The organism is Methylobacterium sp. 13MFTsu3.1M2 (genome assembly GCF_900112625.1).
Classification (GTDB): Bacteria; Pseudomonadota; Alphaproteobacteria; order Rhizobiales; family Beijerinckiaceae; genus Methylobacterium.
Window position 1 is genome coordinate 1 of record NZ_FOMM01000023.1, and the last position, 55,810, is coordinate 55,810.

The following is a 55,810-nucleotide window of genomic DNA, read 5'->3' on the forward strand; positions in this document are numbered from 1 at the left end:
TGCCGCGCCACGAGTTCCTGGGCGAGATGATCTCGAACCAGCTGGTCTACTACCCGACCGTGACCCGCGAGCCGTTCCGCAACCGCGGCCGGATCACCGACCTGATGGTCTCGGGCAAGCTGTTCGAGGATATCGGCCTGCCGCCGATGGCGATCGAGAACGACCGCTTCATGCTCTGCGGCAGCCCCGACATGATCCGCGACACCCGCGAGCTCCTGACGTCGCGCGGCTACGAGGAGGGCAACCACGGCGAGGCCGCCCACTACGTCATCGAGAAGGCCTTCGTCGAGAAATAGCGCACCCGCGCAGGCCGGTTCGGCTTCAGCCCGGTGCGGTCGTCCGCGCCGGGCTTTTCTGTGCCGGTGCGTCCCCGGACCCGGTCGCGGGGGCGGGGCGCAGGATCGCCCCGTATCCGTCCTGCGCGTCGCCGACGAAGCGGATGCCCGCCCCTTCGAGGACCGTGCGGATCGCCGCGAGGGTCCGGCTGCGGGGCTGGACCTGCTCGCTCTCGATCATGTTCAGGGTGACGACGGAGACCGCGGCGCGGCTCGCGAGAACCCCTTGTGTCCACTTGAGAAGTCCGCGGCCGGCGCGGATCTGGGCGGCAGTGATCATGGGCCGGAGATCGCCCGAACTGAAAGAATTTTCAAGTTTCCGGTTGACGCAGGCCGAGCGCGACCGTATCCACCGCGCCATCGGCCTGCCGGGCCGGTGATCTGAAGTGACCGCACGCTCCTCGTATCCGCGGCCCGCGCGCCGCGGCGGACGAGTCCGGTTCCCTTCGCAACGGTCGCCGCTGGCAGCCGATCGCAGTTCACCGGCGCGGGCCGGAGACGCTCGGTTATCCCTGTCACGGATCCCCCCGAGCCTCATCGACACGCCCGCGTCACCCGAAGCCCCGTTCGGACGGAGCATGGCATGAAACAGCACGACGGCATCGACGTCGCGGCGTTCGCCCGTCCCGGGCTGATGCGACCGTTACGGTCGTATCGCGGGGCTCTCGGCCCGAGAGGCTGAGCGCGTCTCGAGGACCCTGCGGGCCGGCAGGGGACGGTTATCATCGGTAGAGCGCCGCGGGCTTGTCCCGCGGAGGTTGCGGGTTCGATCCCCGCCGGGGGCCGCGAGGTCGCCGGAGCTCATGCCCGTCCCCGACACCACGACCGCAGGGCCCGGCCAGACGACTGGGGGCGCCGACCGTGCGCGGATCCCGGCCGACGATGCGGGCCGGAGAGGAACGGTTATCTTCACCGAAGGGATGTCGCGGGTTCGAATCCCGCCGGGCCGCGAGGCCCGTAGCTCAGCCCGGATAGAGCGCCCGGACACCGTTCCTCACCCCACGCCCGCATCGCCCGGACGCGGGCCGGAAGACGAAGGTTATCGGGATCCGAGGGGTGCGGGTGCGAGTCCCGCCGGGTCGTCAGGCCCGTAGCTCAAGCAGAGCATCGGATAAGCCCCTCGCCGCCGCCACGCCCGCGCCCGGCCGGACGGAACCCCGCCACCGACCACACGAGAGACCGGCCGCGCGCGAGCGGCGGTGGACGACGCGCCGCGGCCGCGTCCCCGCCCGACCGCGCGCGCCGGGACGCGCCACCGGCCGGCGATCGGCCGCGATGGAGAGAGGAGAGACCGAGAGGAGCCCGCCATGACGAAGCTCGCACAGATGTTCCGGCTCCGCGCCACCCCGCAGACGGAGCCGATCCCCGGCACGGTGCCGAACGCCGCCGGAGGCCACGCCTTCGCGGTCGGCGACTGGGCGCGGCTCGACCGCTTCCTGGTGCTCGGCTCCGAGGGCGGCTCGTACTACGCGAGCCCGCGCGCCCTGACCGCCGCGAACGCGGCGGCGGTGCAGCGGTGCATCGCCCGGGACGGCGCCCGCGCGGTCGCCGCCATCGTGGCGGTGAGCGAGGGCGGCCGGGCTCCGAAGCCGGATCCGGCGATCTTCGCCCTGGCGCTGGCCGCCGCGTCGGCGGACCTCGCGACCCGGCGCGCGGCGCTCGCGGCCCTGCCGCGGGTCTGCCGCACCGGCACGCACCTGTTCCAGTTCGCCGCCTCCGTCGAGGCGATGCGCGGCTGGGGCCGGGGTCTGCGCCGGGCGGTCGGTGACTGGTACTGCGCCAAGCCCGTGGAGGCCCTGGCCTTCCAGGCGGTGAAGTACCGGACCCGCCAGGGCTGGTCGCACCGCGACCTCCTGCGGCTGGCCCATCCGGAGACGGAGGAGCCCGCCCGGAAGGCGCTGTTCGACTGGATCTGCCGCGGCACCGTGACCGAGGCCGCCCCCGGGATCGTCCACGCCTTCGCGCGGGTGCAGGCGGAGGGCCTCGACGGGGCGGTGGCCGCCGCCCTGGTGCGCTCCCACGGCCTGCCCTGGGAGGCGCTGCCGACCGGGCTGATGGGCAGCCGCGCGGTGAACGAGGCCCTGATCGAGCGGATGCCGGTCGGCGCCCTCGTGCGCCAGCTCGGCCGCCTGACGGCCGCGGGGGTGCTGGCGCCCTTCTCGGAGGGCACCGAGCACGTCCGGGCGGTCCTGTCGGACCGGGAGCGGATCCTCCGGGCGCGCCTGCACCCGATGGCGCTGCTGCTGGCCCTCAAGACCTACGCCTCCGGGCACGGTCAGCGGGGCAAGCTCGCCTGGGAGCCGGTGGCGGCGATCGTCGAGGCGCTGAACGCCGCGTTCTACACGGCGTTCAGCGCGGTCGAGCCCACGGGCCGGCGCCTCGTGCTGGCGCTGGACGTCTCGGGCTCGATGGGCGCCAGCACGGTCGCGGGCTCGACGCTCACGGCCCGGGAGGCGGCCGCCGCGATGGCGCTCGTCACCGCGGCGACCGAGGAGCACTGGCAGGTGCTGGGCTTCACCGCCGAGGCCGGCCGGGCCTGGAGCCAGGGGGCCGCGATGACGCCGCTGCCGATCGGGCCGTCGACGCGGCTCGATCAGGCGGTGCGGGCGACCGCCGACCTGCCGTTCGGCGCCACCGACTGCTCCCTGCCGATGCGCTGGGCGCTGGAGCGGGGCGTCAAGGCCGACGCGTTCGTGGTCTACACGGACTCGGAGACCTGGGCGGGGCCGGTCCACCCGGTCCAGGCGCTGCGGGCGTACCGGGAGAAGACCGGGATCCCGGCGAAGCTGGTGGTCGTGGGGCTGGTCTCCAACGGCTTCAGCATCGCCGACCCGGAGGATCCCGGCATGCTCGACGTGGTCGGCTTCGACACCGCGGCTCCGGCCGTGATCGCGGATTTCATCCGCGCGTGAGACAGGGGCGGGCGGCTCTTCCGGGCTGCCCGCCCTATTGCTGCGGGACGCCCGGCATCCCGTCCGCGAAGGGGCCGCCGCCGGCGCTGAACAGCTTGCGCAGGAAGCCCGGGGCAATCGCCGAGAGCGGGTTCACGCTCACGTCCGGCGAGGCGAGCTTGCCGGAGACGCGGAAATTGACCGCGAACAGGCCCTCGTTGTGGCCGCCGCCCAGCAGCGGCCCGAGCAGCGGCAACTGCGAGGCCACGTTGTTCAGGCCGTAGAGCGGCACGAAGGTGCCGGTCATGTCGGTGCGCTCGCGGCCGGTATCGAGCCAGCCCGACAGGGTGAAGCCCATGGCGGCGTTCGAGATCGCCGCGTCGGTGAAGTCGACGCGGGTGCCGGTGCGCACGAAATTGGCGCGCATGCGGTCGAAGGTGACGTCGCCCGCGCCCCGGCCCGGGGCGACCCGTCGGCCGCGGGCCGTCTCCGCGTCGGACGGCTCCGGGCCCTGCGCCATGATGCTCGACAGCGCGGGCTCGTTGCGCAGGATGAAGTCGCGGATCTGCACGACGCCGGATTGCGGGCCGTCGTTGAGGCCGATCCCGGCCGTGAGCCGGCCGCCATACATCCGCCGGTACACGTCGACGAACCGCAGCGTCGCGCCGGCATCGGCCGATTCCACCGACAGGGTCGGCACGCCGCGCTCCCCGCGGGTGACCGTGGCGGCGAAGGGCGCCGCGCGGAAGCGCCCGGTGATGTTGGCGGCCCGCAGGGTCTTCCCGTGCAGGGAGAGCTTCAGGTTGGCGCCGGTCAGCGCCTCCTCGTTGAAGCCGGTGACGATGGGCACCTGGATGTCGGCGTCGATATCCTTCGGATTCGCGTCCCGCGCCTCTCGGCCGCCCTTCGGGTCGGGGGCGCCCAGCGATTTCAGGAACGGCCGGGCATCGGCCACCGCGCCTCGGACCACGACCTTGTAGCCGCCGGCGGTCCGGTCGAGGCTCACGCGCAGGTCGTCGCCGGGGGAGAGCTTGACGCTGCTCAGGTCCGCCCGCTCCAGGCCGCCCTCCTGCGTGATCGAGACGGTGCCGCGGGCGCTCGCCGGGGCCGCGTCGAGGGCGAAGTCCCGCAGGTCGAAGGTCTGGCCGCTGTCGACGAGGGTGAAGGTCAGCCGCCCGGGCTTGCCCGGCGACTTGGTCAGCCCCGGGATCAGCCCGTCGATCCCGGCCTTCGCCAGATCCGCCTCGACCCGGATCGGCGGCTTGCCGGATCCCGGCCGGCCGATCTGCACCACCGCGCGGACCGGGATGGTGCCGGTGAGCTGCGGCGCGGTCGGCAGGCCCTTGCGGCCGCGGACCGCCTCGTCGAGCGACACGTTGACCACCGCCTCGCCGGGCTGCCCGACCTTCGGCTGGCGCAGGTCGACCGACATGGGCGCGCCCGCGACCCGGCCGTCGCCCTTCAGCGTGAAGGCGCCCCGGTCGTAGACGAGGTTGAACCGGCCCGACTCGAGCCGGTCCCGGCCCATCACCTTGTCGACCGCGAGGTCGGCCAGCGAGCCGGTCAGCGTCACCGGCAGGTCCGGCAGGTCGGGGATGTGCTTGAGGTCGAGGGGGAAGTCGACGCGCAGGTCGGCGCTGCCCTTGATCGTGGCGGGGTCGAGGTCGACGCTCATCACGCTCTTGAACAGCTTGGCCTGGAGCACGGAGGCCATGCCGTCGGCGCCGCCGGAGAGCCGCATCCCGATCTGGGCCACGACCCGGTCCGGGGTGATCTGCGGGATGACGAAGCTGCCGTCCGAGATGGCGAGCCCGCGCCCGTCCGGCCCGTGGACCTCGGCGGTCACGTTGCGCACCGTGGTCGAGCGCCCGGTGATCACGCCGACGACGTTGCCCTTGGTCACCGGCGGGGAATCGGCGGTGACGTCGATGGCCGCGTCCGAGACGTGGAAGTCGATGTGGACCGCGTCGTCCGGGGCGGGGTCGCCCCGGGTGGCGGCCGCCAGGACTGCCCCGGACATCTTCACCTTGATGTCGACGGAATCGACCCGGCCGCGCCGGAGCTGGTCCACCAGGTAGGTGCGGGCCGGCGGCGCGATGTGCTCCGGCCAGAGCCGCAGCCCGGTACGGACCTCGCCGTCGTGGCCGGCGAGGTGCAGGGTCAGGCCGCCGTCGTCGGCGCTCGTGCCGATCGTCCCGGTGATGGCGCCCTTCACGCCGGGCCCCGACAGGGTCAGCGCGTCGATGGAGATCCCGCCGTCGCGGCCGGAGAGCTGCGCGTCCAGGGCGTCGATCTTCACCGGCGCGTCCTGCGGGGTCGCCCCGCGTAAGGTGGCGTCGCGGCTCGCCAGCGTCGCGGTCCAGGTCGTGCTCGCGCCCGCGGGGCTGCCCGTCCACGTCCCCGCGAGGTGCACGGCGTTGCCGGCCCCGCGATAGTCCAGGCCAGTGAGCGACATCACGCGGTTGGCCTCGTCCCAGTCCAGGGAGGCGTCGAGGCTCTCGACCGTGACCGGGTTGAAGTCCTTCTCCTCGATCAGGAACGTGCCGTCGCCGGTGTGGAGCTTGGCGTTCATGGTCCGGATGCGGCCGGCCGTCAGGCTCACGTCGGCGCGGGCCGAGACCTTCAGGTCCGTGGTCAGCGGCAGGCCGGACTGGCCCGAGAGCAGCAGGAGATCCGTGACCGGCAGGTCGTCGAGGGTGATGACGCCCGAGCGCTCCTGCCCGTCCGCGCCGTCGCGCAGCGTGCCGCCGAAGCGCCACTCGCCGTGCGGCCCATCGAGCCGCAATTCGAAGTTCCGGGTGCCGTTGACCGGGTCGCGCCCGAACAGGCCGTTGACCCGCGCGAAGACCGCGCGCTCGCGGCCGTCCTCGTCGATCAGCCGCAGCCGCGCGTCGGTGACGCGCGCGCGGTCGAGGGCGCCGACCACGCCGCCCGGATCGAGGACGACCCCGAAGATCGACGCGATCGCGGCCGAGAGCGGCGAGACGGTGCCGCGCACCCCGTCCACGCTCGGCGGCGTGTGCGGCGCGACGTCGACCGGGTGGTTGGCCTCCGAGGCCGCGAAGGCGATGGAGCCGTCCCGGTGCAGCAGCGCGGTGGTCTGCGTCTCGCGGAACTCGATCGAGCGCGGCTGCAGGTTGAGCCGCAGGAGCCCCCAGGGGTCGAGGCTGACGAGCGCCAGGGGGGCGCGCACCACGAGGTCGCCCTGCGGGTTGCGGATGTCGAGGCCGGAGAAGCGCAGGCTGAGCGCGTTCTCGCGGTCGAGCTCGAGGCTGCTGCCGCGCAGCCCGATGCTCCAGCCGGGTCCGATCCGCTCGGCCACGGCGGCGGCGACGCGGCGCGACAGGCCGTCGATCTGGAGCGGCCCGTTCGACAGGCGCAGGGCCACGAGGCCGACACCGGCGCCGACGAGCAGCACCAGCGCGAGGGCGCTCACGAGGCAGACGCCGCCGACGCGTCGCGCCTTCCCCCGAGGCCTGCATGCCGGCGTTGTCTCGTCCGCCATCGGGACCTTTGTTCCGGGGTCTCTGCGCGCGGCGCCCTCGGGCTCCGCGGCCGGTGGATCGAAGCGCGCCCGCGCTTTACAGCGGCCGCGACTCCGGGCTTGGCTCGGACGTGCGCGGTGCCATCGCTCGAGCCCGCGCACGAGATCGGTTGCACATCATCAATCGGCCGAAAGGAAGGCACGATGCCGCTGTCAGAGGGGGATCCCGCCCCCGATTTCGACCTTCCCGCCTCGGGCGGAGGGCGCGTCGGACTGTCCGCGCTCCGCGGTCACAAAGTCGTGCTCTACTTCTACCCGAAGGACGACACGAGCGGATGCACGCTGGAGGCGCAGGACTTCAACGGCCTGCTGCCGGCCTTCGCGGAAGCGGACGCCAAGGTCGTCGGCCTGTCGCCGGACCCGGTGAAGAGCCACGACAAGTTCTGCAGCAAGTACGGGCTGACCTTCCCGCTCGCCGCCGACGAGGACAAGACCGTGCTCGAGGCCTACGGCGTCTGGGTCGAGAAGAGCATGTACGGGCGCAAGTACATGGGCGTGGAGCGCACCACCGTCCTGATCGACCGGGAGGGGCGCGTCGCCAGGATCTGGCCGAAGGTGAAGGTGCCCGGCCACGCCGAGGCCGTCCTGGCGGCCGCGCGCGCCCTGCCCTGACGTCCCCTGACGCCCGGCGCGCGACGGATCCTTAACCCTACTGAGGCCTGAATGGCGGCTCCTCCGGTGCCGTCCCGATGCAGCTTCCGAAGTTCCCCGCGCGTCTCAGGCCGCACCGGCCAGCTCCCTGGCTCGCCGCCGGCCTCGCCCTGGCGGTGGCCTGGGCGCTCGGGGCCTCCTGCCTGATCGTGTTCCACGACGACGTGCTCGCCGGGTTCGTGGCCCGGCAGGCCGCCCTGCGCGACGCCTACGAGGCGCGCATCGGCGAGCTCCAGGACCGCCTCGACCGCGACCGGAGCGACCGGGCGGGAAGTGAGGCGGGTCTGGCCGACCGGGTCGCGGCCGCCCTGGAGCGCCAGGCCGAGCTGGAGCGGCGCACGGCCGCCCTCGCCGACCTGGAGCGGCAGGCCCTGCCCGACCCTTCCACGACTGGCGCCCTGCCCGGGCGGCCCGGCGCTGCGCCCGGTGGGAGCTACGACGATCTCTTCCTGCGTCCGACTGAGGGTGCGGCTCCGGCGCCGCGCTCCGCCCGCGATCCCCTGCCCCGCCGCGGCGCGCGCGAGGCCGAGACCGGCCTGATCCGGCTGGAGGCCCGGCTCGACGGCCTGCAGGCGGCCCAGGGCGAGCGCCTCGCCGGGCTGGCCGCCCGGGCCGGGGACGCGGTGCGGCGGCTGCGCGGGCTGATCGGCCGCACCGGTCTCGACCCCGACCGCCTCGATCCCGACCGCACCGGCGCGGCCGCGCCGGCCGCCGGGCTGGGCGGACCGTTCGTGCCCCTCGACGGCCGCGCCCTGGACGGCACCGGCTTCGCGGAGGGCTTCGCCCTGGCCCGGCGCGCGCTCGACGACGGCGAGCGCCTGCGCCGGCTCGCCGCCACCCTGCCCCTGGCCCGCCCGATCCGGGGAGGCGCGACCGTGTCGAGCCCGTTCGGCACGCGCCTCGACCCCTTCACCCGCGGCCTCGCCCTCCATACCGGGCTGGACCTGAAGGCGGAGTACGGCGAGCCCGCCCGCGCCACCGCGCCGGGCCGGGTGATCGCCGCCGAGGCCGCGGGCGGCTACGGCAACATGGTCGAGATCGACCACGGCCACGGCGTCACCACGCGGTTCGGCCACCTCGCCCGCATCGCGGTCCGCCCCGGGCAGCGCGTGGCCGCGGGCGACGCGGTCGGCGCCGTCGGCTCGACGGGGCGCTCCACCGGGGCGCATCTCCACTACGAGACCCGCATCGACGGCGAGCCGTTGGATCCGCAGCGCTTCCTGGAGGCCGGCGCCACCGTCGCGGCGGCCGGGCTCGGCGCCGACTGAGTCCGTCGCTGCGCCGGTCGCCCTGTGCCGGTCGCCCTGTGCCGGCCTCCGAGTCCCCGAGGGAGGCCGGCCTGGCATCGGCCGTGACGCCCGCGCGGGGATGGCCTTCCGGGCCGGACCTGTTGCGGGCGGCCGGCCCGGTGCTACGATCCGGCCGAGGTGGGGATCGGCGATGGCTCTGGCCGCGAAGCGCGACGCGCGGATGGATGTGTCCGAGTTCAGGCTCTGGGTGGAGGGCCGGCCCGCGCACGAGCGCTGGGAGCTGCTCGACGGCGAGCCCGTGCTCATGGCGCCGCCGCGGGAGCGGCATCAGCGAATCGTCATGAACCTGGCGGGACGACTCGACGCCCTGGCGGAGCCGCGAGGCTGCCGCGCCATGCCGGGTCTGGCGATCCTCAGCGCCGCGATGGACGATTTCGCCCCGATCCCCGACGTGGTGGTGCGGTGCGGGCCGCCGCTGCCGGAGGGCTACGCGACCGACCCGCTCCTCGTCGCCGAGGTGCTCTCGCCCTCGACCATGAGTCTCGACCGCGGCCGGAAGATCGACTTCTACCGGACCGTGCCGAGCCTCGCGGTCCTGCTGATCGTCTATTCCGACGAGGCGCGGGTCGAGGTCTGGCGACGCGCGGGCGACGACTGGAGCGTCGCGGCCCTCGGGCTCGACGGTACCGTGTTGCTGCCGGAGTTCGACGGCGCCGTGCCGGTGCGCGACCTCTACCGCGGTCTCGCCTTCTGAGCGGCCGCACCCCACCTGATCGAACGGCGAAGCATCAAGGCACCGACTTGCCCCATTTCGAAGATTTCTACGCGGCCAAGCTGCGCGGCTCCCTCGGCGTGACCGACGCCGAGTCGGTGCTCGACCTGCGCGGCACCAACCGGGCGACCGCCGAGGCCTCGCTCAAGGACATGCTGGAGCGCAGCCGCTTCGCCAGGGGCAAGACCGTGGCGATCCGGCTCGATCCGCCCCCGGAGGGCGGCGGCGAGACCCTGTTCCAGCCGGCCGGGCGCCTGCTCCTCGACGCGAAGCGCCGCGGCCTGATCGAGCGCCTGCAGACCCTGCCGGCCCAGGACGGGCTCGGCTTCTACGTGGCGCTCACCGGCCGCGCCGACCGGACGCCCATGTAGGGCGGCCACGGAGGTTGTGCCGGCAACGGATCGGGTGCGCGCCGCCGGGCGTTGAACGCTCCCGCTCCACAGGATGCCGCCCGTGCCCGACACCCGATTCCCCGAAGCCGGGTCCCGCCGATGAGGACCCTTCCCGGCGGCCGCAACGCGATCGAGCGCATCGCCCGCTTCGGCTACGGCGCCCGCGGCGTGGTCTACATCGTGGTCGGCGCCCTGGCCCTGCTGGCGGCCCTGGGGCATGGCGGCCGGGCCGGCGACAGCAAGGACGCGCTCCGCGCCGTCATGGCCGGGCCGTTCGGCGCGGCCGTCGTCGGCCTGATCGCCCTCGGCCTCGCCGGCTTCGCCCTCTGGCGCCTCGTCGAGGGCATCACCGATGCCGACCGGCGGGGCACCTCCGCCAAGGGCCTCGCGGTGCGCGGTGCCCACCTGATCAGCGCCGGGCTCTACCTCGGTCTCGCCGCCAGCGCGGCCTCGCTCAGCCTCGGCCTGGGCATGAGCGGCGGCGACGGCGTGCATGACGGTACCGCGTGGCTCCTGAGCAAGCCCTTCGGCCGCTGGCTCGTGGCCCTCGTCGGCCTCGCGGTCGTCGGCGGCGGGTTCGGCTTCCTCGGCAAGGCGTGGCGCGGGGACGTCACCGACCGGCTCGCCCTCGACGCCCGGGCCCGGGACCGCTGGGCCGGCCCGATCGGCCGCTTCGGCTACGCGGCGCGGGGCCTCGCCTTCCTGATCATCGGCGGGTTCCTCGTGGCCGCCGCGTGGCACCAGCGCTCCTCGGATGCCAAGGGTCTGGCCGAGGCCTTCGCGCTGCTGCGCGCACAACCCTACGGCTGGATCCTGCTCGGGCTCGTGGCGGCCGGCCACGCCGCCTTCGGGGCCTTCGGGCTGATCCAGGCCCGCTACCGGCACATCGACGCCCCCGACATCGACCGGGTGGACGACGCGGCCGGTGCGGCGGCCCGGGCGCTGGGCTGAGGCCGGCGCCGCCTCCGGCCCCGGCTCCGGCCCTGGGCGGGCCGCGTTGACAGGGCCGGTGCCGCGGCGGATACCCCCGGCATCCCATCCGGCTCCCGATGCAGCAGCGCCTCTACAAGACCGCGGTGATGGTGACCCACGACCTCGCGGCGACCGCTGCCGCCGTGGTGCTCACCTTCCTGTTCCGCTTCCAGGGCGGCATGCTGGCCGAGCGTCTGCACGCCCTGCCCCTGCTGCTGCCGCCGTTCCTCGTCCTCGCCGGCCTCGTCTACGGCCGCTTCCGGCTCTACCGGACCAAGTGGCGCTTCGCCTCGTTGCAGGACCTCGCCGGCATCGTCCGGGCGGCCAGCGTCCTGGCCCTCGCGCTCCTGGTGATCGACTGGGTGCTGGTCTCGTCCGACCTCTACGGCTTCTACTTCTTCGGCAAGATCGCGATCCTGCTCTACTGGGTGCTGCAGATCTTCTTCCTGGGCGGTACGCGCCTGGCGTTCCGCTACCTGAAAGACACCCGCTCCCGGCAGTCGAGCGCGCGGGCCGCCACCGTCCCGACCCTGCTCCTCGGGCGCGGCGCCGACATGGACGTGCTGATCCGCGCCATCGAGGCGGGCTCGGTGCGGAAGCTCGCGCCGCGGGGCATCCTGTCGCCCCGGGCGGACGAGCGCGGCCAGTTCATGCGCGGCGTGCCGGTGCTCGGCGGCTTCCCGGATCTCGAGCGGGTGGTCGCCGACCTCGCCGCGCGCGGCGAGCCGGTGCGGCGGCTCGTGGCCGCCCCGAGCGCCCTGGTGCCGGAGGCGGCGCCCGACGACCTGATCGCCCGCGCCCGGCGCCTCGGCCTGCCCCTCGCCCGGGTCGTCGGCCTCGGCGAGGGCGTGCAGGGTCCGGAACTGGCGCCGCTGGAGATCGAGGACCTGCTGCTGCGGCCGACCGTCGCCATCGACCGGCCGCGCCTGGAGGCGTTCCTCGCCGGCCGCCGGGTCGTGGTGACCGGCGGCGGCGGGTCGATCGGCTCGGAGATCTGCCTGCGGGCCGTGGCCTTCGGGTCCGCCGCCGTGCTGGTGCTCGAATCCTCCGAGCCGGCGCTCCACGGCATCCTCAGCCACCCCGCGATCCTGGCCGCCGAGACCGCCGTGACGGGGGTGCTGGCCGATATCCGCGACCGTGAGCGGACCCACGCGGTGATCGCGGCGTTCCGGCCCGACTACGTGCTCCACGCCGCCGCGCTGAAGCAGGTGCCCTACCTGGAGCGGGACTGGCAGGAGGGCATCAAGACCAACGTGTTCGGCTCGATCAACGTCGCCGAGGCGGCGGTGGCGGCGCGCGCGCGGGCGCTCGTGATGATCTCCACCGACAAGGCGATCGAGCCGGTCTCGCAGCTCGGCGTCACCAAGCGCTTCGCCGAGATGGTCGCCCAGGCCCTCGACGCCGCGCAGTCGGCGCGGCCGGACCAGCCGACCCGGCTGATCGCCGTGCGGTTCGGCAACGTGCTGGGCTCCGTGGGCTCGGTCGTGCCGGTCTTCAAGGCGCAGATCGCCCGGGGCGGCCCGGTCACCGTCACCCACCCGGACATGGTCCGCTACTTCATGACGGTGCGCGAGGCCTGCGACCTCGTGCTGACGGCCGCCTCGCACGCCGACGGCGAGGCCCGGACGGGCGCGGAGCGCGCCGCGGTCTACGTGCTCAAGATGGGGCAGCCGGTGCGGATCGCCGACCTCGCCGAGCGGATGATCCGGCTGGCCGGCTTCGAGCCTAGCACCGAGATCGAGATCGCCTATACCGGCGCCCGGCCCGGCGAGCGGCTCAACGAGATCCTGTTCGCCCGCGAGGAGCCCCGGATCGCCCTGCCGGGCATCGACGGGGTGATGGCGGCGCGGCCGGTCTTCGCCGATCGGGACCGGCTCGACGCCTGGGTGGCGCGGCTGCGCGACGCCGTGGCGGCCGGCGACCGGGCGGCCGCCGAGGCCGTGTTCGAGGCGGCCATCCCGCATTTCCGCGAGCGCGCCGTCCTCCGCCCCGGGCCGCCCCAGGAAGCCGCGGAGCCGGCCGCGGAGCCGGTCGGCGACCCGCCGCGCGCCGCCGCACCCGCCGCCCTCGGCTGATCCGGGCGACCTCGGAAACGCGTCCCGGGACCGCTCCGATCCTCACACCGTGGCGATCGGCGTCGTCGGCGAGCCGACGGCGCCGGGCAGACGCAGCGGCGGGGCGGTGAGCAGGAAGCGGCTGCGGCCGCGGGCCCGCAGCCAGTCGGCCAGCGGCGTCAGGTGCCACAGCTCGCCGAGATTGACCCCGAGCTTGAACAGGCAGTGCTCGTGGAGCGGCAGCGTCGCGCAGCAGGCGGGGCCGGGGCCGGCCGGGTAGGCCTCCACCGCGTAGTTGTCGGCGATCAGCGCGCAGAGCCCGGTGCGGGTGATCCAGTCGAGGAGGCGCGGGTCGCGCCCGTCGAGGCCGGCGCAGAGGGTGTGGACGAGCTTCGGGTCCGGCGCGCCGCCCATGGCGATCAGCCGCTCGGCGAAGCCCGTGTGCAGGCAGACCATGTCGCCCGGCTCCACCACGACGCCGTCGGCCTCCAGGATCCGGGCGAGCTCGTCGTAGCCGACGCGTGTCCTGGCGTCGCCGAGATGGGCGCGCAGGTCGATCATCACGGCGCGGCCCTGCATGCCGGTCTCGGCGAGGCGCTCGATCCCGAGGCGCTTCGCCCGGGACGGCTCATCCGCCGCCTCCGGCGCGCTCGGCCCGACGATGTCGCGGCCGCCGCGGAACCCGTTGTAGAAGGTCGGTGCGGCGCCCGCCCCGTCCGCGTCGAACAGCGAGCCGACATGGGCGAGCGAGTCCCATTGCGTCGAGTATTGCAGGTGGATCAGCGCGCGGTCGTCGCAGATCACGTCGGTGGCGCCGTCGACCTCCTCGCAGACCGGGAAGTTCATGTTCGGCCGGCCGTTGGCGCGGCGCGTCGGGGTGATCTGCGGCGGGTGGCGGCGCGGGTTCAGGACGTTGCCGCCCGGCAGGTCCAGCGGCAGGCTGAGGCAGAAGGTGACCCCTTCGCGCACCTCGGCAACGCCCTGCAGCACCTTCTCGGGGGTGAGCAGGTTCAGGCGCCCCAGCTCGTCGTCGGGGCCGAAATCCCCCCAGGTCGAGCCCTCGGGCCGCCGCGTCCAGCGCAGGGTCATGCCTGTGGTTCCCCTGCCCGTGCCGGCCGCGGAGCGGGCCGCTTCCCGAGGCTCCGGGGCCGCGGTCCGGGGCGAACCCCGGCCGCGGCCGAGCGTGCGTTCCTCACCGGACCGTGCCCTTCTTCGAGGCCGCCGGGCCCGCGCTTCGCAGGGCCGCGGCGAGCCTAGGATGCGGCGGCGCGCGGCGATACCCCGGGCGGAAAACGACTCGGTGCAAACGTCACCGGCCGGTCCCGACCGGCCCCTTGTGATCCGTCGGAGCGCGGGTACAGTCCGGGCCAAGCCCGCGAATATAAAATTCGGGCACTGGGATGAGGGAACGCCGATGTCCGAGACCGTGCGCGCCGCCGCCCGGGTTGCCCCGATTCGGCGCACGCTGCCCGCGCTGATCGCCGCGGGGCTGGTCGCCGCCGGGCCCGTCCGGGCCGCGGACCCGATCAAGATCGGGGTGATCGCCGAGGCGCAGTCGGTGGCCGGGGCCTCGATCCCGCAGGCGGTCCAGCTCGCCGCCGACGAGATCAACGCCAAGGGCGGCATCGACGGGCGCCAGATCCAGGTCGTCACCTACGACGACAAGTCCTCCGCCTCCGACGCGGTCCGCGCCTTCCAGCGGGCGGTCTCCGAGGACAAGGTCAACCTCGTCATCGCCAGCTACATCTCCGAGGTCGTGCTGGCGCTGATGCCCTGGGCGGCCCGGCTCAAGACGCCGATGATCACGCCCGGCGCGGCCTCGAACGAGATCAGCGTCGCGGTCCACAAGGACTACGCGCGCAACAAGTACACCTTCCACGGCTACCTGACCTCGCACGCCCTGGCGCAGGCGGTCTGCGATTCCGCCAAGGAGGTGCTGGTCGAGAAGCTCAAGGCCAAGACCGCCGCGATCATGAGCGAGGACGCGGCCTGGACCCGGCCGCTGGACGCCGCCTACCAGGAATGCCTGCCGAAATCCGGGCTCAAGGTGGTCGAGCACGTCCGCTTCTCGCCGGACACGGGCGACTTCACGCCGATCTACAACAAGATCGAGGCGGCCAAGCCCGACCTGATCGTCACCGGCATCGCCCATGTCGGCGTGCAGCCGACCGTGCAGTGGCAGAACCAGCAGGTGCCGATCGCCATGACGGGGATCAGCGGCCAGGCGACCTCCTCGACCTTCTGGGCCAACACCAACGGCGGCACGCAGGGCGTGCTGTTCGACAGCGTGGCGGTGCCGGGCGTGGCGCTCACCGAGAAGACGATCCCGTTCGCCGAGGCCTTCACCAAGCGCTTCGGCGGCGCGCCGTCCTACGCGGGCTACATGGCGTACGACGCCACGCACTACGCGGCGGAGGCGGTCAAGCGGGCGGGCTCCACGGAGGCCGACAAGCTCGTCGACGCCCTGGAGAAGACCGACTACGTCGGCACCGTCGGGCGCCTGAAATTCTACGGCAAGGACGAGCCGTTCACGCACTCGATCCAGTACGGGCCCGGCCTCATGACCAGCGTCCTCGGGCAGTGGCAGAACGGCAAGCAGGTGGCGATCTGGCCGGCCACCACCGCCAACGGGACCATGATCCTGCCCCCTGCGGTGAAGGCGGCGGGACGGTAACCGGGCGGGGAGAGCGCGATGATCGGCCTCCAGATCCTCGTCGACGGTTTCGCGATCTCGTCCCTCTACGCGCTCGGCGCGATGGGCTTCACTCTGATCTTCGGGGTCTCGGGCGTCCTCAACCTGACCCACGGCGCCCTGATGGTCATGGCCGCGGTGGCGGCCTGGGCGGCCTCGGCGCTGTTCGGCCTCGGCTCCTACGCGGGCGCGGTGATCGGCATCCTGTGCGGGCTCGCGGGCGCGCTGGTCACCTACTTCGCGGTGGTCGCGCCGATCGAGCGCAGCCGCGCCATCCCGCGAGAGGAGAAGGAGATCTTCGTGCTCACGGGGACGCTGCTCTGGGGGATCATGATCCAGGAGCTGGTAGCCTACTTCTTCACCGATAACCCGAAGACCGTGCTGCCGATCGTCGAGGGCGTCTTCGAGATCGCCGGGGTGCGGACGCCGAGGAACCAGGTCTTCACCGCGGTGATCTGCTGGGTGGTGATCGGCCTGCTCTGGCTGTTCGTGAATCGGGCGCGGGCCGGCAAGGTCCTGCTCGCCGCCTCCATGAATCCGCGGGGCGTCACGCTGCTCGGCCACGACATGGGCAAGATCTACGTGGCGGTCTGGGCGATCTACGGCCTGCTCGCCGGCACCGCCGGGGTGCTGCTCGGGATGTTCCTCGGGGTATCGTCGTACTCGGTGGGGCCGCTCACCGCGAGCGCCTTCTCGATCGTGGTGCTGGGGGGCCTCGGGAGCGTCACCGGCTCGCTGATCGCCGCCTACGTGGTGGGCTACCTCGAGACCGCCACCGCCTACCTGATCTCGCCGGCCTACCGGGTGATCCCGGCGCTGCTCCTGCTGGTCGCCGTCATGTACCTGCGCCCGCAAGGTCTGCTGGGGCGGCGGTGATGGTTCTTTTTGCACCCCGGGTGTCCAGCCCGCGCACTCATCCTGAGGTGCGGCGAAGCCGCCTCGAAGGAGCCCTCCAGCCGGCCGCGCGATCCCTGGAGGCCTCCTTCGAGGCCGCTGGCGCGGCACCTCAGGATGAGGGGCGTGGGTGGGAAAGGCCTCTGCGCCGAACGAGCCGGATCGCTGCCGTGTGCGAGGCCACCCCATGAAGCTCCTCACCACCCCCGGCTTCTGGATCGCGATCCTCGCCGTCCTGGCCGCCGCCACCCTGCCCTGGTGGGTCTCCGGCTACATCCTCGGCCTCCTGACCATCGCCTACTATTTCGGCGTGTTCTCCATGGCCTGGGACCTGCTCTTCGGCTTCGCCGGCGAGGTGAATTTCGGACCGACCTTCCTGATCGGCCTCGGGGCCTACGGCGCCGGCATCCTCAACAACCGCTACGAACTGCCGATCCCCTACTGCCTCGCGGCCGGGACCGTGCTCGCCGTGGTCGGCGGCCTCGCCCTGGCGCTGCCGGCGCTGAAGGTCCGCGGTCCCTATTTCGGGCTGATCACCCTGGTGGCGGTCCTGCTCCTGCAGAACATGATCGTGGTCTTCTCCGGCCTCACCGGCGGCGAGATCGGCCTGACCGTGCCGGATGTCATCTCGATCGACGCCGACACCAATTACTGGTTGGCGCTGGGCTTCATGGCGGTCTCGGGCCTGATCCTCACCGCCATCGCCCGCTCGCCCGCCGGGCTGATCCTTCAGGCCGCCGGCCAGGACCCGGTGGTGACCGGGGCGCTCGGCTTCAACGTCGCCAAGCACAAGCTCGCGGCCTTCGCGGTCAGCGCCGCCTTCTCGGGCCTCGCGGGCGGGCTGGTGGTCTTCTACATGGGCACCGCCTCGGTCGGCACGCTGATCAACACGTCGGTGGGCGTGCAGGTGATCATCGCGGCGGTGCTCGGCGGCCGGCGCACCATCGTGGGCGCGGCGCTCGGCGCCGTGTTCCTGATCGCGGCGGGCGAGCTGCTGCGGCCGCTCGGCGGCCTCTCGACCTTCGTGGTCTCGGCGGTGGCGCTCCTCGTGATCCTGTTCGTGCCCTCGGGGCTGCTCGGCCTCGGATCGCTCCGGAGAGCCCGATGACCGTCGCCGTCGCGCCCCCGCCGGCCGTGTCGCCCGTCATGGCCGAGCCCTGCCTCACCGTGCGCGGCCTGACCAAGCGCTACGGCGGCCTCGTCGCCGTCAAGAACATCGACCTCGACCTGCGCCCGGGCGAGATCCTCGGGCTGATCGGCCCCAACGGCTCGGGCAAGTCCACCGTGATGAAGCTGATCATGGGGCTGGAGCGGCCGAGCGCCGGCTCGATCCGCCTCGACGGCACGGAGATCGGCGGCATGCCGGCCCACCGGGTGGCGCGCTCCGGGATCGGCCTCGTGTTCCAGCACGCGCGGCCGCTCCAGCGGCAGACCGTGCTGGAGAACATCAGCCTCGCGCTCCTGCCCGACAGCCTGATCCGGCTGGCGGCCGACCCCCACGTGGCGCGGCGCGCGAGGGAGATCGCCGAGCGCGTCGGCCTCGGCGCGGTCGTCGACCGGCGCCCCGGCACCCTGCCCTTCGCGGATCTCCGCCGGCTGGAGCTCGCCAAGGCCATCGCCCGCGACCCCCGGGTGGTGCTGGTCGACGAGCCCTTCGCGGGCCTGACCGGCGGCGAGGTCGCGGCCTTCTCCGAGCTGATCCGCGGCTTCCGCGACGAGGGCAAGGCCGTGCTCCTCGTCGACCACAACGTGAAGAGCGTCGCGGCCATCGTCGACCGGGTCTTCGCGATGTATCTCGGCGAGCGCATCGCCGAGGGCTCGGCCGAGTCGGTGATGGCCGACCCGACCGTGCGCCGGGTCTATCTCGGCGGCAGCATCGAGACGGCGGCCCGGCCCGAGGCGGCGTTCAAGCCCGACTCGCTGCTCACCGTCGAGGGCGTCGACGTGCTCTACGGCAAGGCGCAGGCCCTGCGCGCCGCCTCGATCCACGTCCACGAGGGTGAGTTCGTCTCGGTGGTCGGCCTGAACGGCGCCGGCAAGACCACGCTGTTCAACGCCATCTCGGGCCTCGTGCCGCACACGGGCACGATCCGGTTCGACGGCCGGGACCTCTCCCGGATGAAGCCCGCCGCCATCGCCCGGGCCGGCATCGTCCAGGTGCCCGAGACCCGGGAGCTGTTCGGCGACCTCAGCGTGCGCGAGAATCTCGACCTCGGCGGCCAGCACTTTCCGAAGGCCGAGAGCGCCAGGCAGCGCGACTGGCTCTACGAGCTGTTCCCGATCCTCAAGGACCGCGAGTCGCAGAGCGCCCGCACCCTGTCGGGCGGCGAGCAGCAGATGCTGACCATCGCCCGGGCGCTGATGATGCGCCCGCGCCTCCTGATCCTCGACGAGCCGACGCTGGGCCTCGCCCCGGTGATCCTGGAGCTGCTGTCGAAGGCGCTGGAGAAGCTGCGGCAGACCACGCCGATCACGGTCCTGCTCGGCGAGCAGAACGTCACCTTCGCGCTCCCCCACGCCGACCGGGTCTACGTGCTGGAGCAGGCGCGGATCGTCTGGGAGGGACCGCCGCAGCGTTTCGCCAGCGAGATGGGATCGGCCTACCTGTGAGGGGCGGTATCCAATTCACGCCCTCATCCTGAGGCGGCGGAGCGCAGCGTAGCCCTCGAAGGAGCCCTCCAGGGATCGCAGCACTCTCTGGAAACCTCCTTCGAGGCCCGCTGGCGCGGGCACCTCAGGATGAGGGTCTGGATCGGATGAGCCTCATCCTCGAATTCGCGCTTGCAGCGGCCTGAGCGGAGCGGACGCCGTGGATTTCAATCTCTCCCAGTCCCAGACCTACTGGCTGACCCGCGTCCGCGCCTTCATCGCCGACGCGATCCTGCCGGCCGCCGCCGCGGTGTCGGCCGAGCGCGCGCAGAGCCGCGAACCCTCCCCCACGATGGAGCGGCTGAAGGAGAAGGCACGTGCCGAGGGCCTGTGGAACCTGTTCCTGCCGCCCTCCGCCGAGCACGACACCGACGCCTATCGCGGCGCTGGCCTGACCAACCTCGACTACGCCCTCTGCGCCGAAGAGATGGGCCGGGTCGGGATCGCCTCGGAGGTGTTCAACTGCGCGGCGCCCGACACCGGCAACATGGAGGTGCTGCACCGCTACGGCACCGCGGCCCAGAAGGACCGGTGGCTGAAGCCCCTGATGGCGGGTGAGATCCGCTCGGCCTTCCTGATGACCGAGCCGGAGGTCGCCTCCTCGGACGCCACCAACATCAGCACGTCGATCCGCCGCGACGGCGACCACTACGTCGTCGACGGCCGCAAATGGTGGTCGACCGGCGTCGGCGACCCGCGCTGCAAGATCGCGATCCTGATGGGCAAGACCGACCCGGAGGCCCCCCGCCACCGGCAGCAATCGCAGATCCTCGTTCCCATGGACACGCCGGGCCTGCGCGTCGAGCGCCTGCTCCCGGTCTTCGGCTACGAGGACGCGCCCAAGGGACACGGCGAGGTGGTGCTGGAGAATGTCCGCGTGCCGGCCGGGAACCTGATCCTCGGCGAGGGGCGCGGCTTCGAGATCGCGCAGGGGCGCCTGGGTCCGGGCCGCATCCACCACTGCATGCGCACCATCGGGGCCGCCGAGGTCGCGCTGGAGGCCATGGCGCGGCGCCTCGTCTCCCGGGTCGCCTTCGGCAAGCGGATCAGCGAGCAGTCGGTCTGGGAGCAGCGGGTCGCGGAGGCGCGGATCGACATCGAGATGACCCGCCTCCTCTGTCTGAAGGCGGCCGATATGATGGACAAGGTCGGCAACAAGGGCGCCAAGCTCGAGATCGCCATGATCAAGGTGGCGGCGCCCCGGGTGGCGCTCAAGGTGATCGACGACGCCATCCAGGCCCATGGCGGGGCCGGCGTCTCGGAGGATTTCGGGCTCGCCAAGATGTACGCCCATATCCGCACCCTGCGGCTCGCCGACGGGCCCGACGAGGTCCACAACCGGTCGATCGCCCGGCTGGAATTCGGGCGCTACACCAACAGAAGCGAGGCGGAGCGCGCATGAGCGACGCCGACATCTTCTCCGGCGTGAAGCCGATCGAGCCGCGCCACCGGATCGACGAGGCGCGGCTCGCCGCCTGGATGGAAGGGCATGTGCGCGGCTACGCCGGGCCGCTCACCGTGCAGCAGTTCCGCGGTGGCCAGTCGAACCCGACCTACCGGCTCGACACGCCGGGCCAGGCCTACGTGCTGCGGCGCAAGCCCTTCGGCCCGCTCCTGCCCTCGGCCCACGCGGTGGAGCGCGAGTTCCGGGTGATCGGCGCCCTCTACGGCGAGGGGTTCCCGGTGCCGCGCCCCTTCGCCCTGTGCGAGGATCCCGACATCATCGGCGCGGCCTTCTACGTGATGGAGGCGGTGGACGGCGCCGTGCACTGGGACGGGGCGTTGCCCGGCCTCGATCCCCACGCCCGCCACCGGCACTATGCCGGCATGATCGCGACGCTCGCTCGGCTCCACGCCATCGAACCGGAGGCTGCGGGGCTCTCCGATTACGGCCGGCCCGGCAACTACTTCGCCCGGCAGGTCGACCGCTGGACCCGCCAGTACCGCGCCGCCGAGGACGGGCGCCTGGAGGATGTCGAGCGGCTGATCGCGTGGCTGCCCCGGACGGTGCCGGAGCAGCAGGGCGCCTGCGTGGTCCACGGCGACTATCGCCTCGACAACCTGATCTTCTCCCGCGACGGCGGCGTCAGCGCGGTGCTCGACTGGGAGCTGTCGACGCTCGGCGATCCGCTGGCCGATTTCAGCTACCTGCTGATGCAGTGGGAATTGCCCGCCGACGGGCGCAGCGGGCTCGGCGGCCTCGACCTGACGGCTCTGGGCATCCCCACCCGTGACGAGGCGGTGGCGCTCTACTGCCGGGCTGCGAACCGGAAAAACCTGCCCGACCTCGACTGGTACTTCGCCTACAACCTGTTCCGGCTGGTCGGCATCCTCCAGGGCGTGGCGGCCCGCGCCAAGGCCGGCAATGCCGCGAGCGAGCACGCCGCCGCCATGGCGGCGCGCGTGCCGAAGCTCGCCGAAGCGGCCTGGCGCTTCGCCGAGCGGGCGGGGGCCTGAAGATGGAGCTGTCCGGCCGCGTCGTCGCCGTCACCGGGGCCGCGAGGGGCATCGGCCGGGCGCTCGCGGTCGCGGCCAGGGCCCGGGGCGCGACGGTCGTGGCCCTCGACCGGGACGGGGAAGGGGCGGAGGCCGTGGCGGCGGAACTCGGCGGACGGGCCTTCGCGCTCGACGTCGGCGACGCCGAGGCGGTCAGTGCGGTCCTGGCGCGCATCGAGGCCGAGACCGGGTCGATCGCGCTCTACTGTTCCAACGCGGGCATCCTGGAGCGCGACCCCGATCCGGATCTGGCCACCTCCGCCGACCCGGAGAGCTGGGCGCGCGCCTTCGCGGTGAACGTGATGGGTCACGTCCACGCCGCGCGGGTGCTGGTCCCGCTCTGGCGCGCCCGCGGCGGCGGCGCGTTCCTCGGAACGGTCTCGGCGGCCGGGCTCTTGGGCCAGATCGTCAGCGCCACCTACGGGGCGACCAAGCACGCGGCGCTCGCCTTCCTGGAGCATCTCGCGATCGCCCATGCCGAGGACGGGATCCGGGTCGCGGCCCTGTGCCCGCAGGGCGTCGACACCGCCATGCTGGGGGAAGCCAGCGCCGCGTCGCGCGACGGCGTGCTGGCGCCGGAGGCCGTGGCCGAGGCCGCGTTCGACGGGCTGGCGGCGGGGCGCTTCCTGATCCTACCGCATCCGCAGGTGGCCGAGTACGCCCGCCGCCGGGCCGAGGACCCCGAGCGCTGGCTCACCGGCATGGCGCGACTGCGCCGCTCGATGCGGGTGGGGGCGTGAGGATGGGCGGCGTCCGGCGACAGCGTCCGCGGCCGGATGCGGCGCGGGTGCCCTCTCCCGCATGGGAGAGGGGGCGCGTCGCGACCTTCCTATCCTGTGGAACGAGGATCGAAGCCGTTCGCCGCTTCATCCAGCGCGGAGCCGTGCCATGTCGCTGTTCGATCTGACCGGCAAGACCGCCCTCATCACCGGCTCGTCGCGGGGCATCGGACGGGCGATCGCCCTGCGGATGGCCGAGCACGGCGCCCGGGTGGTGATCTCGTCGCGCAAGCGCGAGGCCTGCGAGGCGGTCGTGGCCGAGATCGAGGCCGCGCACGGCGCCGGCCGCGCCGTGGCGATTCCGGCCAGCATCTCGGTGAAGGAGGAGCTGGAAACTCTGGTCGCCGAGACCGAGAGCCGGCTCGGCCCGGTCGACGTGCTGGTCTGCAACGCCGCCAGCAATCCCTATTACGGGCCGCTCGCCGACATCTCCGACGCGCAGTTCCGAAAAATCCTCGAGAACAACGTCCTGTCGAACCACTGGCTGATCCAGATGGTCGCCCCCGGCATGGTGGCGCGGCGGGACGGCGCGATCGTGATCGTCTCCTCGATCGGGGCGCTCAAGGGCTCGCCGGTGATCGGCGCCTACAACGTCTCGAAGGCCGCCGACCTCCAGCTCGCCCGCAACTACGCGGTGGAGTACGGGCCCGCCAACGTGCGGGTGAACTGCCTCTGCCCGGGGCTGATCCGCACCGATTTCGCCCGGGCCCTGTGGGAGGATCCCGAGATGCTCGCCGCCACCACGGACGCCGCGCCCCTGCGCCGGATCGGCGAGCCCGACGAGATCGCCGGCGCGGCCGTGTTCCTGGCCTCGGCGGCCGGCCGGTTCGTGACCGGCCAGGCGCTCGTGATCGACGGCGGCGTGACCATCGCCCGATGAGCCCCGATCCCCGCATCCCCGCCGGCTGGCCGGCCCTACCCTTCCGCGAGGCCGAGGCGCGGCTCACCGCCTCAGGTGGGCCCTTCGCCATCGCCACGGTGCCGATCCGGGGTGTGCCGACCCGGATCTGGGAGAAGGCACCGCCGACGCTGGGCGACCTGTTCCGGATCGCGCGCGGCCACGGGGACAAGACCTTCGTGGTCTACCAGGACGAGCGCGTGACCTTCACGGGTTTCGCCCGCGCCGCGACCGCCCTGGCGCGGGCTCTGGTCGAGGCCGGCGTGCGCAAGGGCGACCGGGTCGCCATCGCGCAGCGCAACCTGCCCGAATGGCCGGTGAGCTATTTCGGCGCGCTGCTCGCCGGCGCCATCGCCACGCCGCTCAACGCGTGGTGGACCGGGCCCGAACTCGCCTACGGCCTGCAGCATTCCGGGGCGCGGGTGCTGATCGCCGACGGCGCGCGCTTCGACCGGATCGCCCCGCACCTGCGCGAATGCCCGGCCCTGGAGCGGGTCCTCACCACCCGGACCGCGCCGGACCCCCGGGCGACGCCGCTCACCGACATCGTCGGGCCGGTCCGGGACTGGGGCGCCCTCCCCGACCGGCCCCCGCCGGACGTCGCCCTCGACCCGGAGGACGACGCGACGCTGTTCTACACCTCCGGCACGACCGGCAAGCCCAAGGGGGCGGTCGGCACCCACCGGGCGGCCGCCACCACGGTGATGGCCTACCCCTACTCGGCGGCGCGCAGCGCCCTGCGCCGGGGCGAGGCGCCGCCGAAGCCCGACCCGGCCGCGCCGCAGCGGGCGGCGCTGCTGGTGATCCCGCTGTTCCACGTCACCGGCTGCCACGCGAGCCTTGGGGCGGCCCTCTACGGCGGCCACCGGCTGGTGATGATGCACCGCTGGGACGCCGCCGCGGCCCTCGACCTGATCGAGCGGGAGGGCTGCACCAGCGCGGGCGGCGTGCCGACCATCGCGTGGCAGCTCGCCAACGCGGCCCGGGAGGCCGGCCGGCCGCTGCCGACCCTCGAGGGCGTCACCTACGGCGGCGCCCCGGCCGCCGGCGACCTCGTGCGGGCGCTGGGCGAGGCCCTGCCGCGGGTCGTCCCGGGCACCGGCTGGGGCATGACCGAGACCTCGGCGACCTTCACCCACCACCAGGGCGAGGATTACCTCGCCCACCCGGAATCCTGCGGACCGCCCCTGCCGGTCTGCGAGGTGCGGATCCTCGATCCCCTCGGGCAGGATCTGCCGCCGGGCAGCGTCGGCGAGCTGTGCGTGAAGGGCCCGAACGTGGTCCGCGGCTACTGGGACGACCCGGCCGCCACCGCGGAGGTCCTCTCCGAGGGCTGGCTGCGCACCGGCGACCTCGCCCGCGCCGACGAGGAGGGCTTCCTGACCATCGTCGACCGGATCAAGGACATGCTGATCCGCGGCGGCGAGAACATCTACTGCTGCGAGGTCGAGAACGCCCTCTACGCGCACCCGGACGTGATCGACGCCGTGGTGCTGCCGGTGCCCCACCCGACGCTGGGCGAGGAGCCCGGCGCCATCGTGGTGCTGGCCGAGGGCGCCGAGACCGACCCGGAGGCGATCCGCGCCTTCGCGGCCGAGCGGCTCGCGGCGTTCAAGGTGCCGGTGCGGATCGAGATCTGGGACGGGCTCCTGCCCCGCAATCCCGCCGGGAAGATCCTGCGGGCGCCCCTGCGGGCGGTGTTCGCGGCGGGCTCAGCTCAGAACGGCTCGCCCTCGTCGTCCGGGCGATAGACCCGCAGGGTCCGGCCATCGGGGAACTGCACCGTCCGGCGGTGGACCACGACGTAGCCGGCGGCCTGGGCGCTGCTCAGGCGGTCGAGGCGGTCGTCGGTGTAGCCCTGGGTGTAGCCCTGGGCGTAACCCGGCTCGTAGCCGTAGCCCGGCCCGTAATTGTAGGCCCGGTAGCGGGCGTAGCCCTCCGGGGGCGGCGGCGCGGCGGCGACGGCCTGCGGGGCGGCCCGGACAGACCGGGCCGGCGCGGCGGCGACGCGGGCCCGGCGCGGCGCGGCGGCGATCCGCTTGGGCGCCACCGCCGCGCGGGCGGCCTTCCGCTCCGGCGCGCGCCGCACCGCCACGGCCTTCCGCCGGGCGGTGGCCGGCCGGGTCTCGGTCGCGGCGGCCGGCGTCCCGGTTGGAGTCGCGGCGGACGGTGCCGGCGGGGCGGCCTTCGTGTCCGTGGCCGGCGCCTTCGGGGACCCGGCCTTGTGGGCCGGCGGATCCGTCCATGTCGTGGCGACGGATTCGGCGGAGGCGCCGCCGATCCCGAGGACCAGCATGAGGGCGGCGAGGCTCGTTCGCGCACCGTGCGGCATGGCGCCCTCCTGTCATCGCGGGGTTTCGGACAGATCCGCGGAGCAGCGCGACAATAGATCGAACCGCTGCGCAGGGGAATCGCGTCGCTGCATTTCCACCAGGATCGCCGAAACACGTTTAATACGGATGACGCTCGGCGCCGGACGCGGCCGAGCCGTCCGACGACCGGTCGCGGGGTACGGCGCGCGACGTGCCCCGCGCCGTCCCCCGCGCCGTCCCCCGCGACGTGCCCCGCGACGTGCCCCGCGACGAGAGCCCGCGGAACCCGCGGCGCCGCGCGCGGTTGCCCCGCCATGTCCGCCCCTGCCGATGCGTCCTCCGGCCCCCCGCCCGGCCTGCGGGTGAGCGTCGATCTCAACCTGTGCCAGGCCTATGCCCAGTGCTGCTACGCGGCGCCGCGGCACTTCCGCATCGAGGGGCACGAGGCTCTGTTCTACGATCCCGCCCCCGCCGCGCGGGACCGGGACGACATCGAGCGGGCGCGCGTCGCCTGCCCGGTCCAGGCGATCCGGGTCGAGGATCCGGAGCGGGGCGCCTGATGGCGCGCGATTCCGAGCGCGTCCTGATCGTCGGCGCCGGCCTCGCGGCCCTGCGCGGGGCCGAGGCCCTGCGCGAAGCGGGTTTCTCCGGCGCGCTGACGATCGTCGGCGACGAGCCGCACCGGCCCTACGACCGGCCGCCGCTCTCGAAGCACGTCCTCACCGGCGCGATCCCCGCGGAGGCCACGACCCTGCCGGGGGTCGGCGCCCTCGCGGCGGAGTGGCAGCTCGGCAGCGCGGCGCGACGCCTCGACCGGCAGGCGCGCACGGTCGGCCTCGCGGACGGGCGGATCCTCCCCTACGATCGCCTGCTCATCGCCACCGGCACCCGCGCCCGGCCCTGGGCGAACCCGCACGAGGGCCGCCTCGCCGGCGTCTTCACCCTGCGCGGGCGGGAGGACGCCGCCGCCCTGCGGCGGGCGCTGGCCGCCGGCCCCAACCACGTGCTGGTGATCGGCGCCGGCTTCATCGGCTGCGAGGTCGCGAGCCTGTGCCGGCAGCTCGACTTGCCGGTCACCCTGGTCGAGCCCGGCCCGACGCCGCTGGCCCGCATCCTCGGCAGCACCGTCGGGGCGTTCATCGGCGCGATCCACGAGGGCCACGGGGTCGCGCTGCGCTGCGGCCGCGAGGTCGAGTGGCTGGAGGGTCGGGACGGCCGGCTGGTGCGCGCCCACTTGGTCGACGGCAGCAGCCTCGCGGCCGACGTCGCCGTCATCGCCCTGGGGGCCGTGCGCAACACCGAGTGGCTCGACGGGTCCGGCCTGTCGGCGGATCCGGGCGGGGTCGATTGCGACGCGCGCGGCCACGTCCTCGATACCGAGGGCCGGCCCGACCCGCACATCGCCGCCGCCGGCGACGTGGCGCGCTTTCCCCACCCCCTCTACGACGGCCGGCGCGTCGCCCTGGAGCACTGGAGCCACGCGGCGGCGCAGGGCGTCCATGCCGGCCGTCTGCTCGCCGGCGCGGAGCCTGAAGTCCCTTACGGCGCCCTGCCGACCTTCTGGTCGACGCAGGGCGACCTCGTGGTGAAATCCGTCGGCCTGACCGAGGGCGCCGACGCGGTGGCGATCACACAGGGCGATCCGGCGGCCGGCCGCTTCGTCGCCACCTACGGCCGCGACGGGCGCTGCATCGCGGCGGTCGCGGTGGATTCCGCCCGCTGGCTGCCGGCCCATGCCGAGCTCGTGGAGGCTCGCGCGCCGTTCCCGCCCGAGGACGCCGCGACCGACCGGCCGAAGCGCGTCACGGTCCACGAGCCGGGCTTTCCGTAACGCGTCGGGAAACGGAACCGGCCCATCGGGCGAAGCCTTTGTCGTTGCAGCATCTTTCCCGAGGGCCGGTGGCCGCCATCCGGGTCGATGCGTGAAGGAGACCGCATGCCCGACGCCACCCTCCTCGACCAAGTCAAGGACTTCGCCAACCGGCCGAACCCCTACCCGGTCTACGCGAAGCTGCGGGAGAATCCCGTCTCGCGCCAGGACGACGGCACCGAGGCGGGCACCTGGGTGGCGGCGACCCACGGCACCATCGCGCGCCTGCTGCAGGACCCGCGGGTCAGCTCCGAGACCCTGCCCCCGGCCGACCGGCCGCGCACCGGCAACCCCCTCACCGACCTGATCGTCAAGCCGCTCAAGGACTGGATGATGGACCGGCACCGGGTCTTCATCTTCCGCGATCCGCCGGACCACGACGCCCTGCGCTCGGCGGTGATGCACCAGTTCTCCCGCGAGCGCGTCCAGGCGATGCGCGCCCGCTCCGACCGGCTGGTGGCCGACCTGCTCAACGAGAAGTGCGGTGCCCGGGAGATCGACGCGGTCGACGACCTCGCCTACCCGCTGCCCGTGACGGTGATCTGCGAGCTGTTCGGCGTGCCCCGGGAGGACGAGCCGAAATTCCACGGCTGGGCGACGCAGCTCGCCACCGCGCTGGAGCCCGACAGCCTGTCCGATCCCGAGATCCGCGCCGCGAACAGCCGGACCTTCGACGCGATCGGCGGCTACATGGGCGACCTGATCAGGGAGAAGCGCAGGCACCCGCAGGACGACATGCTGTCGGGCCTCGCCAACCACGCCACCCCGGCCGGCGTGAAGATGGGCGATTACGACCTGATCGCCACCTCGATCCTGATGCTGGTCGCCGGGCACGAGACCACCGTGAACCTGATCACCAACGGCCTGCTGACCCTGCTGCGGCATCCGGACGAGCTGGAGCGCCTGCGGCAGGACCCGCTCCGGGCCCCGCGGCTGATCGAGGAACTGCTCCGCTACGAGCCGCCGGTGCAGTTCCGGACACGACGGACGCTGTCGCCCATCGACATCGCCGGGGTCACGATCCCCGAGGGGGCCGATCTCGTGCTGCTGCTGGCCTCCGGCAACCGCGACGCGGCCGTCTTCCCCGATCCCGATCGGTTCGACCCGGACCGCACCGGGATCCGCCATCTCGGCTTCGGCGGCGGCCTGCACTACTGCGTGGGCGCGCCGCTGGCCCGGTTCGAGGCCGAGGCGGCGCTCACCGCCCTCGCCCGCCGGCTGAAGGCGCCGCGCCTGGTCGAGGACCCGCCACCCTACCGGCCGGGTGCCGCCCTGCGCGGCCCGGAGCACCTGCGGGTGGCGATCGACGGGATCGCCTGAGCCGCGGGCGGACCGGACGGCCAACCCGAGCATCGATGAGACCGCCGACGCGACGAAGACGAAAGTCCGTCGCCGTAAAGTTGTTTGCCTCGCTAAAGTCGCGATCGTCCGGCCTGGTTACGCTGGAGACGGAACCGGCGGGTTGAGACGATGGCTCAGGGGTTTGCGCGCGCTGCATCGCTGGCGCGCACGGTGGGGACCACGGTGCGCAACCTCGCCCTCGGGCGCGACGACGTCCCGCCCCTCGCGCCCCACCTGCCGCCCGCGCCGTCCCACACGGTCGACGCCGACATCCCGGTCGATATCGGCTGCATCAAGGTGTTCCGGGCCGAGAGCTTCCCGGAATCCGGGCCGAGCCCCTGGCTCGACCAGCCCGACGCCCTCGACATCGTCGCGCGCCGCGTCGCGCGCCGGGAGATCACGCCCCGGCAGGCCGAGATCTGCCGGTCCTGGGTGGAGCACGGCTACTACGTCCTGCGCGGCGCGATCGATCCCGACACGATCGACGAGGTCTGGGCCGCCTACGAGGCCGCGATCGCCGGCGGCGACCTGACCCTCGCCCCCGAGAAGGCGGCGCCGGACGATCCCCATCCGGGCCGCTACCTCAACCCGCACCTGAAGGTCGAGGCGATCGACCGGCTGCTGAAGCACCCCGTGCTGATGAACTTCAGCAGCATGGTGCTGGGCCGCCCCGCGATCCCGTTCCAGACCATCGCGTCCCACAAGGGCAGCCAGCAATCCGAGCACTCGGACTCGATCCACATGACGACCTACCCGCTCGGCTACCTGGCCGCCTGCTGGGTCGCCATGGAGGACATCCACGCGGATGCGGGGCCGCTGGTCTACTATCCCGGCACCCACCGCCTGCCGTACCTGTTCAGCCACGACGTCGGCATCACCACGGACGAGTTCCGCGAGCGCGGCTACGGTGCCTATTCCGAGCGCTACGAACCGGCGATCAAGCAGGAGATCCGGGAGCACGGGGCGACGCCGGCCTACTTCACGGCGCGCAAGGGCGACGTGCTGTTCTGGCACGCGAACCTGCTGCACGGCGGTTCCGCGCGGGCCGACATGCAGCGCTCCCGCAAGGCCCTGGTGCACCACTACTTCGCGGAAGGCTGCATCTGCTACCACGACCTCTCGGCGACGACGTCGGCGGTGCACGGCCCCGTCGAGAGCCTGCCGACCTGCGGCGCGTCGAGCCCCGACATCGCGGTGCGCGAGCGGATCAGCCTGTAAGGGTGCGGGGTCGCCGGGCGGTCCGGCGACCCCGCCCTCAGGCGGCCTTCACGGCGGCCAGGAAGGTCGTGACCTCCTGGCCGAGGCTCGTCGAGTAGCGGGCCAGCTCCTGCGCGGCGCTGAGCACCTGGTCGGAGGCCGCGCCGGTCTCGCGGGCCGCCTGCCGGACGTCGGCGATGTCGGTGCTCACCGCCTGGGTGCCCTGCGCCGCCTGGGTGACGTTGCGGACGATCTCGCTCGTCGCCGCGCCCTGCTCCTCCATGGCGGCGGCCACGCTGAGCGCCACCGTGCGCATCTCGTCGATCGTGCCGCCGATCGTCCGCATCGACTCGACCGCCTGGCGGGTCTCGTTCTGGATGGCGGCGATCTGCGTCGCGATGGTCTCGGTCGCCCGGGCCGTCTGCGAGGCCAGCGCCTTCACCTCGCCCGCCACCACGGCGAAGCCCTTGCCGGCCTCGCCGGCGCGCGCGGCCTCGATGGTGGCGTTGAGGGCCAGCAGGTTGGTCTGCCCGGCGATCCCGGCGATCAGGCCCATCACCTCGCTGATCTGGTCCGTGCCGCGGGCGAGCACCTGCATCAGGGCGTTGGTCTGGGCCACGTCCGTGCCGGCCCGGTCGGCCATCGCCGAGGACTGGGCGACGCGGGACGCGATCTCGTTGATCGAGGCCGCCATCTCCTCGCTCGCCGCCGCCACGGTCTGCACGTTGCTGGAGGTCTGCTCGGAGGTCGCGGCGACGCGCACCGACTGGTCGGTGGTCCGCGCGGCGGTGCGCGTCATCTCCCGGGCCGTGGCCTCCATCTCCACCGCTGCCGCCGACAGGCCCTGCGTCAGCGCGCTGACCTGCGCGTCGAACCGGGCGGTGACCGTGTCGAGCATCTGGGCGCGGCGCATCTTCGCGTCGTTCTCCGCGACGGCGGCCGCGTCGGCGGCGCGCTTGGCGATCAGGGCGTCCTTGAACACCTGGACGGCGCGCGCCATGGCGCCGACCTCGTCGCCGCGGCGCTGGTCGGCGACCGTCACCGCGAGGTCGCCGTCCGCGAGGCCGCGCATCGCCGCGGTCAGGCGGGTGATCGGGCGCGACAGGCCGTTGCCGACGAGCAGGAGCAGCGCCAGGATCGGCAGGGCGAGGCCGGCGGACCAGAGGCCGATGGTGATCGCGCGGTCGCGCACGGCCGCGTGGACGTCGTCCCGGTACAGGCCGGTGGCGACGATCCAGCCCCACGGCTTGAACATCTGCACGCTCGCGACCTTCTCCACCGGCACGGACCCGCCGGGGCGCGGCTTCATGTAGTCGACGAAGCCGGAGCCGTCGCGCTTGGCGGTCTCGACCATCTCGGCGAAGTAGCGCTTGCCGCCGGGGACGTCGGTCTGGTCCACCACCTGCTTGCCGACGTTCTTGGCGTTGAAGGCGTTGGCGATCAGGTAGCCCCGGTCGTCGAGGACGAAGAAGTAGTCCTCGCTGCCGAAGCGCAGGGCGGTGATCGCCGCGAGCGCGGCCTTCTGCGCGTCGGCGACGGGCATCTGGCCTGTCCGGGCCTGCGCCTCGTAGTGGACGAGCAGGCTCTGCGCGACCTCGGTCAGGCGCTTGGTCATCAGCGCGCGGTCCTCGAGCGCCGAGCCGCGCATGTCGAGGAAGCTCAGGGCGCTGAGGGCGCCGATGGCCAGGAGCACCAGGGCCATCACGGCCGCGAGCTTGTGGCGAAGCCGGAGATCGGCGAGGCGCTGCCACGGCGCGGCACGGTCGGCGGGCGGGCGGCTGGTCTGCGTGGGGATCATCCGAGCACCGGAAGAGGGGGCCTGCGGCCGGCGGGGACTCGCCGTGGGCGCCGTACGGGCTCAACCTCGTGCATTCGGGTTAGTAAATCGCAAAGACCTGCGGCCGTTCGCCGGCAGTCAGTGGGCGAATATCGATGTCAAGTCATTGAATGCGATACAGTCTACAGCTTTACATGGATCAATATCCGGATCGGGCCGGGGCTTTTGAGGGCCCGCAGCTAGGCGTCCACGCTGTAGTGGATCGGCTTGAAGCTGCCGTTGTTCGACTGCAGGGCCGAGCAGGCGGTGAGCCCGATGATCAGGTCGGTCTCGGCCACGAACACGATCCGGTCCCCCGCCCGGCTGAGGGGCGGCGCCACGGTGAGCGCCCCGGTCGCGCCGTCGATCGGCACGTTCATGAAGCAGTTGAACGCCACCGGGATCGCGTCCGGCGCGATGCCGTAGGGTGCGAGCGCCGCCGCGAGGTTGCCGAAGCAGCCGCGATGCGGGTTCGCGTCGCCGTAGATGATGCGGAACGTGTCGGCCGAGCACGGCGTCAGCAGGAAATCGTGCCGGCCGACCGTATCCTCGAGGATCCGCAGCAGGATCTTCGAGCGGTTCGAGTAGAGCGGGTCGCCGGTGGTGAGGTAGATCCGGCTGGCGTAGTCGAGGGTCCGGCCCGACGAGATCACCTCTCCCGTATCGTGGCGGTTGAAGGCGAGGAGGTCGGCCACCTGCTCCCCGCACGGGTCGATCACCGTGAGGCGCTGGCCCCGGTCGAGCGTGAAGGCGACGCCGGAGCGCGGCGCGATCGTCTGCACGTCGGCCTGGCACAGGGTGGGTTGGCACATGGGGGTGGCTCGCTCCGTACTGGGGACCGGATCCGACCGGCTCAGGCGCCGCTGCCCGGCAGCCCGCAATCGAAGGGCAGGGCCGGCGGGTTCCAGTCCCGGGCCTCCGGGGCCGGCGCCGGTCGGCCCTTCATCGGGCAGCGCCAGTCCGCGTCGACCGCGCGGCCGCTGTACTGGCGCGCCTCCGAGGCCTCGCCGTGGCGCGCCAGCATCGGGTTCACGCTGCCAGCGAGGGCCTCGTCGCGCTCCAGGATCGCGGCGCGCAGCTTCTCGTAGCGTCCCTCCGCCCGCAACCGCTCGAACTGCGCGTGCAGGTTGAAGACCAGGACCGGCGACGAGAAGCGCCGCGCCGGCCGGCTCGCCTGCGGGTGCAGCCCGACGACGAAGAACGCCTCGCCGCCGAAGCTCAGGGAGAAGTGCGGGTTGTCGGGATCCTCGGCCACGCGGGCATCGTGGGGCTGGCCGAGCCAGGCGTCCTTGTCGGTCAGGGATTGCGCGCGCGCCCAGAGGTTGTGCTCGAACGCCTCCTCCGAGAGGTCGCCCGGCCCCTCGAACACGACCGCGAAGCTCTGGAACAGGTCGGGCTGCGCCCGGTACTGCGCCACGAAGGCGAGCAGCGCCGGGTAGATCCGCATGTCGTCCCAGCCCGAGGTTATGTCCCGGGCCACCACGATCCGCATCCGCCCGCGGGACAGGGCCGACTTGGCGCCCACGCAGGGAAAGGGCGGGTTCCGGATGAAGTCGCGGAAGGCCTCGGCACGGGGGTGCTCTCGGTCGTCGCGGGGGAGATGCATGCAGGGCCTGCCCGGTCTCTGCGCGGTCGGCCTCCACGCGAGGCGGCCGCTGTTCGGGACTCCGGCAACACCACCGGGAGGCCACTGTTCCGTCCTGCGACAGGTCGTCCGGGGGATAAGGTGAATCCGGTCGCGTGTGACCAAGATCTGTGCGGATGGACGGCCAATATTCCGTGGATCAGCGCCAGCGAATAAACATAGGTTAAGGCCGGAAAGACTCCCTGTGCCGGCGCTGTGCCGGCGCTGTGCCGGCGCTGTGCTGCCGCGCGCGGCCTCTGCACTGGGCCGTCCCAGCGCGCGAGCGGCTCATCCCCGGCCGGCCCGCCGCGTCCGGTGCCGCGTCGCCGCCGCGGCCCCGAAGGCCTCGAACAGCGTGCGGTTGATCGGGTTGGTCGCCGGATCGTGCTCGGCGTGCCACTGGACGCCCAGCGCGAAGCCCGCCGCGTCGCGGACGCGGATCGCCTCGACCGTGTCATCCTCGGCGAGGCCCTCGATCACGATCCGGCCGCCCGGCTCCAGGATGCCCTGGCCGTGCAGGGAGTTCACTCGGATCGTCTCGCGCTCCAGGAGGCGGGCGAAGGCGCCCCCGGGCGTCAGCCGGACCTCGTGACGGTCGGCGAAGATCAATTCCAGGTCCGGGTGGATCTCGCCGTTCGCGAGGCGCGGCATGCGGTGGTTGAGCCGGCCCGGCAGATCGCGGATCTCCGGGTGCAGGCTGCCCCCGAAGGCGACGTTCATCTCCTGGAAGCCGCGGCAGATGCCGAACAGCGGCACGCCCCCCGCCACGCAGGCCTCGATCAGGGGCAGCGCCACGGCGTCGCGATCCTCGTCGTAGGGCTCGTGCGCCGCGCAGGGCTCGGTGTTGAAGCGCGCCGGATGGACGTTGGCGCGACCTCCCGTGAGCAGGACGCCGTCCACGGTGTCGAGGAGGTCCCCGAGGTCGGTGATCGTCGGGACGGCGGCGAACATCAGCGGCAGGGCGCCGGCCACCGCGGCGACCGCCCGCATGTTGTTCTCGCCGACGATCTGCGCCGGGAAGCGGCTGTCGATCAGGCGCGCGTTGCCGATGACGCCGATCACGGGTCTCGCCATCGTTCCGGCCGCTCCTCGATCCTGCCCTGCCCGCCGCGGCAGGCTCTACGACCCACGCAAGGCCGGCGCCAGTCCCGTCCGGCTCACGGCGGCGACAGAACGCCCGCGTCCGAAGCCTCGGCGCGGAGCACCTCGGCCACGCGCTCCGGCGCCTCCTCGTGGGCGAGGTGGCCCAGCCCCCGGATCAGGCGGACGCGGGCGTCGGGCATGCGGTCGCGCAGGGCGAAGGCGGTGTCCGGCAGGATGGCCTTGTCGTCGCCGCCGACGATCAGCAGCGTCCGGGTGGCGAGGCCGGGCAGCGCCCGGTGCAGCCCGGCGAGATCCCAGTTCGCCATCATGCCCAGCGCCCCGCGGACATGGCCGGCCCGGGCGAAGAGCCGCCGGTAGAGGTCGACCCCCTCCGGGTCGAGGCGCGAGCCGGTCCCCTCGATCAGGCGCTTGGCCGCGGACCGGTCCGCCGTCCAGGCGAAGATCCGGGGGGTGAAGGGGTTGAGGAACAGGAGGCGCGCCATGCTGGGGAACAGCAGGTTCGCCGCCCCCGGCAGCGGCGCGAGAGCGCCGTTGAAGGCCGCCAGCAGCCGGGGCGCGATGGTGCCGTCGAGGCACATCCGCGCGAGGACGGCGGCGCCGGCCGAGTGGCCCGCCGCCAGGACCGGCTGCCGGCCGAGCGCCGCAACGAGGCCCGCCACGGCCCGGGCCATGCCGGGCAGCGACAGGTCGGCGTCGGGCAGCGGGTCCGTGAAGCCGTGGCCCGGCAGGTCCGGGGCGATCACGGAGAAGTCGCGCGCGAGGAGCGGCGCCAGCCCGCGCCACGAATGCGTGGCCGCCCCGGTCCCGTGCAGGAGCAGCAGCGTCGGGGCGTCCGGAGACCCGTATTCCTGGACGTGCCAGCGGAGGCCGGCCGCCTCCACGAAGCGGCTGGCCTCCCGATGGGGCCAGTCCCGGCCCTCCACGGCCCAGTCGGGCCGGTCCGCGTCGAAGCCAGTCAGCATGCGCGCGTATCCTGCACTGCGGCATGGCCGGACGATCCGGGGGCGACGGCGGCGCTATCGTTCATGGCCGGAAGTATTTCGTAACACTGAACAATCCTATGCGGCGGCCGCATGCCACCGGTGAGCGGAGACCGATTGCTGCGCTGCAACAGCAACGGCATATCTCGGGCGAGCAAGAACAAGACGCGTCCACCAACTCCGGAGAAGGTCATGATCCTCTTCACCTCCTCGACCCAGAACATCGCCGCTCCGGTCTCCGGCGGCTGGAGCCTCAAGGCCATCGTCCGCGAGATGCTGAGCTCCTGGCTCGCCCACCACCAGCGCCTCGCCGACAGCGGCATCGGCGGCGACCTCTGACACCCTGTCGCGGGGGTGACGGGCGCGGCGCTCAGAGCGCCGCCCGCACCGCCGCGCTGAGCTGACCGGCCGCGGCCCGGGGCAGCTTCAGGTAGCGGGCGCCCATCGCGTCCGCCACAGAACGGGCCTCGTCGCCCCGCGTGCCGGTATCGACCACGAGGGCCGGCAGCCCGGCCGCACGCAGGGCTCGGGCCGCCTGCAGCGCCTCCGCGCCCGCCCGGGCCCGTCCCCCCTCCCCCGACCGCGCGACGTTGGCGCGCCCGTCGGTCAGCAGCACGATCGCCGGCCGGCTGCCGCCGCGGCGCACGCCCAGAGCCACCGCGACCGCGGCGTCGATCCCCGCCGCGAGCGGCGTCCCGCCCCCGCCCGGCAGTCCCGAGAGCCCGCGCTTGGCGCGGGTGAGCGACCGGGTCGGCGGCAGAACGAGATCCGCGCCGGTGCCGCGGAACGCCACCAGCGCCACCCGGTCCCGCCGGACATAGGCCTCCGCCAGCAGCAGCTCGACCGCGCCCTTGGCCTCCGCCAGCCGCTCCAGGGCGGCCGAGCCCGAGGCGTCCACGCAGAACACCGTGGTGGTCTCGGTCCGCTGCTTGAGGATCCGGATCCGCAGATCGTCCCGCCGCACCACGATGCGGCGCGTCTCCCCCTCTACTCTGCGGATGGCCTGCCAGGGCGCCGCCGCCCGCAGGGTGGCGAGCAGGTCGAGCCGTCCCCGCCGCGGGTCGCCCCGCCGGCTGCCCACGGGGCGGCCGGTGCGGGCCGAGGCCGCCTGCCCGACCCGGCCGGCCTTCGCGGCCGGGAGACGCTGCGCGCCCGCCAGAAGCTGGTCGAGGAGGTTCGGCGGGATCGCGGCGCGCACCGCCTCCAGCACGACGTCGTCGGGCGCCTCTGCGGCCGGACCCGACGCCTCCTCCGCGTCGTTCGGCTCGGGCGGCTCCGCCGGCGCCTCCGCGGTCTCGGGGGCGGGCTGCTCCGGTGCGGGCAGGCGCGTCGCCCGCGGTGCCAGGACGAGGCGCCCGGCCGCCACGATCGCCCCCTGGCCGATCGGCCCGTCTCCCGCGAGGGCGCGCGCCACGCGCGCCGCCAGGATCGGACCGCGCAGCGACGCGATCCCGAAGGCCTCGGCCAGGGCGCAGAGGCTCCCGACCGGGTCGGGCTCCGGCGCGCCCGGGGCGGGCTCCGGCTCGGCCGCCGCGGTGTCCGCGAGGCCGAGCCCGCTCAGGTCCAGCCGGAAGGCGAGGCGATCGGCCAGCGCCTCGGCGACCGTCTCGTCCGCCACGCCCTCGTCGAGGAGGATCAGGCCGAACCGGGCGCCGCGGTCCGAGACCGTGCCGGTGTCGAGGGCGGCGGCGAGCCGCGACGCGGTGCCCGGCGGCAGACGCTCGGCCATGGGGACGACGACGATCCCGCCATCGGCCTCCGCCAGCAGGCCGGCCCGCGCGACGGGGCGGCCCGCCGCCAGGGTCGCGGCGAGATCCAGGCCGCCGAGCAGGCCGTCGTCGCCGATGCCGGGCGGCAGGCGCCGCCAGGGCGTTCCCGGGGGCAGCGCCGCCCGCACGCTGTCGAGCCAGCGCTCGCGCACGGGCCCGGCGGGGGCCCGCAGCACCGCGCCGCCGAGCCCGTGCGGGTCCGCGGCGAGAAGCCGGGCGGCCAGGCGGGCATCGGCCCAGGCGCAGGTCGGTGTCCCTCCCTGCTCTGCGGGACGGCGATGTTCAGGCATCGGCTCGAGCGGGGCGCGACAGGGCCCCGCTCCCGAGCGGGTGCCGAGGGTCAGACACGTCCATCGGACCGCGACGCGGGCGACGGAGCGCGACCGGCCCCCTCTCCCGGGCGGGAGAGGGTCGGGGTGCGGGATGCGGAGTTCCAGGACTGAGCAGACGCGCGCGACGCGTTCGGGCCGAGCCTCGTCCGGCCGGTCCCCGTCCTCCACCCTGTCCCGCGCCCGCACGGGAGAGGGGCCCCGCGCTCCGTTCCGCGCCGACTCGGCCGGAGCCGCGCGATGAACGCCCTCGCGGTCGGGGCGCGCGCAGCGGCGCCGTCACGCGAAGACCTCCGCCAGCGCCCGCTCCACCCGGGCGGTGGATCCGGATTCGTCGAGCGGGTTGCGCCGCAGCCGGTGGCGCAGGGCGGCCGGGGCGATGCGCCGGAGGTGATCGTCGGTGACCATCGCGGCGCCGTCGAGCGCCGCGAGCGCCCGGGCCGTGCGCATCAGGGTCAGTTCCCCGCGCAAGCCATCCGTTCCGAGGGCGAGGCAGAGCCGCGCCGCGCGCTCCAGGGCGGCATCCGGCACGGTGACCGATGGCAGGCGCTCCCGTGCCAGCAGGATTCTTTTTTGAATCTTTCGCTCTTCGCCTTCACGGGCAGCACAGAACCCCTCCGGGTCGCGCTCGTAGGCGTCGCGGGCCCGCACCACCGCGATGCGGGTGGGGATGTCCCTCGGCGTCGCGACCTCGCAGGCGAGCCCGAACCGGTCGAGGAGCTGCGGCCGCAGCTCCCCCTCCTCCGGGTTGCCGGAGCCGACGAGGACGAACCGCGCCGGGTGGCGGAGCGACAGGCCCTCGCGCTCGACCGTGTTGACGCCGGAGGCCGCCACGTCGAGCAGGAGGTCCACGAGGTGGTCCTCGAGGAGGTTGACCTCGTCGATGTAGAGGAAGCCGCGGTTGGCCCGGGCCAGCAGCCCCGGCTCGAAGGCCTTCACGCCGGCGCCGAGCGCCCGCTCCAGGTCGAGGGTGCCGACCACCCGGTCCTCGGTGGCGCCCAGCGGCAGGTCCACCACCGGCACCGGTTTTTTCTCGGACTTTCTCCGCGCGCCCGGCAGGCTCGCGCAGTGCGGACAGGCTTCTGCGGGACTTTCGGGATCGCAATTGTACGGGCAGCCGACCACCGCCCGCATCGGCGGCAGCAGGGCGGCCAGCGCCCGGATCGCCGTGGACTTGCCGGTGCCGCGGTCGCCGAAGACCAGCACGCCGCCGACCGCCGGGTCCACCGCCGCGATCAGCAGCGCCTGGCGCATCTCGTCCTGGCCGACGATGGCCGAGAAGGGGAAGGTGGGCACGCGATGACTCGATGCTGCGGGGGCATCCAACCCAACCCCCTCATCCTGAGGTGCCGCAGCGCAGCGGAGGCCTCGAAGGAGGTCTCCAGAAGACGTGCGATGGCTGGAGGCCTCCTTCGAGGCCCGCTGACGCGGGCACCTCAGGATGAGGGCGAAGGTGGGAGAAGGGAACCCCCGCCCGCGCTTACTCCGCCGCCTTCTGCCGGAGCCCGATCCGGCCCCAGATCGTGGTGAGCGCCTCGACCAGATGGGCGATGTCGGCGTCGGTGTGCAGCGGCGACGGGGTGATCCGCAGGCGCTCGGTGCCGCGGGCGACCGTCGGGTAGTTGATCGGCTGCACGTAGATGCCGAACTCGTCGAGCAGGGTGTCGGAGATCCCCTTGCAGAGCACCGGATCGCAGACCATCACCGGCACGATGTGGCTGTCGTTCGGCATGGTCGGGATGTCGGCGGCCTCCAGCGCCTGCCGGACCTTCGCCACCCGCTCCTGGTGCCGGGCCCGCTCGACGCCGCTCTCCTTGAGGTGGCGGATCGACGCCGCCGCGCCCGCCGCGACGGCCGGGGGCAGCGAGGTCGTGAAGATGAAGCCCGACGCGAAGCTGCGCACGAAGTCGCAGAGTTTTTCCGACGCCGTGATGTAGCCGCCGTGCACCGCGAAGGCCTTGCCGAGCGTGCCCTCGATCACGTCCAGCCGGTGGGCGACGCCGTCCCGCTCCGAGATGCCGCCGCCGCGGGCGCCGTAGAGGCCGACCGCGTGGACCTCGTCCAGGTAGGTCAGCGCCCCGTGGGCCTCGGCCACGTCGCAGATCTCGGCGATCGGCGCGATGTCGCCGTCCATCGAGTAGACCGACTCGAAGGCCACCAGCTTCGGCCGGGCGGGATCGACCAGCGCGAGCTTGCGGTTCAGGTCCTCCGGGTCGTTGTGGCGGAAGATGTGGCGCTCGGCCCGCGAGAACCGGATCCCCTCGATCATCGAGGCGTGGTTCTCGGAATCGGAGAAGACCGCGCAGTTCGGCAGGCGCGACGCGAGGGTTCCCAGCGCCGCCCAGTTCGACACGTAGCCGGAGGTGAACAGCAGGGCCGCCTCCTTGCCGTGGAGGTCGGCGAGCTCGCGCTCCAGCAGCACGTGGTAGTGGTTGGTGCCCGAGATGTTGCGGGTGCCGCCGGCGCCCGCGCCGCAGCGGTCGATCGCCTCGTGCATCGCCCCCGTGACGGTCGGGTGCTGGCCCATGCCGAGATAGTCGTTGGAGCACCAGACCGTCACGGGCCGGGTGCCCGCCGCGTGGTGGTGGGTGGCGTGCGGGAAGTTGCCCGCGTGGCGCTCGAGGTCGGTGAAGACCCGGTAGCGGCCCTCGCGGTGGAGCCCGGCGATCTCAGCCCCGAAGAAGGTCTCGTAATCCATGTCGCCTCTCCCCGAACAAATCCTGCGGGTTGATCCCGCCTGTGACACCGGACTTCGCACAAGACCAGTTCCAGATTGGTGGACGTGCGTCGCCCGCTCGTGATCCCTCGGCCTACACGTGGTCCGGCGGCCCGGCCGCTTCCCCGGGCGCCCGGGCCGGCAGGCTCCAGCGCCACAGCTCCGCCGAGGGCAGCGGCAGCATCAGGAACCAGTGCTCCAGGGTGGCGAGCGCGGTCAGCGTCGCCAGGACCGTGAAGCCGATCAGCTCGTGCTCCAGCAGGTCGGCGCCGAGCGCCGCGCGCCCGAGCAGGGCCGCCGCGATGGTCCCGAGGCTCACCGAGACCGGGAACAGCAGGTTCATCGGCTTCCGGGACAGGTAGCAGGCGAGGTAGCCGAGATGGTCCGGCAGGAACTCGGCGTGGAGGTTGCGCACCCCCAGGAACAGGTTGAGCCGCGCCGACAGGTTCATCACCACCAGCGTGCCGTAGGTCCACAGGGCGAAGCGGTTGGGGCTGCCCCAGACCAGCGCCAGGATCGCGAGGCCGCCGACCACGATGGCGAATTCGTGCCACAGGCTGGTGGCGAGCGCGGCGAAGAACCGGTCGAGCCCGCGCACACCCGGCGCGCAGGCGACGGGCCGCGGGCCCGACAGGAAGCCCATGTAGTAGCTCATCTCCTGCCAGCCCCAGACGACGAGCGCCGCCGTGAAGGCCGTGTAGGCCCCCGTGGCGCTCGTGTCGGCGGCGCTGGACCGGATCGCCACCAGGGCGCCGGCGAGCAGGAGGGTCGCCCCGGCCATGCTCCACGGATGCGTCCGCCGCGGGGCGTGGTCGAGCAGCAGGATCAGCCCGGTGGAGAACCACCAGAGCAGGACCGCGTACAGGACCGGGGCGGCGTAGGTCCCCATGCTACCAGACCGGCTGGAGGCGGATATCGGCCGGCAGGGCGTTGGCCTTGACGGGCAGGAGATAGAGCCGCGCGAAGGTCACGGCCGCGCGCGCGGCGTGGAATCCCTGCAGGGCCTTGCCGACGAGGCCGCCCCGCGCCTTGGCGTCGGCGATCGCCCGGGAGCAGGCGAGCAGCCGGTCGAGGCCCGCCTTGAACTTCGGATTGTCGATATCGAGTTCCAGCGGGAAGGTCTGGCGGGAGATCTCCGAGGTGATCCGGAAGACCTTGAAGTCGTAGTCGCTGGGATCGACGCCGAGCGCCGCGTGGAAGGCCGGGCGGTGATGGTCGCGCACGTACATCGTGGCGAAGACGGCGAGCAGGAAGAACCGGATCCAATAGCGGTTCACGCCGCTCGTCAGCTTCGGGTTGGCGCGCATCAGCAGCGCGAAGGCCTCGCCGTGGCGGAACTCGTCGTTGCACCACAGCTCGAACCACTTGAAGATCGGGTGGATGCGCCGCTCCGGGTGCCGCTCCAGCTCGCGGAAGATCGTGATGTAGCGGGCGTAGCCGATCTTCTCGGACAGGTAGGTGGCGTAGAAGATGAATTTCGGCCGGAAGAACGTGTACTTCTTGGACTTGGTGAGGAAGCCCAGGTCTACGCCGATGCCGAAATCCTTGAGCGTGTCGTTGATGAAGCCGGCGTGGCGGGCTTCATCCCGGCTCATGAAGCCGAACAGCTCCTTGATGTCCTTGTTCTTCGCCCGCTTGCGCATCTCGGCGTAGAGGACGCAGCCGGAGAACTCCGCCGTGATGGACGACACGAGGAAGTCCAGGAACTCCTTCCGCAGCTCCGGCTCCATCTTCGACAGGTCGCAGTCGAATTCCTCGTTGCGGGTGAAGTGGCGCTTGTTCGGGTCGGAGCGCAGCTCGGCGATCAGGATGTCCCAGTCGCGCCGCACCGGCTCGACGTTCGTGCGGTCGAGCTCGTCGAAATCGGTCGTGTAGAAGCGCGGGCTGAGGAAGGTCGTCTCCTGCGCCGAGCGGGTCGATTCATTGATCGGCGTCTTCGGGACGGGCTGGCCGGAGGGTGGCGGGACGGGTGCGTTCACAGCTTCCTCCTCTCGGAAAAGCTGACCTCGTAGAGTTCGGTCAGCTCGAGATGCGCGATGAGCTTGGTCCAGGCCCGCTCCAGCGCGCCGGCCCGCGTCACGGTGGCGGTGCGCCGCACGGTGAGGCGCTCGCCGTAGGGCACCGAGGTCGGCGCGTCGTGGACCTGGACCTCGTCGCCGGGCTCGATCTCGAAGCCGGCATCGAGGGTCACGTGCGCGTGCAGGCTCTCGGGCGTCTGCTCGATCTCCACCGTGCAGGGCACGGTGACGGTGCGGCTGCCGAACAGGCCCATCACCGCGTCTCCGCGGCGGGGGCGCCCGGCGCGGGCATCAGCCGCGCGAAGGCCCAGGCATTGGTCGGCCCGAAGGCCTCCAGGGGCACCCGGCGGCCGGTGGCCTCGTCGGCCAGCGCGAGGCGGCCGTCGTCGTAGCGGGTCAGGCTGAAGGGCTTCTCGGGGCCGAGGCCCTCCCGCTGGCGGGCCTGGGCGAGGCCCCGCAGGGTCCCGCGCAGGAACCCGTCCTCGCCGGGACGGATCCAGGCGACGATGTGCCGGTCGGCGACGTCCCGCAGGGCGATCGAGCCGTCGACCTGATCCTCGGCGCGGAACTCGAGGCGCTCCACCACCTTGGCGGGCGGCAGGGCGACGAGGCCGACCTTCTCGCTCCGGCCGATCAGGACCGCCAGCATGGTGAAGCCCATCAGCGCGCCGGCGCCGATCATCAGCAGCGCCGGTGCCGGTCCCGCGACCGCCATGGCCCGGCTGGCGCCCTCCGCCCGCTCGCCCATCGTGCCCCTCCCTATTCGGCCGCGACGAGGCGGCCGGGATTCTCGTCCGCTCGGCCGAGACGCGCCACCCGAACCGGCGGCGCGGTGCCGTCGGCATGGGCCTCGAGGGCGCGTGCCAGCAGCGCCGCCGCGGCGTCCGCGTCCGGCACCGAGCGCAGCATGGGCTCGGTCCGGGCGAGATGCCAGGGCCGGACATGCGGCCAGATGTGAAGGTAGGCGATCCGGAGGCCCAGCCGCAACCGCAGCGGCAGGTCGCCGCTGCCATCCGTGAAGGCCCGCAGGGCCGCCGTCTCGATCTGCGCGAAGGGCAGGTTGTGGGTCACCGGCAGGGCGATGCCGGCCTGCAGCACGACGCGGCGGTTGGTCACCGTGTAGAGCGTCGTCCGGTGTGTGAGCCAGGCGAGCAGCCAGAGCAGCGCGACGGCGCCGGCGCCGATCACCAGGGTCGGCGCCACCACCTTGATCGCCGCCGCGGGCGAGCCCGCCGCGAGGCCGAAGGCCACGGCGCAGACCGAGAACCACGCGATCACCAAGCGGGCGTGGAACACCCGAACCAGCAGGCCCGCGGTCGTCGGCGCACCCTGCCAGAGGATGCGCTCGCCCGCCGGCAGCGGGCCGGGCAGACCCCGCAGGGTGCCCTCGGGGAGGAAGTCGCCGCTCATATCAGGGGCTCCGCCCGGGCCGGCGTCGCGTAGAGCGTGCCGGCGCCGAAATACGAGATGATCCGCTCCTCCTCCAGGAAGGTCACGCTGTCGGGATCGCGGGTGCTGGGGATGTCGGCGAACTGGCTCGCGAGCAGAGCCTCGGTCGTCACCGTCTTGGTGAAGCCGCCGGCCCGGCAGAATGTGGTCGGCATCAGCCGGCGCCCGCCCGTCGGGAGCTCGACCTCGTAGTAGCGGATCAGCGACTCGCCGCGGTCGACCCAGACGTCGCTGATCACGCCCGCGACCGCGTTGTCGGTGCCAAACACCGTCATGCCGATCGGGTTCGGGCCGTCCTCGTGGATGACGAAGTTCTTCGCCACCCGCAGGGGCACGATGCGGATCTCGTCGTCCCAGGTCCGGTCGTGCACGTCGTGCCGCAGCACCCAGGAGCCCGGGCCTACTCCGGCCTGGAGCGACGTCTCCGTGCGCTCGTAGGGGGCGCCCGGCCAGGGTTCGACCTTGCGGGCCGGGATCCCGGTCTCGATGTCGTCCCGGCCATGAACCGCCTGCGGCGCGTAGGTCGTCTCGCCGCCCGGCAGATGGAACGCCTTGGACCGGGGGATCAGGATCGGGTCGTCCGCCTTGCGGCGGCCGACCGTCTCGTTCTCCAGCGGGTAGCCCTCGCGCCGGTCCTCCCGGCGCAGCCAGAAGACCAGCCCCGCGAAGAAGAGGAAGAACGCGTAGAGTACGACCTGGGCGACGTCGACGTAACCCGTAAGTGCGCCGGTTGGCATGGCTGTCCTCCCCAAGTCTCAGGCTGTGCGGCCGGCGAGGCCGTCGGTGATGCTGTCTCGAACTCGTATCCGGGCGTCCTCACGCACCAGCGGTCCGAGCGCGAGCAGCGCCGCGAACAGCAGGGCGATCTCGATGTGGTAGACGATGAGGTAGCCGATGGCGGGCTCGTTCATGCCCTCGCCGAGCACCCCCGACTGGGCGATGGCGCCGCCGACGTCGCGCACGAGGCCGCTCGCCGCGATCGACAGCCCGGCCGCGGTCGCCTGCACGGCGCCCCAGGCACCGAGGGCGAGCCCGGTATCCTCGGGGCCGGCGCGGTTCATCGAGGCGGTGAGCGTGCCGTGGGCGAACAGGCCGCCGCCGAGGCCGATCAGGCTCACGCCCGCGGCGAACAGGTCGGCCGAGGCGAGCGGGGCGGCGAAGACCACCGCCGAGAAGGCCAGGATCCCGATCCCGACGCCCACCGCGGAGACGCGGAACGGGTCGCCCCCGCGCCCGAGCCAGCGCGCCGCGACCAGCAGGCCGAGCCCGCCTCCGGCGGCCAGCAGCGCGGTCAGCGCCGTGGTGGCCGCCACCGAGAGGTGCAGGATCTGACCGCCGTAGGGTTCGAGCAGGATGTCCTGCATGGAGAAGCCCGCCGTGCCGAGGCCGATCGCCACGAGGCGTCGCCGGGCGGTGCCCTGCCCCGCATAGGCCTGCCAGGAGGACCGGAAGTCGCGCTGCGGTGCCGTCCGCGTCCGGTTCGGATCGCGGGGCTCCTGCTTCCAGAGGGCGAACCCGTTGAGGATGATCGTGACCAGCGCCGCGCCCTGGATCACCTGGATCAGCCGGACGGGTGAGAAATGGGCGAGGAACAGGCCGAACAGCACCGCGCTCGCCATCATGCCGAACAGGAGCGCCGCGCAGAGCAGCGCCACCACCTTCGGGCGCGCGTGCGCCGGGGCGAGGTCGGTGGCGAGCGCCAGCCCGACGGTCTGGGTCGTGTGCAGGCCCGCGCCGACCAGCAGGAAGGCGAGCGCCGCCGCGAGGTTGCCGACCCAGAGCGGCCCGGTCGTGTCGCCCGACAGGATCAGCAGGGCGAACGGCATGATCGCGAGGCCGCCGAACTGGAGCAGCGTGCCGAACCAGATGTAGGGGACGCGCCGCCAGCCCAGCACCGAGCGGTGGGTGTCCGAGCGGAAGCCGACCAGCGCCCGCAGGGGCGCGAAGACCAGCGGCAGCGCCAGCATCATCGCGACGATCCAGGCCGGAACGCCGAGCTCGACGATCATCACCCGGTTGAGGGTGCCGATCAGCAGCACCGCGGCCATGCCGACGGTGACCTGGAACAGGGCGAGGCGGAGCAGCCGCCCCAGCGGCAGCTCGGCGGTGGCGGCGTCCGCGAAGGGAAGCAGCGCCGGGCCGAGGCGCATCAGGGCCTCGGTGAGCTTGCGGGCGGGGGTCATGGTCGCGCCCCGGGTGTCATTGGCCGACCATCCGCGCGGCGAGGCAGGGTGCGCGTCAGCGCCACCGCGTTCGACAGGTAGAATCCGCTGTTGATCCGGTGCGACCGCGCCCAGGCGAAGCCGTCGAGGGCCTTCTCCGAGGCGATCCGCCGCCGCAGCCCGCCCTCGGTCACCGGCACGATGGCGGGCGAGCGATCGCCGCGCGGGAAGAACTTTCCGGCCGCGTGCATCACCGTCAGGAGCGCCGTGCGCGGCGCTACGGTGAACAGCACCGAGCCGTCCGTGCGCGCGCCCAGCACCGCCAGCGCCCGGGCGATGTCGGCGGCGCGGTAGTGGATCAGCGAATCCATCGCCACGACGTGGTCGAACCGGCCGAGGGCCGGATCGAGCATGTCGCCCACCCGGAAGTCGATGCGCCCCGCGCCCGCGATCGCCGGCAGCCGCTCCTGCGCCAGCCCGATCAGCGTCGGCGAGACGTCGATCGCCACCACCTCGGCGCCCCGCCGCGCCGCCTCGACGCTGAGCGCCCCGGTGCCGCAGCCGGCATCGAGCAGGCGTGAGCCCGTCATGTCGGCCGGGAGCCAGGACAGCAGCGTCGCCCGCATGGCGTCGCGCCCGGCCCGCACGGTGGCGCGGATCCGGCTCACCGGGGCGTCCGAGGTCAGGCGCGACCACGCCTCGACCGCGGTGCGGTCGAAGTAGGTGGTCAGCTCGCCCCGGCGGGCGTCGTAGCTGGCGCTGGCCATCGGTCGAACTCCAGACTCAATCGAAACCGAGGAACTCGAACAGGTCGCGGTCCTTCATGGGGATTGCCTCGCAGGGCTCGCCCCCGGCCCAGAGCGTCTCGGCGAGCCGCATGTACTCGGCGGTCACGGCGTCGAGCTCGGGCGACGAATCCATCTCGAACAGGGTCGACTTCTTGAGCCGCGAGCGCCGGACCACGTCGAGGTCGGGGAAGTGGGCGAGGCGCTTCAGGCCGACCGCGTCGTTGAACCGGTCGATCTCGTCGGTCTTGGCCGAGCGGTTGGCGATGACGCCGCCGAGCCGCACGCCGTAGTTCTTGGACTTGGCGTGGATCGCCGCGACGATCCGGTTCATCGCGAAGATCGAGTCGAAGTCGTTGGCGGTGACGATCAGCGCCCGGTCGGCGTGCTGGAGCGGCGAGGCGAAGCCGCCGCAGACCACGTCGCCGAGCACGTCGAAGACGACGACGTCGGTGTCCTCCAGGAGGTGGTGCTCCTTGAGGAGCTTCACGGTCTGGCCGACCACGTAGCCGCCGCAGCCGGTGCCGGCGGGCGGGCCGCCGGCCTCGACGCACATCACGCCGTTGTAGCCCTCGACCACGAAATCCTCGACCCGCAGCTCCTCCGAGTGGAAGTTCACGGCCTCCAGGGCGTCGATCACCGTGGGGGCGAGGCGCTTGGTCAGCGTGAAGGTCGAGTCGTGCTTCGGGTCGCAGCCGATCTGCAGCACCCGCTTGCCGAGCTTCGAGAAGGCCACCGACAGGTTCGACGAGGTGGTCGACTTGCCGATCCCGCCCTTGCCGTAGACCGCGAAGACCTTGGCGGTCTCGATCTTCAGGTCGGGGTCGAGGGCGACCTGAAGGCTCCCCTCCTCCTTCCGGGCGACGACGGGATTGCGGATCGCGATGTTCATGCGGCCACTCCTGCGGTGACGCCTTCCAGGCGGTCCTCCAGCTCCTCCTCGGCCCGGTCGAGGGCGTCGCGCATCTCTGCGTCGGGGGTCCAGAAGCCGCGGCGGTGCGCCTCGATCAGCCTTTGGGCGACCTTGGCGGAGGCGGTGGGGTTCAAGGCGGCCATGCGCTCGCGCATGTCCTTGTCGAGGACGTAGGTCTCGGTGATCCGCTCGTAGATCCAGGGCTGGACCGCGTTGGCGGTGGCCGACCAGCCGACCGTGTTGGTGAGATGCGTCTCGATCTGGCGGACGCCCTCGTAGCCGTGGCCGAGCAGGCCCTCGTACCATTTCGGGTTGAGCATCCGGGTGCGCGTCTCCAGCGCCACCTGCTCCTCCAGGGAGCGGACGCGCCCCTCCCCGCGGGTCTGGTCGCTGATGTAGATCGGCACCGACTCGCCCTTGGCCCGGGCCACCGCCCGGCCCATGCCGCCGAGCCCGTCGAAGTAGTGATCGACGGAGGTGACGCCGACCTCGACCGAGTCGAGGTTCTGGTAGGCCATGTCGACGGAGGCCAGCACCGCCTGCATCAGGGCGCGCTGCGGCGCCGGGCGGCCGGTTCGGCCGTAGGCGAAACTCTTGCGGCGCGAGAAGGTCTCGCACAGTTCCGCGTCGTCGTCCCAGTTCCCCGAATCGACGAGGTGGTTGACGTTGGCCCCGTAGGCGCCCTCGGCGTTGGAGAAGACCCGGAGCGCCGCCGTCTCCAGGTCGCAGCCCTGCTCGGCCTGGATGGCGAGGGCGTGCTTGCGGACGTAGTTCTGCTCCAGGGGCTCGTCGGCGGTGGCGGCGAGATAGGAGGCTTCCGCCAGGAGCTTCGTCTGCAGGGGCAGGAGATCGCGGAAGATGCCGGACAGGGTGACCACCGCGTCGATCCGCGGGCGGCCGAGGGTCTCCAGCGGGATCAACTGGGCGCCGCTCAGGCGGCCGTAGCCGTCGAAGCGGGGCGCGGCGCCGATCAGCGCGAGCGCCTGGGCGATCGGGCCGCCCTCGCTCTTGAGGTTGTCGGTGCCCCACAGGACCAGGGCGACGCTCTCCGGGCAGGGTTTTCCGTCCGCGGCGAAGCGCTCGAGGATCCGGGCGACCTGCCGGGCGCCGTCCGCCACCGCGAAGGCCGAGGGCAGGCGGTAGGGGTCGAAGCCGTGGAGGTTGCGGCCGGTCGGCAGCACGGCCGGGTTGCGCAGGATGTCGCCGCCCGCCACCGGCGGCACGAAGCGGCCGTCGAGCGCCCGCAGCAGCGCCGGCACTTCATGGTCGCGGGACAGCAGCCGGTCGGTCTCGGCGAGGTTCTTGAGTATCTCGCGGTTGGTCTCGTCGGCGGAGAAGCCGGAGGCCTTCAGCACCGCCTCGATGCCCCGGCCGGCGACGAGCGCTTCGATGCCGGCCCGCTCCGGCTTCACGCCATGCGCCGACTCGGCGAGCGCCAGGAGCAGATCGACCCGCTCCTCTTCCGGCGTCCCCTGCCCGACCACGTGCAACCCGTGCGGGATCAGGGTCTGCTCCAGCTCCTGCAGCGCGGTCCAGAGGCCGGAGACCCGCGCCTCCAGATCGCCGCTCCAGGCCGGATCGGCCGCCACGAGGTCGACCGCCGCGCCCTGGTCCTGGATCAGGCGGGCCAGGGTCTCGCGCTCGCCCGCCGCCTCGGGGCCGAGGCCGCGCCAGCGCTCGATCGAGCTCTTCAGGTCGATCAGCCCACGGTAGAGCCCGGCAGCCGCGAGGCTCGGGGTGAGGTAGCTCACCAGCGTCGCGGCCGACCGGCGCTTGGCGAGCGTCCCTTCCGAGGGGTTGTTGGCCGCGTAGAGGTAGACGTTGGGCAGCGCCCCGATCAGACGCTCCGGCCAGCAGCATTCGGACAGGCCGGTCTGCTTGCCGGGCATGAATTCGAGCGCCCCGTGGGTGCCGAAATGCAGCACGGCGTCGGCGGAAAAATCCTCGCGCAGGTAGCGGTAGAAGGCCGAGAACGCGTGGGTCGGCGCGAAGCCGCGCTCGAACAGCAGCCGCATCGGGTCGCCCTCGTAGCCGAAGGCGGGCTGGACCCCGACGAAGACGTTGCCGAACTGCGCGCCGAGGACAAAGATCTCGGCGCCGTTGGTCTGGTGGCGGCCGGGCGCCGGGCCCCACTGGGCCTCGATCTCGGCGAGGTAGGGCTCGCGGCGCAGGTGATCCTCGGCCGGGATGCGGGCGTGGACGTTGGCCTGGGTGCCGTAGCGTTTGGTATTGCCCTCCAAGATCGCCGCGCGCAGGGCATCGACGTCTTCCGGGATCTCGACCGTGTAGCCGTCCGCCGCCAAGCCCTTCAGGGTGTTGAGCAGCGAGGCGTAGACCGACAGGAACGCGGCCGTGCCGGTGGCGCCGGCATTGGGCGGGAAGTTGAACAGCACCACGGCGAGCTTCCGCTCGGCCTTCGCCGTCCGGCGGAGCGACACGAGCTGCGCGACCCGCTCGGCGAGGCGGGCCGCCCGCTCGGGATGGACCCGCATGTCCCGGGCGTTGTCGCTGCCGGAAGCGGAGGACCGTCCGCCGAACACCATCGGGGCGGTGGCGCCGTCGAGTTCGGGGATCGCGACCATCATGGTCGCCTCGACCGGCGACAGGCCGCGGTCGCCCGCCTCCCACTGCTCCAGGGTCTGGAATTCCAGCGCCTGGGCGGCGAGGTAGGGCACGTCGAGCCTGGCCAGCATCGACTCGGCGGCGGCGGCGTCGTTGTAGGCGGGGCCGCCGACCAGCGAAAAGCCGGTGAGCGAGACCAGCGCATCGATGCAGGCGCGACCGTCCCTCATGAAGAAGGAATCCACCGCTGGGCGGTTGTCGAGGCCGCTGGCGAAGGCCGGCACGACGTCGAGGCCCTGCGCCTCAAGGGCGGCGATCACCCCGTCGTAATGGGCGGTGTTGCCGGCGAGCACGTAGCTGCGCATCACCAAGAGGCCGACGCGGCCCTTCGCGCCCGTGAGGCGGGGCAGCCGTGACGGGTCGGCGCCGATCCGGCCGGGCAGCCGCGGGTGGTAGAGGCCGGTCTCGGGGTAGTCGAGGGGTGCGGGCGCCGCCGGGCCGTCACGCCAGGCGGCCCGCTCGCCGGCCGCGTAGCGGTGCACGAGGAAGCGCACCAGCGCGGCGACGTTCTCGTCCGAGCCCGCGAGCCAGTATTGCAGGGTGAGGAAATAGGCGCGCACGTCCTGGGCCGAGCCCGGGATGAAGCGCAGGATCTTCGGCAGCTTGCGCACCAGGGCCATCTGCCGTCCGGCATTGCCCTGCTGGCCTGGCTTGCCGCGCAGCTTCTTGAGGAAGTCGAGGGCGCTGCGCTTGGTGCCGCTCATGTCGAAGCGGCCGAGCTTCGTGGTCTTCACCACCTCGCCGGCCGAGAGGCAGCCGACCATCGCGTCGCAGGCGTCGCGCCGCGCCGCCAGCGCCGGCAGGATCGCCCGCACGTGCTCGTCCATGAACAGCATGGCCGAGAGCACGATGTCGGCCTGCGCGATGTCGGCCCGGCAGGCCTCCAGGGTCACGGGGTCGTTGTCCCATTCGGCCGCCGCGTGGAAGCCCAGAACCAGCCCGGGCATCTCGGTCCGGAGGCGCAGGCGCGCCCGTTCCACCGCGCTCGCCAAGTGATTGTCGAGCGTGACGATGACGACGCGGATCGGCGGCCTATCGGCCGAAATGCGCTTTGGCATCGTAGAGGGTCTCGACGGTGATGAGCGGCAGATGCCGCTCCCGGGCGAAGGTCTCGGTGTTGGTGCGCGCCTTGCCCCGCACGAAGAACGGGATCTTCTTGAGTTCCTTCTCGGCCTCGGGCGACCACGCTGCGGCCCGGTCCAGAAGAATCGGAACGGGCGCCGGCGTCGGAGGGGTGTCGGCCGGCGCCCGTTCCGCGGCCTCGAACGCCCCGTCCGCCGGAGTCCCGTAGGACTTGCCGCCGAGATGCGAGGGGCCGACGCCGTCGTGGAATTCGGGATCCTCCCGGAACATGCCGAGGAGGTGCTCTTCGAGGCCCATCATCAACGGATGGACCAGGGTGTCGAACAGGACGTTGGCGCCCTCGAACCCCATCTGCGGGGCGTAGCGGGCCGGGAAGTCCTGGACGTGCACCGGCGCGGAGATCACCGCGCAGGGGATGCCGAGCCGCTTCGCGACGTGGCGCTCCATCTGGGTGCCGAGCACCAGTTCCGGCGCGGCCGCGCGGATCGCCGCCTCGACGTCGAGGTAATCGTCGGTGATCAGCGCCTCGATGCCGTGCTCGGCCGCCTCGGCGCGGACCTCGCGGGCGAATTCGCGGCCGTAGGTGCCGAGCCCGACCACGGTGAAGCCGAGTTCCTTGGCGGCGACCCGGGCGATGCCGATCGCGTGGGTGGCGTCGCCGAACACGAAGACGCGCTTGGCCGTGAGGTAGGTCGAATCGACCGAGCGAGAGTACCAGGGCAGCCGCGAGCCGGGGCCGTCGAGCACCGGGGCCGGATCGGTCCCGGCGAGGCCCGCCACCTCCTCGACGAACCGGCGGGTGCCGCCGACGCCGATCGGGATGGTTTGCGTGAACGGCTGCCCGAAAGTCTTCTTCAGGTACTCCGCGGCCGACCGGGCGGTCTCGGGATAGAGCACGACGTTGAAGTCGGCCTCCCGGAGCCGGCCGAGATCGGCGGGGGTCGCCCCCAGCGGCGCCACGACGTTCACCGTGATGCCGAGGGTGTCGAGCAGCCGGCGGATCTCGATCAGGTCGTCCCGGTGGCGGAAGCCGAGCGCCGTCGGCCCGAGGATGTTGCACAGCGGGCGCTGCCCGGGCTCCCGCGCGGGGCGCGGGGCCGGCGGCCCGGCGAGCGCGCGGACCAGCCGGTAGAAGGTCTCCGACGCGCCCCAGTTCTCCTTCTTCTGGTAGGCGGGCAGCTCCAGCGGGATCACCGGGATCGGCAGGTCCAGCGCCTTGGCGAGGCCGCCCGGATCGTCCTGGATCAGCTCGGCGGTGCAGGAGGCGCCGACGATCATCGCCTGCGGCTGGAACCGCGCATGGGCGGCCGAGACCGCCTGCTTGAACAGCTCGGCGGTGTCGCGGCCGAGATCCTGAGCCCGGAAGGTCGTGTAGGTCACGGGCGGGCGGGCGTCCCGCCGCTCGATCATCGTGAACAGCAGGTCGGCGTAGGTGTCGCCCTGTGGCGCGTGCAGGACGTAGTGCAGCCCAGACATCGCCGTGGCGACGCGCATCGCGCCGATGTGAGGGGGGCCCTCGTAGGTCCAGAGCGTGAGCTGCATGGCGCTACACCTCCAGCAGGGCGCGGCGGCGGAGCGGGCGCACGAACAGCTCGGCGAGGTCGCCGGCCTGCTCGTAGCCCTGCACGGGCGTGAACAGCAGCTCGATCGACCACTTGGTCGACAGGCCCTCCGCCTCCAGCGGGTTGGCGAGGCCGAGGCCGCAGACCGTCAGGTCCGGCCGGGCCGCCCGGCAGCGGTCCATCTGGTCGTCGAGGCTCTGACCCTCGGTCACGCGCGTGCCGGCAGGAAGAAGCTCGATCTCGGCGGCGAGATGTCCCCGGTGCAGATAGGGCGTGCCGACCTCCACCAGCTCCGCGCCGAGTTCCCGGGCGAGGAAGCGGGCGAGCGGCACTTCCAATTGCGAATCGGGGAAGAAGAACACGCGCTTGCCGCCGAGCTGTTCGCGCTGGGGCGCCAGCGCGGTCTCGGCGCGGGCGCGGCCCGGCGCGGTCGCGGCCTCGAAGGTCGCGTCGGAGACGCCGAAGGCCTCGGCGGCCGCCCGCAGCCAGCCGGTCGTGCCCTCGGCGCCGAGCGGGAAGGGCGCGGGCAGCCGGCGGGCGCCGCGCTCTTCAAGGGCGCGTGCCGTGTCGGTCAGGAACGGCTGGGCCAGCAGGTATCGCGTGTTGCGCCCGATGGCCGGCATCGCGTTGGCCCGGCGGGCGGGCAGGAACCGGACATCCGCGATCCCCATCGCGGAAAACATCCGCAGGAACTGGTCCTCGACCACGTCGGCCAGCGCGCCGACCACGAGGAGCGACGGCGCCGCCGCGTCCGCCTCGCGGGGCAGGTCCGGCACCAGGGCCGCGAGGCAGGCATCCTCGCCCTGCGTGAACGTGGTCTCGATGCCGGAGCCCGAATAATTCAGCACCCGGACCGGATTCAGGCGGCTCGACAGGCGCTGCGCCGCCCGGGACAGATCGAGCTTGATCACCTCGGACGGGCATGAGCCCACGAGGAACAGGAGCTTGATGTCCGGCCGGCGCTCGATCAGCCGGGTCACCACCCGGTCGAGCTCCTCGTTGGCGTCGGCGAGGCCGGCGAGGTCGCGCTCGTCGATGATCGCCGTGGCGAAGCGCGGCTCGGCGAAGATCATCACGCCGGCGGCGGATTGGATCAGGTGCGCACAGGTGCGCGAGCCGACCACCAGGAAGAAGGCATCCTGGATCTTCCGGTGCAGCCAGACGATGCCGGTCAGCCCGCAGAACACGGCCCGCTGACCCTGCTCCTGGCGGAGCTCGATGCCGCCGCAGGGTGGCTGATGGACCAGGGGAGCGTTCACGGCAGCGCCTCCGCGAGGCGCGGCGCGTGACTTCCGGCACTCTCCATGCGCGCGGCCCGGAGCTTCAGGAGGAACTGGGCCGCGTTGATCACGTAGGTCGCGTAGGCCGCCAGCGCGAGGAGCAGCAGCGCCTGACCCCTGAGCGCGCCCGTGGCGAGGGCCGCGAGGTAGGCGGTGTGGAGAGCCAGCACCAGCATGCTGACCACGTCCTCCCAGAAGAAGGCAGGCGCGAAGAGCCACCGCCCGAACACGACCTTCTCCCAGATCGAGCCGGTGACCATGATCGCGTAGAGGGCCAGGGTCTTCACGACGACCGAGATCTCGGCCGCGCGCAGGCCGTCGTCGGTGGCCAGGGCGCGCAGCACCAGGACGAGGCTCACCAGGAAGATCGCGAACTGGAGGGGCGCCAGCACTCCCTGGACCACGGTCCAGAGCGACGAGTCGCGCCGGCGCCGTTCGGTGGGCGTGTAGAGCGGTCGTGCCGGCCGGTCCTCGGGACCCATGCATCCGCTCCCTGGTCGTCGGCGGCGCCTCAGGCTCCGTCGTTGACAGAGGCTAGGGCGGGGGTCCGGGAAGTGTCAAGTGCGCTTGACGCTTTCACGACATGACAGTGGCAGGGATATTTTTTCTTCGAATAAGATCATTGCCAAGATCGTCAGGAAGCGTATCGTCGGCCGTGGCGGCAGAGATTGCTGCCGTTCGGCTTGTCAGACTCAGGAACTGACGGACACGAAGAATAGACGGGCGAGCAACGCCACACCGAGCGCGCGAGCGGATCCGCCGGCCCGTCCGGGACGGGGCCGTCTCAGGGAGGATGCCGATGGGAAACTGGAGGCATTTCGGTGGCCGTCTGGATCACGGTCCGTCCGCGGCCGGCTGCAGCCCCGTGAGCGACGGGCTCCCCGTGTTCCGCGACGCGGCCCTCGGCTGGCCCGACCTGCACAGGCCCGTGCCCGACGCGCTCGCCAAGGTCGTCGAGGCGGAGATCCTGCCCCGCCTGATGCTCGCCCACCGGCCCGCCGGCCGCGCCGGCCGCGCCGTCCCGGCGGACCGGGCGCCGAGCGCGCGGGAGATCGCCGACTTCAGCGCCCTGCTCCTGGCCTCCGGCCCGGTCGACCTCGACGCCCGCGTGGACGCCCTGCGCGACGGCGGCCTGCCGCTCCCGCGCCTGCTCCTCGACCTGCTCGCCCCGGCCGCCCGGCACCTCGGCGCCCTCTGGGAGGAGGATGCCTGCGACTTCCTGGCGGTGACCGAGGCCCTCGGGCGGCTCCACACCGTGAGCCGCCGCCTCTGCGCCGAGCTGGAGAGCGAATCGGTCCCGGCCAACGGGCGCAGCGTCCTGCTGCTGCCCTGCCCGGGCGAGACCCACGTCTTCGGCCTGTCGCTGGTCGCGAGCTTCTTCCGGGAGGCCGGCTGGGACGTGACCACCGCGGTGCCCGGGCCGGGGGTCGACCCCCTGGACCTGCTCCGGTCCGACTGGTTCGACGTGGTCGGCCTGTCGCTCTCCTGCGACGTCCTGCTGCCGGTCCTGACGGCGACGGTGGCGGAGGTGCGCCGCGATTCGCGCAACCGGGACGTCCGGGTGCTGGTCGGCGGCCCCTTCTTCGCGCGCCACGGCGGCGAGGCGGGG

The 55,810-nt window shown here is 72.9% G+C and carries 47 protein-coding genes, 2 tRNA genes and 1 pseudogene (1 of these 50 cut by a window edge); 25 read left to right on the forward strand and 25 right to left on the reverse strand.

The genetic code is table 11. The features are described 5' to 3' along the window. Positions 1 to 296 (forward strand): annotated as a pseudogene (locus BM314_RS21890) (ferredoxin--NADP reductase); the annotation flags it as partial. A 25-nt stretch (positions 297 to 321) separates the two neighbouring features. Here the strand turns inward: BM314_RS21890 and BM314_RS21895 are convergent. Continuing rightward, positions 322 to 615, reverse strand: coding sequence for a helix-turn-helix domain-containing protein (locus BM314_RS21895; RefSeq protein ID WP_056524084.1), 294 nt, complete (start codon positions 613 to 615; stop codon positions 322 to 324). 604 nt (positions 616 to 1,219) lie between these two features. Between BM314_RS21895 and BM314_RS30705 the strand changes: the two genes are divergently transcribed. From BM314_RS30705 to BM314_RS21900, 3 genes are all read left to right on the forward strand, one after another. Continuing rightward, a tRNA-OTHER gene (locus BM314_RS30705) sits at positions 1,220 to 1,286 on the forward strand. Further along, positions 1,287 to 1,418 (forward strand) — tRNA-OTHER (locus tag BM314_RS30710). Positions 1,419 to 1,642: 224 nt separating this feature from the next. Next, positions 1,643 to 3,247 (forward strand): TROVE domain-containing protein, encoded by a 1,605-nt coding sequence (locus tag BM314_RS21900; RefSeq protein WP_091980182.1) that lies wholly within the window; start codon positions 1,643 to 1,645, stop codon positions 3,245 to 3,247. 34 nt (positions 3,248 to 3,281) lie between these two features. Here the strand turns inward: BM314_RS21900 and BM314_RS21905 are convergent, their stop codons facing one another. Continuing rightward, the gene (locus BM314_RS21905) at positions 3,282 to 6,662 is read right to left on the reverse strand and encodes a DUF3971 domain-containing protein (RefSeq protein WP_091980184.1); all 3,381 of its coding nucleotides are present in this window, start codon (positions 6,660 to 6,662) and stop codon (positions 3,282 to 3,284) included. A 252-nt stretch (positions 6,663 to 6,914) separates the two neighbouring features. Between BM314_RS21905 and BM314_RS21910 the strand changes: the two genes are divergently transcribed. The 6 genes from BM314_RS21910 to BM314_RS21935 all read left to right on the forward strand — a co-directional run bounded on the left by BM314_RS21910 (position 6,915) and on the right by BM314_RS21935 (position 12,882). After that, complete coding sequence (locus BM314_RS21910) at positions 6,915 to 7,382, forward strand: peroxiredoxin (RefSeq protein ID WP_091682455.1); 468 nt, start codon at positions 6,915 to 6,917, stop codon at positions 7,380 to 7,382. Between the two features lie 77 nt (positions 7,383 to 7,459). After that, the gene (locus tag BM314_RS21915; RefSeq protein WP_091980186.1) at positions 7,460 to 8,689 is read left to right on the forward strand and encodes a M23 family metallopeptidase; all 1,230 of its coding nucleotides are present in this window, start codon (positions 7,460 to 7,462) and stop codon (positions 8,687 to 8,689) included. 172 nt (positions 8,690 to 8,861) lie between these two features. Further along, positions 8,862 to 9,425, forward strand: a complete 564-nt coding sequence (locus tag BM314_RS21920; protein WP_091980188.1) for a Uma2 family endonuclease — start codon at positions 8,862 to 8,864, stop codon at positions 9,423 to 9,425. A 47-nt stretch (positions 9,426 to 9,472) separates the two neighbouring features. Next, complete coding sequence (locus BM314_RS21925; protein WP_091980190.1) at positions 9,473 to 9,814, forward strand: hypothetical protein; 342 nt, start codon at positions 9,473 to 9,475, stop codon at positions 9,812 to 9,814. A gap of 120 nt (positions 9,815 to 9,934) precedes the next feature. After that, complete coding sequence (locus tag BM314_RS21930) at positions 9,935 to 10,786, forward strand: DUF1206 domain-containing protein (RefSeq protein ID WP_091682461.1); 852 nt, start codon at positions 9,935 to 9,937, stop codon at positions 10,784 to 10,786. A gap of 98 nt (positions 10,787 to 10,884) precedes the next feature. Continuing rightward, the gene (locus tag BM314_RS21935) at positions 10,885 to 12,882 is read left to right on the forward strand and encodes an SDR family NAD(P)-dependent oxidoreductase (protein WP_091980192.1); all 1,998 of its coding nucleotides are present in this window, start codon (positions 10,885 to 10,887) and stop codon (positions 12,880 to 12,882) included. A gap of 42 nt (positions 12,883 to 12,924) precedes the next feature. Here the strand turns inward: BM314_RS21935 and BM314_RS21940 are convergent, their stop codons facing one another. Next, entirely contained in the window at positions 12,925 to 13,950 is a 1,026-nt protein-coding gene (locus BM314_RS21940) for a cyclase family protein (RefSeq protein WP_056524058.1), read from the reverse strand. Positions 13,951 to 14,275: 325 nt separating this feature from the next. Here BM314_RS21940 and BM314_RS21945 point away from each other — a divergent pair, with 325 nt between their 5' ends. From BM314_RS21945 to BM314_RS21985, 9 genes are all read left to right on the forward strand, one after another. After that, a complete protein-coding gene (locus BM314_RS21945) occupies positions 14,276 to 15,535 on the forward strand; it encodes an ABC transporter substrate-binding protein (protein ID WP_091682466.1) in 1,260 nt (419 codons plus the stop codon). Positions 15,536 to 15,553: 18 nt separating this feature from the next. Further along, positions 15,554 to 16,429 carry a branched-chain amino acid ABC transporter permease gene (locus BM314_RS21950; protein WP_020095281.1) on the forward strand — a complete coding sequence of 292 codons (876 nt, stop codon included), beginning with the start codon at positions 15,554 to 15,556 and terminating at the stop codon, positions 16,427 to 16,429. A 205-nt stretch (positions 16,430 to 16,634) separates the two neighbouring features. Continuing rightward, positions 16,635 to 17,555 (forward strand): branched-chain amino acid ABC transporter permease, encoded by a 921-nt coding sequence (locus tag BM314_RS21955; protein WP_020095280.1) that lies wholly within the window; start codon positions 16,635 to 16,637, stop codon positions 17,553 to 17,555. Beyond that, the gene (locus tag BM314_RS21960; protein ID WP_056524052.1) at positions 17,552 to 19,057 is read left to right on the forward strand and encodes an ATP-binding cassette domain-containing protein; all 1,506 of its coding nucleotides are present in this window, start codon (positions 17,552 to 17,554) and stop codon (positions 19,055 to 19,057) included. Before BM314_RS21955 ends, BM314_RS21960 begins: the two co-directional genes overlap by 4 nt. A 199-nt stretch (positions 19,058 to 19,256) precedes the next feature. Further along, on the forward strand, positions 19,257 to 20,498 hold the full coding sequence (locus BM314_RS21965; RefSeq protein WP_091980194.1) for an acyl-CoA dehydrogenase family protein: 1,242 nt from the start codon (positions 19,257 to 19,259) through the stop codon (positions 20,496 to 20,498). After that, positions 20,495 to 21,553 (forward strand): phosphotransferase family protein, encoded by a 1,059-nt coding sequence (locus tag BM314_RS21970; protein WP_091980196.1) that lies wholly within the window; start codon positions 20,495 to 20,497, stop codon positions 21,551 to 21,553. The genes BM314_RS21965 and BM314_RS21970 overlap by 4 nt, the downstream gene beginning before the upstream one ends. A gap of 2 nt (positions 21,554 to 21,555) precedes the next feature. Continuing rightward, a complete protein-coding gene (locus BM314_RS21975) occupies positions 21,556 to 22,332 on the forward strand; it encodes an SDR family NAD(P)-dependent oxidoreductase (RefSeq protein WP_091980198.1) in 777 nt (258 codons plus the stop codon). Between the two features lie 148 nt (positions 22,333 to 22,480). Continuing rightward, positions 22,481 to 23,251, forward strand: a complete 771-nt coding sequence (locus tag BM314_RS21980; RefSeq protein WP_020095275.1) for an SDR family NAD(P)-dependent oxidoreductase — start codon at positions 22,481 to 22,483, stop codon at positions 23,249 to 23,251. Beyond that, the gene (locus BM314_RS21985) at positions 23,248 to 25,020 is read left to right on the forward strand and encodes a class I adenylate-forming enzyme family protein (protein WP_091980200.1); all 1,773 of its coding nucleotides are present in this window, start codon (positions 23,248 to 23,250) and stop codon (positions 25,018 to 25,020) included. Before BM314_RS21980 ends, BM314_RS21985 begins: the two co-directional genes overlap by 4 nt. On the opposite strand, the gene BM314_RS21990 is transcribed toward BM314_RS21985, so the two are convergent. Further along, positions 24,987 to 25,601: a hypothetical protein gene (locus BM314_RS21990; protein WP_091926024.1), complete on the reverse strand. Its 615-nt coding sequence runs from the start codon at positions 25,599 to 25,601 to the stop codon at positions 24,987 to 24,989. The two genes, BM314_RS21985 and BM314_RS21990, sit on opposite strands and share 34 nt — an antisense overlap. Positions 25,602 to 25,895: 294 nt before the next feature. Between BM314_RS21990 and BM314_RS21995 the strand changes: the two genes are divergently transcribed. The 4 genes from BM314_RS21995 to BM314_RS22010 all read left to right on the forward strand — a co-directional run bounded on the left by BM314_RS21995 (position 25,896) and on the right by BM314_RS22010 (position 30,010). Continuing rightward, positions 25,896 to 26,141: a ferredoxin gene (locus BM314_RS21995; protein ID WP_020095273.1), complete on the forward strand. Its 246-nt coding sequence runs from the start codon at positions 25,896 to 25,898 to the stop codon at positions 26,139 to 26,141. After that, the gene (locus tag BM314_RS22000; protein ID WP_091980202.1) at positions 26,141 to 27,412 is read left to right on the forward strand and encodes an NAD(P)/FAD-dependent oxidoreductase; all 1,272 of its coding nucleotides are present in this window, start codon (positions 26,141 to 26,143) and stop codon (positions 27,410 to 27,412) included. Before BM314_RS21995 ends, BM314_RS22000 begins: the two co-directional genes overlap by 1 nt. Positions 27,413 to 27,517: 105 nt before the next feature. After that, complete coding sequence (locus tag BM314_RS22005; protein WP_091980204.1) at positions 27,518 to 28,771, forward strand: cytochrome P450; 1,254 nt, start codon at positions 27,518 to 27,520, stop codon at positions 28,769 to 28,771. A 150-nt stretch (positions 28,772 to 28,921) separates the two neighbouring features. Then, on the forward strand, positions 28,922 to 30,010 hold the full coding sequence (locus BM314_RS22010; protein ID WP_043713080.1) for a phytanoyl-CoA dioxygenase family protein: 1,089 nt from the start codon (positions 28,922 to 28,924) through the stop codon (positions 30,008 to 30,010). A gap of 37 nt (positions 30,011 to 30,047) precedes the next feature. Here BM314_RS22010 and BM314_RS22015 read toward each other — a convergent pair whose 3' ends face one another. The 5 genes from BM314_RS22015 to bchO form a co-directional block, all read right to left on the reverse strand. Beyond that, on the reverse strand, positions 30,048 to 31,787 hold the full coding sequence (locus BM314_RS22015; protein ID WP_091980206.1) for a methyl-accepting chemotaxis protein: 1,740 nt from the start codon (positions 31,785 to 31,787) through the stop codon (positions 30,048 to 30,050). 218 nt (positions 31,788 to 32,005) lie between these two features. Beyond that, on the reverse strand, positions 32,006 to 32,617 hold the full coding sequence (locus tag BM314_RS22020) for a DUF1989 domain-containing protein (protein WP_091980208.1): 612 nt from the start codon (positions 32,615 to 32,617) through the stop codon (positions 32,006 to 32,008). Between the two features lie 41 nt (positions 32,618 to 32,658). Next, complete coding sequence (gene gntA / locus BM314_RS22025) at positions 32,659 to 33,411, reverse strand: guanitoxin biosynthesis heme-dependent pre-guanitoxin N-hydroxylase GntA (RefSeq protein WP_020095267.1); 753 nt, start codon at positions 33,409 to 33,411, stop codon at positions 32,659 to 32,661. Positions 33,412 to 33,717: 306 nt separating this feature from the next. Continuing rightward, on the reverse strand, positions 33,718 to 34,503 hold the full coding sequence (locus BM314_RS22030) for a gamma-glutamyl-gamma-aminobutyrate hydrolase family protein (RefSeq protein ID WP_091980210.1): 786 nt from the start codon (positions 34,501 to 34,503) through the stop codon (positions 33,718 to 33,720). An 83-nt stretch (positions 34,504 to 34,586) separates the two neighbouring features. Next, a complete protein-coding gene (gene bchO / locus BM314_RS22035) occupies positions 34,587 to 35,495 on the reverse strand; it encodes an alpha/beta fold hydrolase BchO (protein ID WP_091980212.1) in 909 nt (302 codons plus the stop codon). A 210-nt stretch (positions 35,496 to 35,705) separates the two neighbouring features. Here bchO and BM314_RS30715 point away from each other — a divergent pair, with 210 nt between their 5' ends. Next, a complete protein-coding gene (locus tag BM314_RS30715) occupies positions 35,706 to 35,852 on the forward strand; it encodes a hypothetical protein (RefSeq protein ID WP_020095264.1) in 147 nt (48 codons plus the stop codon). Between the two features lie 31 nt (positions 35,853 to 35,883). On the opposite strand, the gene BM314_RS22040 is transcribed toward BM314_RS30715, so the two are convergent. The 16 genes from BM314_RS22040 to bchF all read right to left on the reverse strand — a co-directional run bounded on the left by BM314_RS22040 (position 35,884) and on the right by bchF (position 54,683). Then, a complete protein-coding gene (locus BM314_RS22040; protein ID WP_091980214.1) occupies positions 35,884 to 37,572 on the reverse strand; it encodes a magnesium chelatase subunit D in 1,689 nt (562 codons plus the stop codon). A 318-nt stretch (positions 37,573 to 37,890) separates the two neighbouring features. Next, complete coding sequence (bchI, locus tag BM314_RS22045; protein WP_091980216.1) at positions 37,891 to 38,907, reverse strand: magnesium chelatase ATPase subunit I; 1,017 nt, start codon at positions 38,905 to 38,907, stop codon at positions 37,891 to 37,893. A 184-nt stretch (positions 38,908 to 39,091) separates the two neighbouring features. After that, entirely contained in the window at positions 39,092 to 40,309 is a 1,218-nt protein-coding gene (gene hemA, locus BM314_RS22050) for a 5-aminolevulinate synthase (RefSeq protein WP_020095261.1), read from the reverse strand. 112 nt (positions 40,310 to 40,421) lie between these two features. Further along, the gene (gene puhE / locus BM314_RS22055; RefSeq protein WP_091682487.1) at positions 40,422 to 41,216 is read right to left on the reverse strand and encodes a putative photosynthetic complex assembly protein PuhE; all 795 of its coding nucleotides are present in this window, start codon (positions 41,214 to 41,216) and stop codon (positions 40,422 to 40,424) included. A 1-nt stretch (position 41,217) separates the two neighbouring features. After that, entirely contained in the window at positions 41,218 to 42,306 is a 1,089-nt protein-coding gene (gene acsF / locus BM314_RS22060; RefSeq protein WP_091682489.1) for a magnesium-protoporphyrin IX monomethyl ester (oxidative) cyclase, read from the reverse strand. Further along, positions 42,303 to 42,599 (reverse strand): hypothetical protein, encoded by a 297-nt coding sequence (locus BM314_RS22065; protein WP_020095258.1) that lies wholly within the window; start codon positions 42,597 to 42,599, stop codon positions 42,303 to 42,305. Before BM314_RS22065 ends, acsF begins: the two co-directional genes overlap by 4 nt. Further along, positions 42,599 to 43,093: a photosynthetic complex assembly protein PuhC gene (puhC, locus tag BM314_RS22070; RefSeq protein WP_091980217.1), complete on the reverse strand. Its 495-nt coding sequence runs from the start codon at positions 43,091 to 43,093 to the stop codon at positions 42,599 to 42,601. Before puhC ends, BM314_RS22065 begins: the two co-directional genes overlap by 1 nt. A gap of 11 nt (positions 43,094 to 43,104) precedes the next feature. Next, a complete protein-coding gene (gene puhB, locus BM314_RS22075; protein WP_091980219.1) occupies positions 43,105 to 43,755 on the reverse strand; it encodes a photosynthetic complex putative assembly protein PuhB in 651 nt (216 codons plus the stop codon). Beyond that, positions 43,752 to 44,531 (reverse strand): photosynthetic reaction center subunit H, encoded by a 780-nt coding sequence (puhA, locus tag BM314_RS22080; RefSeq protein ID WP_020095255.1) that lies wholly within the window; start codon positions 44,529 to 44,531, stop codon positions 43,752 to 43,754. Before puhA ends, puhB begins: the two co-directional genes overlap by 4 nt. An 18-nt stretch (positions 44,532 to 44,549) precedes the next feature. Continuing rightward, positions 44,550 to 45,977 carry a BCD family MFS transporter gene (locus tag BM314_RS22085; protein WP_020095254.1) on the reverse strand — a complete coding sequence of 476 codons (1,428 nt, stop codon included), beginning with the start codon at positions 45,975 to 45,977 and terminating at the stop codon, positions 44,550 to 44,552. Continuing rightward, positions 45,974 to 46,723, reverse strand: coding sequence for a magnesium protoporphyrin IX methyltransferase (gene bchM / locus BM314_RS22090; RefSeq protein WP_091980221.1), 750 nt, complete (start codon positions 46,721 to 46,723; stop codon positions 45,974 to 45,976). Before bchM ends, BM314_RS22085 begins: the two co-directional genes overlap by 4 nt. Before the next feature lie 16 nt (positions 46,724 to 46,739). Next, the gene (bchL, locus tag BM314_RS22095) at positions 46,740 to 47,633 is read right to left on the reverse strand and encodes a ferredoxin:protochlorophyllide reductase (ATP-dependent) iron-sulfur ATP-binding protein (protein ID WP_020095252.1); all 894 of its coding nucleotides are present in this window, start codon (positions 47,631 to 47,633) and stop codon (positions 46,740 to 46,742) included. Next, the gene (locus BM314_RS22100; protein WP_091980222.1) at positions 47,630 to 51,334 is read right to left on the reverse strand and encodes a magnesium chelatase subunit H; all 3,705 of its coding nucleotides are present in this window, start codon (positions 51,332 to 51,334) and stop codon (positions 47,630 to 47,632) included. Before BM314_RS22100 ends, bchL begins: the two co-directional genes overlap by 4 nt. Beyond that, positions 51,309 to 52,901 (reverse strand): ferredoxin:protochlorophyllide reductase (ATP-dependent) subunit B, encoded by a 1,593-nt coding sequence (bchB, locus tag BM314_RS22105; RefSeq protein WP_091980224.1) that lies wholly within the window; start codon positions 52,899 to 52,901, stop codon positions 51,309 to 51,311. Before bchB ends, BM314_RS22100 begins: the two co-directional genes overlap by 26 nt. A gap of 4 nt (positions 52,902 to 52,905) precedes the next feature. Then, positions 52,906 to 54,180, reverse strand: coding sequence for a ferredoxin:protochlorophyllide reductase (ATP-dependent) subunit N (locus BM314_RS22110; RefSeq protein WP_091980226.1), 1,275 nt, complete (start codon positions 54,178 to 54,180; stop codon positions 52,906 to 52,908). Further along, positions 54,177 to 54,683, reverse strand: a complete 507-nt coding sequence (gene bchF, locus BM314_RS22115) for a 2-vinyl bacteriochlorophyllide hydratase (RefSeq protein ID WP_091980227.1) — start codon at positions 54,681 to 54,683, stop codon at positions 54,177 to 54,179. Before bchF ends, BM314_RS22110 begins: the two co-directional genes overlap by 4 nt. A 317-nt stretch (positions 54,684 to 55,000) precedes the next feature. On the opposite strand from bchF, the gene BM314_RS22120 reads away from it, so the two are divergent. Further along, on the forward strand, positions 55,001 to 55,810 hold the 5' portion of the coding sequence (locus BM314_RS22120) for a cobalamin B12-binding domain-containing protein (protein ID WP_091980229.1). The gene runs 90 nt beyond the window's last position; only the first 810 of its 900 coding nucleotides appear in the window; the start codon lies at positions 55,001 to 55,003; the stop codon falls past the right edge of the window.

Excerpts from the sequence above, each read along its gene's own strand:
- BM314_RS21930 (WP_091682461.1), top strand. The coding sequence starts at position 9,935 with ATGAGGACCCTTCCCGGCGGCCGCAACGCGATCGAGCGCATCGCCCGC.
- BM314_RS21945 (WP_091682466.1), top strand. The coding sequence starts at position 14,276 with ATGTCCGAGACCGTGCGCGCCGCCGCCCGGGTTGCCCCGATTCGGCGC.
- bchB (WP_091980224.1), bottom strand. The coding sequence starts at position 52,901 with ATGCAGCTCACGCTCTGGACCTACGAGGGCCCCCCTCACATCGGCGCG.
- BM314_RS21960 (WP_056524052.1), top strand. The coding sequence starts at position 17,552 with ATGACCGTCGCCGTCGCGCCCCCGCCGGCCGTGTCGCCCGTCATGGCC.
- BM314_RS21995 (WP_020095273.1), top strand. The coding sequence starts at position 25,896 with ATGTCCGCCCCTGCCGATGCGTCCTCCGGCCCCCCGCCCGGCCTGCGG.
- BM314_RS21900 (WP_091980182.1), top strand. The coding sequence starts at position 1,643 with ATGACGAAGCTCGCACAGATGTTCCGGCTCCGCGCCACCCCGCAGACG.
- gntA (WP_020095267.1), bottom strand. The coding sequence starts at position 33,411 with ATGCATCTCCCCCGCGACGACCGAGAGCACCCCCGTGCCGAGGCCTTC.
- BM314_RS21915 (WP_091980186.1), top strand. The coding sequence starts at position 7,460 with ATGCAGCTTCCGAAGTTCCCCGCGCGTCTCAGGCCGCACCGGCCAGCT.
- BM314_RS21975 (WP_091980198.1), top strand. The coding sequence starts at position 21,556 with ATGGAGCTGTCCGGCCGCGTCGTCGCCGTCACCGGGGCCGCGAGGGGC.
- BM314_RS21980 (WP_020095275.1), top strand. The coding sequence starts at position 22,481 with ATGTCGCTGTTCGATCTGACCGGCAAGACCGCCCTCATCACCGGCTCG.
- BM314_RS22010 (WP_043713080.1), top strand. The coding sequence starts at position 28,922 with ATGGCTCAGGGGTTTGCGCGCGCTGCATCGCTGGCGCGCACGGTGGGG.
- BM314_RS21950 (WP_020095281.1), top strand. The coding sequence starts at position 15,554 with ATGATCGGCCTCCAGATCCTCGTCGACGGTTTCGCGATCTCGTCCCTC.
- bchO (WP_091980212.1), bottom strand. The coding sequence starts at position 35,495 with ATGCTGACTGGCTTCGACGCGGACCGGCCCGACTGGGCCGTGGAGGGC.
- BM314_RS21895 (WP_056524084.1), bottom strand. The coding sequence starts at position 615 with ATGATCACTGCCGCCCAGATCCGCGCCGGCCGCGGACTTCTCAAGTGG.
- puhA (WP_020095255.1), bottom strand. The coding sequence starts at position 44,531 with ATGCCAACCGGCGCACTTACGGGTTACGTCGACGTCGCCCAGGTCGTA.
- puhC (WP_091980217.1), bottom strand. The coding sequence starts at position 43,093 with ATGGGCGAGCGGGCGGAGGGCGCCAGCCGGGCCATGGCGGTCGCGGGA.
- BM314_RS22085 (WP_020095254.1), bottom strand. The coding sequence starts at position 45,977 with ATGACCCCCGCCCGCAAGCTCACCGAGGCCCTGATGCGCCTCGGCCCG.
- BM314_RS21920 (WP_091980188.1), top strand. The coding sequence starts at position 8,862 with ATGGCTCTGGCCGCGAAGCGCGACGCGCGGATGGATGTGTCCGAGTTC.
- puhE (WP_091682487.1), bottom strand. The coding sequence starts at position 41,216 with ATGGGGACCTACGCCGCCCCGGTCCTGTACGCGGTCCTGCTCTGGTGG.
- bchM (WP_091980221.1), bottom strand. The coding sequence starts at position 46,723 with ATGGCCAGCGCCAGCTACGACGCCCGCCGGGGCGAGCTGACCACCTAC.
- bchF (WP_091980227.1), bottom strand. The coding sequence starts at position 54,683 with ATGGGTCCCGAGGACCGGCCGGCACGACCGCTCTACACGCCCACCGAA.
- BM314_RS22065 (WP_020095258.1), bottom strand. The coding sequence starts at position 42,599 with ATGGGCCTGTTCGGCAGCCGCACCGTCACCGTGCCCTGCACGGTGGAG.
- BM314_RS22100 (WP_091980222.1), bottom strand. The coding sequence starts at position 51,334 with ATGCCAAAGCGCATTTCGGCCGATAGGCCGCCGATCCGCGTCGTCATC.
- BM314_RS21910 (WP_091682455.1), top strand. The coding sequence starts at position 6,915 with ATGCCGCTGTCAGAGGGGGATCCCGCCCCCGATTTCGACCTTCCCGCC.
- BM314_RS21935 (WP_091980192.1), top strand. The coding sequence starts at position 10,885 with ATGCAGCAGCGCCTCTACAAGACCGCGGTGATGGTGACCCACGACCTC.
- BM314_RS21990 (WP_091926024.1), bottom strand. The coding sequence starts at position 25,601 with ATGCCGCACGGTGCGCGAACGAGCCTCGCCGCCCTCATGCTGGTCCTC.
- puhB (WP_091980219.1), bottom strand. The coding sequence starts at position 43,755 with ATGAGCGGCGACTTCCTCCCCGAGGGCACCCTGCGGGGTCTGCCCGGC.
- bchL (WP_020095252.1), bottom strand. The coding sequence starts at position 47,633 with ATGAACATCGCGATCCGCAATCCCGTCGTCGCCCGGAAGGAGGAGGGG.
- hemA (WP_020095261.1), bottom strand. The coding sequence starts at position 40,309 with ATGGATTACGAGACCTTCTTCGGGGCTGAGATCGCCGGGCTCCACCGC.
- BM314_RS22040 (WP_091980214.1), bottom strand. The coding sequence starts at position 37,572 with ATGCCTGAACATCGCCGTCCCGCAGAGCAGGGAGGGACACCGACCTGC.
- BM314_RS22020 (WP_091980208.1), bottom strand. The coding sequence starts at position 32,617 with ATGTGCCAACCCACCCTGTGCCAGGCCGACGTGCAGACGATCGCGCCG.
- BM314_RS30715 (WP_020095264.1), top strand. The coding sequence starts at position 35,706 with ATGATCCTCTTCACCTCCTCGACCCAGAACATCGCCGCTCCGGTCTCC.
- BM314_RS21985 (WP_091980200.1), top strand. The coding sequence starts at position 23,248 with ATGAGCCCCGATCCCCGCATCCCCGCCGGCTGGCCGGCCCTACCCTTC.
- BM314_RS22015 (WP_091980206.1), bottom strand. The coding sequence starts at position 31,787 with ATGATCCCCACGCAGACCAGCCGCCCGCCCGCCGACCGTGCCGCGCCG.
- BM314_RS21970 (WP_091980196.1), top strand. The coding sequence starts at position 20,495 with ATGAGCGACGCCGACATCTTCTCCGGCGTGAAGCCGATCGAGCCGCGC.
- BM314_RS22000 (WP_091980202.1), top strand. The coding sequence starts at position 26,141 with ATGGCGCGCGATTCCGAGCGCGTCCTGATCGTCGGCGCCGGCCTCGCG.
- BM314_RS22005 (WP_091980204.1), top strand. The coding sequence starts at position 27,518 with ATGCCCGACGCCACCCTCCTCGACCAAGTCAAGGACTTCGCCAACCGG.
- BM314_RS21940 (WP_056524058.1), bottom strand. The coding sequence starts at position 13,950 with ATGACCCTGCGCTGGACGCGGCGGCCCGAGGGCTCGACCTGGGGGGAT.
- BM314_RS22030 (WP_091980210.1), bottom strand. The coding sequence starts at position 34,503 with ATGGCGAGACCCGTGATCGGCGTCATCGGCAACGCGCGCCTGATCGAC.
- BM314_RS21955 (WP_020095280.1), top strand. The coding sequence starts at position 16,635 with ATGAAGCTCCTCACCACCCCCGGCTTCTGGATCGCGATCCTCGCCGTC.